This window comes from Arthrobacter sp. AFG7.2 (genome assembly GCF_002892835.1).
In the GTDB taxonomy this organism is placed as follows: domain Bacteria; phylum Actinomycetota; class Actinomycetes; order Actinomycetales; family Micrococcaceae; genus Arthrobacter.
Genome location: NZ_PJMB01000003.1, coordinates 339,248 through 395,516 on the forward strand (window position 1 = coordinate 339,248; position 56,269 = coordinate 395,516).

Genomic DNA, 56,269 nt, shown 5'->3' on the forward strand with positions numbered 1-56,269 from the left:
GCGCTGCGGTAACCTGCCGGGCGGCATTGCGGTACACGGCCGACGACGGCGAGAACTGGTTGCGCGATCCGTACCACAGCGTTGTCCCGGCTGCGTCCGTGGGCAGGGTGCTGGGATAGCGGTGCCCCAGCCAGGGGGGCGGCGATGCGGTGGGCGTGGCCAGGCAGACCTTGATGTTGCCTTCCTCCAGCAGGGCAAGGATCCTGTCCAGCCAGCCGAAGTCCCAGGTGCCCTCGGTGGGCTGCAGCCGCGCCCAGCTGAACACGCCAAGGGTCACCAGGTTAATGCCCGCCTGCTGCATGAGGCGGATGTCCTCGGCCCAGCTTTCCTCCGGCCATTGCTCAGGGTTGTAGTCGGCGCCGAAGAGCAACCCGGCCTGCTCTGTCACGGCGTTCAGGCCGTGGCTTCGAGAATGCATGGAATTCCTTGGTTAAATGATGGATATGAGTAATCGAAAGGCTTCAACTGCGGCCACCATTAGTGACGTGGCCAAAGAGGCCGGGGTTTCCACAAGTACCGTGTCCTACGTGATGAGCGGGAACCGCCCCATATCGAAAGAAACCCGGGAAATCGTCGAAGCAGCGATGCGTCGGCTCAAGTACAGCCCCCGGTCCAGTGCCCGCGCCCTGGCCTCCAGCCGGTCCAATGTGCTGGGACTGGTGGTGCCTTTGCGGGCGGACGTCAACGTGGGCGTGGTGATGCAGTTCGTCACCGCAGTGGTCACCACGGCCCGGACGTTCAACCAGGACGTCCTCCTCCTGACCCAGGATGACGCCGGAAGCATCGAGCGGGTGACGTCTCAGTCCATGGTGGACGGGCTGGTGATGATGGACATCGAGGCCCGGGATCCCCGGATCCCCGTGCTGGCCAAGCTGGACAAGCCCGCGGTGCTTATTGGCATGCCTGACGATCCCCGCGGCCTCAGCTGCGTTGACTTCGACTTCGCCGGCGCTTCCCGTACCGCTGTGCGGCACCTGGCGGAATCGGGCCACCGCGGCATCGCCTTCATCGGCTCCCCGCCCGCCTCCCTGCGACGGCACGCCACCTATGCGGACCGTGCCCTGAGGGGCTTCGAGGAGGCATGCCGGGAAGGTGGAATCACCCATGTCGCGGTTGCCTGCGAGGCGAATTCCAAGGACCTGGCCCGGGCGCTGGACAAGGTCTTTTCCGGACCCGATGCCGTCACTGCCCTCCTGGTGCACAACGAGGGACTCCTGCCTATCCTGCGCGAGAACCTTGCTGCGCATGGCCTGTCCGTCCCGGAGGACATCTCGGTGGTGGTCATCGCTCCGGCCGATGTGGCCACAGCCGCCGTCCGGCCGTGGACGGCGGTGTCCATCCCGGCGATGGACATCGGCCGCGCCGCCGTGGAGATGGTGATGGACCGGCTGAGCCTTGCCAAGCCTGCCGAGCTGCGGCTCATCGCCCCGACCCTCAGCGTGGGGACCACCACCGCGGCGGTCCGCTAAGGCCTCCGGGCTGACCGGAACCAGGCAGCTCATCCCTTGACCGCGCCGATCATCACGCCCTTGGTGAAGTGCTTCTGCACAAAGGGGTACACGATCAGGATGGGGATCATGGCGAGTACGATGACGGCCATCTGAAGCGCCGGACCGGCCGCCGCGCCGGTTCCAACATCCACCTGGCCGGGAACCGAGACGCCCTGGAGCACGTAGGACCGGAGCACCACCTGCAGCGGGTTCATGGAGCTGTCGTTGATGTAGAGGATGGCGTTGAAGAACGCGTTCCAGTAGCCCACCCCGTAGAACAGCGCGATGACGGCCGTGACGGCCTTGGACATCGGCAGCACAATCTGGGTCAGGGTGCGCCATTCGCTGGCCCCATCGATCCTGGCGCTGTCCAGGATCCCCCGGTCGATGCCCATAAAGAAGCCGCGGAGGATGATGATGTTGAACACCGAGATGCAGCTGGGCAGGATGAGGGCCCAGTAGGTGTTGATCAGGCCCAGCCCGGACACCAGCAGGTACGCCGGGATGATGCCGGCACTGAAGAACATGGTGATCAGCAGGGTGAACAGGATGGGCGTGTGGGCGAAGGAGCCCGGCCGGGAGAGTCCGTAGGCGCAGAGGATGGACACCACCATGCTGATGGCGGTACCGGTGGCGGTGACACCCACGCTGACCAGCACCGCTTTAGTGACCACGCCCCCGCTGAGGATCTGCTGGTACGCGGCGAAGGAGATCTCGCCCGGGACCAGGACCAGCCCGCCGGCCTGCGTGATGGTCGCCTGCGAGGAGATGCTGGTCAGCACGATGGTGTACAGCGGCCCCAGGACGGCAAGGACGACGACGGCGAGCACCACGATCTTGCCCGCCTTCGCCACGGCTCCGGGTTCTTCGTCCCAGATGGGGCGTTCCGGTTTGATGCGCGGCTGCCGGGGCGGCCTGGCGGGGCCGGTGGCGACGGGCGCCTTGTTGGTTAGTGTGCTCATTTGGAGTAGACACCGCTCTCACCGAAGATGTGGGCAACTTTGTTGGCAGTCAGGATCAGGGCCAGGCTCACCAGGCCCTTGATGAGGCCGGCGGCGGCAGCGTAGCTCCAGTCGCCGTTCTGCACGCCGGTGTAGTACACGAAGGTGTCCAGGACTTCCGAGGCCTCGGCCCCGACGGCGTCCCGCTGCAGGATCATCTGCTCGAAGCCGACCGTCAGGGAGTCCCCCAGCCGCAGGATCAGCAGCAGCACAATGACGCTGCGGAGGCCGGGAAGCGTGACGTGCCACATCCGCTTCCACCGGTTTGCCCCGTCCACGGCCGCTGCTTCGTACTGCGCGGGATCGATGGCGCTGAGGGCTGCCAGGAACACGATGATGCCCCAGCCTGCGTCCTTCCAGACGGCCTGGGAGGTGAGCAGGAACAGGAAGGTGTCCGGGTTGGTCATGACGTCTACGGCCTGCCAGCCGTTGGCGCGCAGTGACTGGTTCAGCAGCCCGGCGCCGCCGAAGATCTGCTGGAAGACCGAGACCACCAGGACCCAGGAGAAGAAGTGCGGCAGGTACACCACGGCCTGGATGGCGGCCCGAAGCCGTGGATTGACCAGGGAGTTGAGCAGCATGGCCAGGGCGATGGGAATGGGGAAGAAGAACACCAGCTGGAATGCCGTGATCACCAGGGTGTTCTTCACGGCGAGCCAGAAGTCGGGGTCAGCCAGCACCCGGGTGAAGTTCTCCATCCCCACCCAGGGGCTGTCCGGGATCCCGATGTACGGGGAGTAATCCTGGAAGGCCACCACGTTGCCCAGCATGGGAAGGTACGCGAAGACGGCCAGCAGGATGACGGCCGGGAGCGCCATGAACACCAGGGACCGGTCCCGGTTGAACCGCACCTTGAGGTTGGCCTTGGGCCTCAGCGTGGGGGCGGTTGTGCCGGCCGCCGGGCCCTTGCCAGCCGCACCGCCGGCACCCGCGCCGCGGTCCGTCGTCGTACGTCCTGCCAGCGTCCCGCTGTGCGGCGTGGCAACTTCCTGCCGCGGCGCCGCAGTGCGCTCTGTTCCAGTGCTCATCCGTGCCATCCCCTAGGCCAGGAAACCGGCGTAGAAGTCGCGAAGTTCGTCGCCGCCCTTGCTCTTCCAGCTGGCGAGTTCGGCGTCGAGGTCCTTCATGCTCTTGCGTCCCCGGATGATGTCCTTGGCGAGGTCGTCAAACGGCTTGGACAGCGAACCGAATTTGGCCGGCTCCTGGATCTGCATGCCGAAGAAGGCATCTTCAACGACGTTCGGGGCCTGGCGCGCCTCCCACTCGGACTGGGACTGGACGAGACCCGGGTATTGGACCATGGAGTTCACGATCGGGGCGTTCACCAGGAACGCGTAGGTGCTGGTGACCTCCTCGGTGCCCTTGGCAGTGGCCTTCGGGATGCCCTGGGCATCGCGGGTGAAGTGCACGCCTTCCACGCCGTTGTTGATCAGCACGTTCTCCTCGGTGCCGAACGGGGCGGCCATGAAGTTGGCCAGCGCCAGCATCTCCTCCACCTTCTTGGGGTCGGCCTTCTTGATGAAGCTGAAGATCGCTGCCGGCTGTGCACGGAACAGCGTGGGCTTGCCGCCATCGGGGGCGAAGTAGTCCATGGGCTGCATGTTGAACTTCGGGTTGGACGGAAGGACCCGTGCCAGCGCCTCGTGCCAGGAGCCCATGCCGTCAGAGGCCATCAGGGAGGCTCCGGATTCGAAGCGCTGCTTGGACTGCTGGGAGTTGCCGGCCACGGCGTCGGGGTGGACCGAGCCGTCGGCGAACAGTTTGGCGGTCCACTCCAGGGCCGCCCGGTACTCCTCGGTTTCAACCTTGTTCTGCAGCTTGCCGTCCACTTCCTTCCACTTGGGGACAACGCCGTGCATGATCTGCGCGCCGGTCCAGACGTCTTCGGACCCCCAGCGGTTCTTGGACGCGTCCGTGAGTTCCTTGGCCAGGGTGCGGTATTCGTCGGCGTTTTTGGGCGGCTTTACACCGAGTTCCTCGAAGAGGTCTGCGCGGTAGAAGATGGCGTCGGAAATCAGGGCACCGGGATAAGGCAGCCCGTAGAGGCCCCCTTCGAAGCAGCCCATCTTCCACGCCGCCGTCGGAATGTTGGCGAGGTTGGGATACTTGTTGACCTTGTCTCCGGCAATGAATTCGGAGAGGTCCTGGAAAACGCCGGCTGCCGCCTGCCCGAACCGGGGCGGCAGGTTCCAGCCGGGAATGACCATCCAGTCCGGAACGTCCTTGGGTGAGGCCAGGACGGTCTGGACCTTGTCCGCGTACGCGTTGCCGTCATTGACCTGGAAGTTGATGGTGGCGCCCAGCTTTTCGTTGACCGCCTTGTAGTAGCTGTTCTCAGGCAGTGCAGGCGGGACAGCCCACCAGGCGGGGGTCATGGCGGTGTAGGTTCCGCCGCTTCCGGGGGGCGTGGGCACGGATTTGACCAGCGAGGAGGGAATGCTAGTGAAGCCCGGCGTGGAGCCCTTCACCGAAGGGATGTCAGGCTTGACCAGCTCCAGCGGCTTGTAGGCGGGCACCAGTTTGGCCACCGTTTCCGCCAGGCTCCCGGAAGTGGCTGCCTGGGGCGCGGGGCCGCTGGAGCACGCCGTCAGTGCAGCCGGGGCGGCCGCGAGGAATACTGCCCCGCTGAGGATGCCGAGGAAGGAGCGGCGGTTGACGCCGGCGGATGATGCCTCGTTGAGCAGGCGGCGGGCGGATTTGTGGGGGCGACCCTGGGACGGGTCTACCGGGGAACCGAGCATGACAGCACTCCTTTGTGTGAGCCAATGGGAGAAGATTCAATGATTCATCGAACCGATTCGACTTGGATCAGGGTATGACACCAGCGCATCATCCGGCAAGGGCAAAACGTGTTGCGTCTCACAATTGCGGATGCAACACTGGGGGTCGCCAGAATTTGTATAAGCGATTCGATAACCGCTGATTGGACTGCCGTGCGCCACCAAGCCGATGCCCTTGCCTTGCCTTCCGTTGACACTGCCGGTGATGCGCGTGATTCTGCCGCCGACGCCAGCGAACCTGCCACCGGCGGACAGCCCGCAGACCTGGCGCGCCGGATCCTCCGCTCCCTGTCACTGGAGCAGAAGGTGGCCATGCTCCACCAGCACGCGCCGGCCGTACCCGAACTGGGGCTGGCACCTTTCCACACGGGGGCGGAGGCTGCGCACGGTGTTGCCTGGCTGGGCCCGGCGACCGTCTTTCCGCAACCTGTGGGCATGGCTGCCACCTGGGACGCCGACCTGATCGAGCGGCTGGGCGAGGCCACGGGCCGCGAGCTTCGGGGGAAGAAGGCAGGGGACTCCTCCGTGGGCCTGAACGCCTGGGCGCCGGTGGTGAACCCGCTCCGGCATCCGCTGTGGGGGCGGAACGAGGAAGGCTTCTCAGAGGACCCGCACCTGACGGCGGAGCTGGCGGGCGCCTACTGCCGGGGGCTGAAGGGCCGGGACCCTCACACCTGGCTGACGGTTCCCACCCTCAAACACTTCCTGGCCTACAACAACGAGCTGGACAGGAACGTCACCTCCAGCAACCTCAGCCCCCGGGTCCTTCATGAATATGAGCTCCCGGCGTACCGCTCTCCTATCGAGGAAGGCGTGGCCGGGGCCGTAATGCTCTCCTACAACCTGGTGAACGGCCGGCCCGCCCACGTCTCCGACCTTGTGCAGTCCGAATTGCGGCAGTGGCGCAACGGCGATTCCTTGACAATCGTGACGGACGCCGGCGCCCCCGGCTCCCTTTTCCGGGCGGAGAAATATTTCGACGACGGCCCGGCAGCCTACGCGGCTGCCCTGCACGCCGGTGTGGACAGCTTCACGGACGACGGCGACAACCCGGCACCGTCCATCGGCTACCTTCAGGAGGCGCTGAAGCAGCAGCTCATCAATGAAGCCGACGTTGACCGGGCGGTCCTGCGGCTGCTGACACTCCGGGCCAGGACAGGCGAGTTCACTCCGGACCGCGACCCCTATGCCTCCATCGGAACCGATGTCATCGGCGCGCCGGCACACGTCGGCCTGGCACGGGAAGCTGCCGCTAAGTCGGTGGTGGTGCTCCGCAACGACCCCGAAGGAGGCCTCCTCCCGCTGGGCAGCAGCCCGGGAAGCATCGCCGTCATTGGCACCCTCGGCTCGCGGGTCTTGAGCGACTGGTACAGCGGAACACTCCAGGACGAGGTGAGCATTGCGGAGGGCCTCACCCGCCGCTACGGAGGGGACGAGGGTGCCGGCGTCACCATTGAGGAAGGTGCGGACGTCGTGTCGCTGCGGAGTGTCCGGACCGGAGGTTACCTGGGCGGTGACGGGACGGCCGTCCTCACCACGCAGGCCACAGTTCCGGGTGAGGCGGAACGGTTTGTCCTCAAGGACTGGGGCAAGGGCGAGCTGACGCTCCAATCGGCACTGACCGGGAAGTTCGTAACGGACAGCGGGGACGGGTACCTTCGCGCCGCCGCTGACCGCGTGGGCGGCTGGGTGGTCCAGGAAACGTTCCGGCTGGACTATTCTTCCGACGGGACGGCAGCGCTGCAGCACATAGGGACCAGGAAGTGGGTCCGGGTGGAAACCGGAACGGCGAGCGCCGCCCTTGTCCCCGACGCCCGCACCGCAGACCGCTTCGTGCTCCGCACACTCACGTCCGGCCACGAGGCAGCCCGGCAGGCAGCGGCTGCTGCCCACACCGCCGTCGTGGTGGTGGGAAACGATCCCCACCTGGGCGGCCGGGAAACGCTGGATCGCAACACGCTGGAACTCCCGCTGGCCGATCAGGAGCTGGTCCGCATCGTGCGCGAGGCCAACCCGCGCACTGTACTGGTCATCGTGTCCTCCTACCCTTACGCCCTGGGAGCGCTAGCGGATACACCGGCCGTAGTGTGGACCTCCCATGGCGGCCAGGAGCTGGGCAATGGTGTCGCCGACATCCTGAGCGGCGACACCGGGCCCACCGGACGCCTGCCGCAGACCTGGTTCCGCAGGGATGAGGACCTGGCCGGCATCCTTGACTACGACATCATCACGTCACGCTCCACCTACCTGTACAGCCGGGCGGAACCGCTGTTTGCCCTGGGTCACGGCCTGACCTACGGCCAGGTCCGGTACGAGTCGGTGGTCCTGCGGGAACTGCCCGGCGAAGGAGCCTTGCGTGCGGATTCGGCAGAACTGACGGTGGAACTGCGCAACACCGGCAGCCGTGCGGCGGCTGAGCTCGTGCAGGTGTACGCGTCTGCTCCCGGCCACCGGTTCGAATTCCCCCGCCGCCTGCTGGTGGGACACCAGCGGGTGGAGGTTCCGGCAGGCGGCACCGCCACGGCGAGGGTTACTGTTTCCCTGGACCGGTTGGCAACGTACAGCGTGGTGGAGGAAAGGCTGCTCGTGGAACCGGGCACCTACCAGCTGCTGGTGGGGGCCTCAGCCGAGGACCTTCCCTTGGCAGTACCGCTCGAGGTGCCGGGAACCCCGGGACCGGGCCGCCGGACAGGCCAGTGGTTCCGCGCCGAAAATTTCGACTCCTGCCACAATCTTGCACTGGTGCCGGAAACCCCGCTGGCCGGCACGGCCATCGCCCCTGCTGATGCCGCCCGCCTGGGCTGGACCCTCTACCGGGGCTGGAACGCAGTCCCCGCGGACGGCGGGCACGCGGTTCTGCTGGACATGGTTGCCGGCCCTGCCAGGGGAGCCGCCGGCAACGTCCGGGTCCAGGTGCCCGGCCCTGCGGACACCTGGAACACCGTGGGCAGCGCCAGGATAACCCCCGGCTTCCGGGGTGAGCTCGAGATCCGGATGGGCTCCGGCACTGCGCCTGCCGGTGCTGGGCCGTCCGGTGCTAGGCCGTCCCGTGCTGCAACTCCCAGCGACGGCGGCGCGTTCCGCCTGGTCCTTGAAGGCGCCGTCGCGGTCAGCCGGGTACAGCTGACGTAGCCAGGCCGGCCGGAGCCAGCCGGGCACCGGCCGTCCTAGGCATCGATCATCTCGTCAGCCTCTTCGAACTCCACGGCGGCCACGATTTCCCGGGTTTCGGGGTTAATCATGAAGGCTTCGTCGTCCTCCTCGACCATCAGGAAGTCGCCGTGATCCGTGGAGAAGTGCCACGCCAGGGTCTTTTCGCCGTCGTGCACGAAGTTGGGGTCACCCATGGTGACCCTGATGAGTTCGTATCCGGCCACGCTGCACAGTTCACGGATGATGATTTCAAAGTCCGGGGCGTCCTCCAGGGCTTCCGCGGCAACCTGTGCCTGGCGGGCCGGCAGGTCCGGGATTTGTGCCGTGAGCCGCTCGATGTAGGCGCCCAGCTCCACGTCGTCGAGTACCAACAGTTCAGGCTGTCCGCGCAGCCATGCTGCATTCAGGGCCGTAATGTTTTCCCGCTCCAGCAGCTCCTCAAACTCGCCGTCGAGCTCCTCCATCCGGAGGACGGCGTCGGGGGTGTCTTCCGGTCCGTCCAGGCCGCCGTCGAGATAGTGCTCCTCGTCCCCTTCGGAGAGGCCGTCGAACGCGGACACGGACCGGTTGAAGAGGTCAAGGTGGGCGTTGGCGCCCATTCCGGCCATACCTTCACGGATCAGGGTGTCAGTCTCCGAGCGGTCGCCGGCGGTGAATACGTACTGGGCAAAGCCACCCTCCAGCACCTGGGTGAGATAGAAGTCCACGTAGTAGCTGCGGACGGCGACGGCAGACATCTCCCCGCTGCGGAGCAGGGCGGTATGCATGGCATCGACGACGCTGACGTTGGCCTCTACGACGTCCTCGTCGCTGGATTCGATGCTGCTGCTTGTCAGGACGACGGGCTGTTGGCTGGTGATCATGGCAATCCTCACGGCTTGTGGCGGATGGAGCACGGAACGATTTCACGCTACGTGGGCAGGGGCGACGCGCCGCCGAGGAGGAAGTGAACGTCCGGCGAAGTTTGCGGGGCGGGCGGGTTTGCCAGTAGCGGCGGCACGCCCTCCCCCTCCGGCGAACTAAGATGGATCAGATAACCAACCACCGGCCGGGGCTCTGCCGCGGCCTGCTGAAAGTAGCGCGCACCCATGCCATCCCAACCGGACGAGAGTGCGGCACTGGCAATACAGACTCCCGCCATTAACGACCGTTCCCTGGCGGCGGGGCTGGCGTATGCCATGGGAAGCCGCGTCTCGGGCATTTCGTTCGACGCCGCCACCGGGCTCATGCTGGGCAAGGTCCGCGGTGGAGCGGACGTGCCCTACTCCACCACCGCCAAGCTGGTCCGCAAAGGCGGCGGATGGAGCTGCACTGTGGGCGTGTGCAGCTGTCCGGTCCGCAAGGACTGCAAGCATGTGGCGGCGTTGCTCTTCGCCGCCGAGGACAGCCCGGCCATCCGGGTCCAGCTGCTCACGCCGTCCACGGCCACCCAGCTCTCCCGCAACCCTTCCGGCGCCGCCCTGTCCGACTGGGAGCAAGCCCTCAGCCCGCTGATTTCCCAGCCCGGAACCACCCCCTCCACCACCGGTGTTCCGCTGGCGCTCCAGTTCGAGGTTGAAGAACCGGCCCCGCACTTTTCCTACACCGGCCGGCGTGATCCGCAGCGGAGCGTCCGCCAGCTCAAAGCCCGGCCCGTCATCATGGGCGCCAAGGGCAAGTGGATCCGCGGGGATGTCTCCTGGAACACGCTGAATTACCTGAACTTCCGGCGCGAGTGCAACCCCGCGCACGTGGAGTGGATGCAGGAGTTCCTGGCCGCGCATTCAGCCGCGGCCGGGCGGTCGTTCAACTCTTCCGGCCTCTGGCTCGGCCTGAATTCCTATTCCGGTAAGAACCTGTGGAGCCTGCTGGCCGATGCCCGAAAAATCGGCCTTGCGCTGGTGCACTCACGCGGCACCGAGCCGGTCCGGCTCGCCGAGTCACCTGCCGCCGTCGGCCTTAACCTGAGCCGTTACGGCTCGCCGGTGAGTGAGCCTTCCGCGGCGGATTCGGCTGCTTCGGCTGAACCGGCTGCACCGGGCAAGGACCAGGCGTCCGACGGCGGGTTGGAGCTTTCGCCCACCATCGCCGTGGAGGGTGTGGACATTGATCCAGCTTCTGTGGGTACCATCGGCCGCCCCGCGCATGGCATCTTTTTCACCGCCGGGGAGGCGGCTTTGCCCGGCGTCCCGGACCCGGACGGGGTCATCACGCTGGCACCGCTGGAGAACGGCCTGAGCGAGGAGCTGCTGACGTTTGTGACGGCCGGCAGTACCCTGCACATCCCGGCCAGGGATGAGTCCCGTTTCCTGACGGGCTTTTATCCCAAGCTGAAGCAGACTGCCCGGGTCACTGCCCGCGACGAGTCCGTGGAGCTCCCCGCCCTGGCTGTCCCCACCCTGTCCCTGCTGGCGAATTACGGGGCTGACCACAGGGTCCGGCTGCATTGGGAGTGGCACTACAAGAGCGGAAACCTGGTCACCGCGCAGCCGCTGTGGCGGCACCCCGGCGACCACGGCTACCGCGATGACACCGCCGAGGCCCGCATCCTGGAGGGCATCGGCCAGCCCTGGGACGTGGTTCCTGCCCTGGGCGAATCGGCGACCGGCGGCTGGGGCACTCCCCGCCTCGCTGCGTCCGCGGAACTTAAGGGCCTGGATACCCTGGCCTTCACCGAGGAAGTCCTGCCCCGGCTGCGCGAAGCCCGGGACGTCGAGGTGGACACCGTTGGCGAGATCGCCGACTACCGGGAGGCCGAGGAAGCGCCGGTGGTGTCCATCTCCACCAAGGCCACCGAGCAGCGCGACTGGTTCGACCTCGGCATCCAGATCTCCCTGGAGGGCCAGCCGGTGTCCTTCGCCGCGGTGTTCTCCGCGCTGGCGTCCGGCCAGACCAAGATGCTGCTGCCCAGCGGCGCCTACTTCTCCCTGGACCTTCCCGAGCTGCACCAGCTGCGGGCACTGATCGAGGAAGCCCGCTCGCTGCAGGACAATAAGGACGCACCCCTGCAGATCAGCCGGTTCCAGGCCGGGCTGTGGGACGAACTGGCCCAGCTGGGAATCGTGGACGAGCAGGCGGCGGCCTGGCGCTCCGCTGTGGGCGGCCTCCTGGAAGGCGGCGTGGACGGACTGCCGCTTCCGGCCACCCTCAACGCGGAGCTTCGCCCGTACCAGCTGGAAGGCTTCAACTGGCTGACCTTCCTCTACCGGCACAGCCTGGGCGGGATCCTCGCCGATGACATGGGCCTCGGCAAGACCGTACAGGCCCTCGCCCTGATGTGCGCGGCCAAAGAACTCTCGCTGGCTGCGGCAGATGCTGCACCAAGCCGGCCCGACGCCGTCGCCCGCGACACCGGTGACAGCCCCACCGGCGCCACCGCCGCTATCAGCCAGCCCGACGCCGTCGCCCCCTTTTTGGTGGTCGCCCCTACCAGCGTCGTGGGCAACTGGGCAGCGGAAGCGGCGCGTTTTGCTCCCGGTCTGAAAGTCCACGCCGTCAGCGAAACCTTCGCCAAAAGCAACCAGGCCCCGGCCGAAGCACTGGCCGGCGCCGACATAGTCATCACGTCCTATGCGCTGTTCCGGATCGACTACGAGGCCTACGCGTCCCGCACCTGGTCCGGCCTGGTGCTGGACGAGGCGCAGTTCGTGAAGAACCACCAGTCCAAGGCCTACCAGTGCGCCCGGAAGCTGCCGGCCGCTTTCAAGCTCGCCATCACAGGCACGCCGCTGGAGAACAACCTCATGGAGTTCTGGGCGCTCACGTCGATCGTGGCACCGGGGCTGTTTTCCAGTCCGAAGAGGTTTGCCGAGTACTACCAAAAGCCGGTGGAAAAGAACGGCGACAAGGGGCAGCTGGACAAGCTCCGCCGTCGGGTCCGCCCCCTCATGATGCGCCGCACCAAGGACCAGGTCATCAAGGACCTGCCGCCCAAGCAGGAGCAAATCCTGGAAGTGGTGCTGAACCCGCGGCACCAGAAGGTCTACCAGACGCACCTGCAGCGCGAACGGCAGAAGATCCTGGGCCTGATCGAGGACGTGAACAAGAACCGGTTCACCATCTTCCAGTCCCTCACCCTGCTGCGCCAGCTCAGTTTGGACGCCTCTCTCGTGGACCCTGCGTTGACGGCCGTGCGGTCCAGCAAGCTCGACGTGCTGTTCGAGCAGCTGGAGGACCTGGTGGCGGAAGGCCACCGCGCCCTGATCTTCAGCCAGTTCACCGGGTTCCTGGGGAAGGTCCGGGAGCGGCTGGACGAGGAGAAGATTGAGTACTGCTACCTCGACGGCGGCACGCGCAACCGTGCCGACGTGGTCAACGAGTTCAAGAACGGCAGCGCTCCGGTGTTCCTGATTTCACTGAAGGCCGGCGGATTTGGGTTGAACCTCACCGAGGCCGACTACGTGTTCCTGCTGGATCCCTGGTGGAACCCCGCGTCGGAGGCGCAGGCCGTGGACCGGACCCACCGGATCGGGCAGGCCAGGAACGTGATGGTCTACCGGCTCGTGGCCAAGGACACCATCGAGGAAAAAGTTATGGCGCTCAAGGCCCGCAAGTCCCAGCTGTTTTCCGACGTCATGGAAGGGGATGCCCTTGCGGGCGGCGCCATCACGGCGGAAGACCTCGCGGGGCTGTTCAAGGAATAGCGGGTACTCCTGAAGCCTTTCGCACCGCGGGCTCTTTGGACTGGGGCCCGTTGACTATGGGCCTGCACTTTGCGCAGGTCTAAGAGACAGCAACAGCGTGGCGGCGCTGCACCGCAGGTTGCCTTGAGCGGTGCCCTGCCAGCTGAAAATCTAGGTAAGTGCCGGGTCTCGGCGCATGCTCTGGTCCTGGGCAAGTATGGCCGGCAGGGCATAGAAGTCCTCCCACAGTCCGTCATCCGCCGGCAGGTCGTCCGGGTTCACGAGGTTCTCATCCTCGGGTTCCTCGGCTGGAGGATCCTCGACTGGAAATTCCAGGTGCAGGAGGTCTTCGGCAGGGCAGGTTTGGGCAGCGGGCATCGGCGGATAGGGCAGCACGCCGCGGACCTGCCCGTGCTGATGCTCCTCCGGTTTCAACCGCGGCAAGGTCGGCAGGACAAATCCCGGCAAGTGGGGTGGTTCCCAGTCCTGGTGTTCGCTTTTGTAGTGCCGCCCGGTGGGTGAGATCCAGCCAGGCGGTTGGTCCTTGGTGGCCGGAGTGGGTCTCCAGCCGCTGGTATGCCGGAGCCGATGATGTCTCGGGCATGGTTGCCCGAGGTTGCTGATTCCGGTGGTCCCGCCTTTGTGCCAGGCGAGGAGATGGTCTGCTTCGTTGTCCAGGGAGTGGTTGTTGCAGCCGGGGAAGGGGCATTTACCGTCCCGCAGCCGGAGCCAGTTCCGCATGGCTTTGGTGACCCGGTAGCTGGTCCGGCCGATTTCCAGTGGCGCCCCGTCACGCGGGTCCACCAGCACGCGGTGGAACGAATCGGCGCCGTCCGCGACCAGCTGGCGGGCCATGGACGGCGGGATCGGGCCAAACCCGTCCAGCATGGCGGGCTCATCGGTTAAGCCCATGAGGGCGAACACCGGCACGGTGACGAGCACCTGCGCCCGGATCGTCGACGACGGGGTGGGATCCGTTCCTGCGCCCGTCCCGTCGGTACTACCCGCCCCGTCGCCGCTTCCTGCCCCGTCGCCGTAGCCGCCGTAGCCGTTACCCGCCCGGTTGCCGGAGCTGGTCCCTGCATGGACGCCGGAACTGTTACCACTCCCGCGACTGGTACCGCCATTGGTGCCGCTGGTGAGGATTGCTGCGGCGAAGTGGTCGGCCCGGAGTTGGGTGAGGGTGCGGGGCTCGTCGGGTCCTTGTGCGGCTCGGGCGAGGGCGGTGAGCCGGTTCCAGCCTGCCAGTGCCTGGTCGGCGGGGAGGTAGGCGGAGAGCCAGGCCATGCCGTCCTGGTCCGGCCGGCATTCGACGCGCCGGTCTGCCGCGGCTTTGGTGTGGTGTTTCTCGATGGACTCTGCGTGGTGGCGTTCGCGCCAGGTGCGGGCTTTGTGCCGGAGCCGGTGTGCGGGTATTTCCCCGATCGTTGCCGCCGTTCCCGGCCTGGGTGTGTCCGGGTTCAGGAAGTGGGCCTCCAGGGCCGCGGCTCCGGCCGGGTCGAGGGTGGCTGCCTCGTCCACGATGGCCAGGGCATGCTGCCAGGAGATTGTCCCGGCCTGCAGGGCCGAGAGGGTCAGCGGCAGGGTCTTGTCCAGGGCCTGCGACGCGGCCAGGAACGCGCTTGCGGCCCGCGGCCCGAGAGCCAGCACACACCCGACCTCCGCGGCGACAGCCATCTCCTGCGCCCGCGCCGGCATGTCCGGCGCCAGGGCTTGAGCTATGTCGGCGTACTTCACGGCAGCACGGGCTTTCAAGCCTGCGAACCCGGCTTCCGCCTCCTTGGCTCCGGCGAGAATGTCCAGGGTCCCATCCGCCAGCCCGGCCAACGGATCAGCAGCCGAAAACGGCTCCGAACCACACCCGTCCACCTCAGCATTGAGCACAGCAAGGGCAGCCTTGATATCCGCAAACGCCTTCTCCACCGCTTCGCTGCCCATCAACCCATCATGGCAAGGGGGTCTGACATTCAGACCTCATGCAGCCGGACCGCGCTGAGCGACGCCCACGAGTACGGTTTTGTGCCCTACCCCCCGGCGAAGGGAGGTAGCACGTCCACAACATCGCCTGCTTTTAACACAACTGAGTGGTCACGCACCGCCACCTCATTGAGCAGGAAGCTGCTCCGGGACAGGATGCGGGGAAGCGGGGGAGTGCCGGCAGGAGGCTCAGGACGCTGCACGGACAAAACAGCTCCAAGCAGATCCGCAACGGTGGCGCCCGGCCGCAGGTCAAAGGTTTCTTCGTCCTGGCCTGCCGCTGCGCGCGCGGCAGCGAAGTATCGTACGTTCAAGAGATTCAGCCCCCGATGGCGCTCATGCTGCGGTCCGGCTGGACGAAGTCCGGAGCGTCCAGTCCCACGTGGTCCATTCCGTGAGCCTTAGGTTTGATCCACATCGCATCCTGCCACCGCCGGGCAAGGGCATCGTCACCGGCTCCTGAACGCAGGAGCCCCAGCAGGTCGAATTCTTCCCGGGAGAAGAGGCAGCTCATGATTTTGCCCTCGGCCGTAATCCTGGTCCTGCGGCAGTCTGAACAGAATGGCTCCGTGACCGAGGCAATAATCCCCACGGTGCCCAGCACAGGGCCGGACGCTTCCGCGGAGCCGGCCGCCCGCCGTCGTACTTCAAAACGCTCCGCCGGGGCGCCGTCCCGTGCCCGGGGGTCGGGGTTGAGCACAAACTCCGAGGAAAGCAGTTCACGGATTTCGGCAGCTGTGATCATGTTCCGCCGTGTCCAGCCGTGGTCCGCGTCCAGCGGCATCTGCTCGATGAAACGCAGTTCGTAGCCGCGTCCGAGCGCCCAGGCAAGCAGCGAAGGCGCCTCGACATCGTTGATGCCGCGCATCAGGACTGCGTTGAGCTTGACAGGGCCAAGGCCTGCGGCCCAGGCGGCGTCCACACCGGCCAGCACCTGGTTCAGGAACGGCCGGCGGGTCAACTGGGTGAACGTTTCCTCGTGCAGGGAGTCCAGAGACACATTGATGCGGGTCAGCCCCGCAGCTTTCAACGCCGCCGCCTTCTTCGCCAGGCCTACAGCGTTGGTGGTCATGGAGATCGGCAGATCCGGGTGGTTGCGGCGAAGGGCAGCGATGATGTCCACCAGGTCGTGGCGCACCAAGGGTTCGCCGCCCGTCAGCCGCAGTTCGCGGACTCCCAACTGCTCCACACCGATGCGCACGATGCGGACAATTTCCTCCGCAGACATCACCGCCTGCTTCGCGAGCCATTCCAGGCCTTCCGCGGGCATGCAATATGTGCAGCGCAGGTTGCATTTGTCCGTCAGCGACAGCCTCATGTCTGTGGCCCGCCGACCGTACCGGTCCGCGAGCCCGGCTGGCGCGCCGGCGGGGCGGGCTGCCGGAACTGACGGCAGGGATGCGGCTGCTTCCTCCCGTGGCTGCGGCATGCCTAGCTGGACACTCATGAATTCAGGCTACGCCACCTTGGGGTGCGCATCACACCCATTGCAGTGCGAATGACAACAGCAGATGCGTGCAGGAGCGGCAGCGGAGGTACTCCGCGAATCTATGCTGGAGGTGTGAGCAGCTCCGGACCAGGGCAGGCAGGGCAGGCAGGGCACGACGGCGGGGCGCCGGTGCCGGAGCCGGCGCCGCCTTCGCTGCCGGGCCAGGCAGCGGTGGTCACGCCCGTAGAGCAGACGCCATGGACGCAGCAGCCGGCACCGGGTCCGCCCTTGCCCCGGCCCCCTGCCAGGCTGGCGGCAGCCGCAGGCATGGTGGCGGTAGGCAGCGCCGCAGTGCTGGGGGAGCTCCTGGCAGGCTTCTTCAGTCCAGCATTGTCACCCGTAACTGCTGTTGGCGGTGCCGTCATCGACGCGGTTCCTCCCGGGGTCAAGGACTGGGCCGTGGCGCTGTTCGGTACCGCGGACAAGGTGGCACTCCTGGCCGGAATGGCCCTGGTGATTGCTGTCCTGGGCGCGGTGGCAGGAACCATGGAGTACCGCAGGCGTTTCGCCGGTGTTGCCCTGGTTGGCGTCTTTGGCCTGGTGGGCCTGGCAGCCGTTCTGACGCGTGCCCAGGCCAATGCCGCCGCAGTACTGCTGGCGGCCCTGACCGCTGCTGCTGCCGGCATTCTACTCAGGCTCCTGGTCGGGAGACTCGGGAATTGGAGGACGCTCCCGCCGGAACCGGCCAACGGTGCTGCGCCTGCCCGCCGCCGGTTTCTCCAGGCGCTGGCAGGTGGAGCCGTTTTCACCGTGATGGGTGGCGCGGTGGCGGCAATATGGCGGGGTGCGGCCGCCGTCGCCACCGAAGCCCGGAGCCGGATAACCCTGCCGGCTCCCGCCTCACCCGCAGCGGCCATACCTGCAGGCGCCGAGGCGGGTTTCGCCGGCATGCAACCGCTGGTCACCCCGAACGGGGATTTCTACCGCATCGACACCGCACTCACGGTGCCGGTCGTCGATCCTGCCACGTGGGTCCTGAAAGTCACCGGGATGGTGGAGAGGGAAGTGGAGCTGACCTTTACCGATCTCCTGGCCAAGCCCTTGACCGAACGCCACATCACCATTGCCTGCGTGTCCAATACCGTGGGCGGCGACCTCATCGGGAACGCCCTCTGGCTGGGCTGGCCCGTCCAAGAGCTGCTGGAACTGGCAGGGCCTAAGCCAGGCGCAGACATGGTGGTGTCCAGGAGCGTGGACGGCTGGACTGCCGGCACGCCGCTTGAGGTGCTGCAGGACGGCAGGGACGCGCTGCTCGCCGTCGGAATGAACGGCGAACCACTGCCCCTGGAGCATGGCTTCCCAGTGCGGCTGGTCGTGCCGGGGCTCTATGGCTACGTCTCGGCAACCAAGTGGGTCACGGAGCTCAACATCACCAAATTCGCGGACGACACCGCCTACTGGACCCCCCGGGGCTGGTCGGAACGTGGTCCCATCAAGATCTCGTCGAGGATCGACGTACCGCGGACCGGGCGCCCGGTGAAGGCCGGAACCCTGATGTTTGCAGGTGTTGCGTGGGCGCAGCACACGGGCATCGGGACAGTGGAGCTCCGGGTGAACCGCGGGCCGTGGCAGAGGACGGAACTGGCCGAGGGCATCTCGCCGGACACGTGGTACCAGTGGAAACTGGGCGTAGACATGACGGAGGGGCAGTACGAAGTCCAGGTCCGCGCCACAGACCTCGCCGGCGAGGTGCAGGACGGGCAGGTCAGGCCTGTCGCTCCGGACGGAGCCACGGGGTTCCACACCATTAGAGTGGACGTGACACCCTGACGGCTCAAACTGAAGGCGGAACCATGGCCAGCCCGCACCCTCGTGGAACGTCCGCGGAGCCAGACCGGCACGAGCGGCACCAGCCAAAGCATCAGGCACGGTCCGTCGCTGAGCATGCCGCCGCCGTCGCGAACTTGCTGCAGCCACTGCAGTCACCGGAGCGGACCGAACGGCTGCCCCTGCACGAAGCGCTGGGCAGGGGACTGGTCCACGACCTCCTCGCCCCCATCAGCCTGCCGCCCTTCGCCAACTCCCAAATGGACGGCTACGCCATCCGTTCCGCTGACGTGCCCGACGGCGGAGCGGAGTTGCGCGTTATGCCTCCCGTCCCAGCGGGCGCACGTCCCGCCGCACTTCAGCCTGGGAGCGCCGCTCCCATCATGACCGGGGCGATGCTCCCAGCGGGGGCGGACGCCGTCGTCCCTATTGAACGGGCGGCCCCGGACCGCTTCCTGCCACCCAGCGAAAACGCCACCGTGTGGCTGCCGCCAGCCGCGCCCGGCACGTTCGTCCGGGCGGCAGGCAGCGACGTGGACGCCGGCGGGACAGCGCTGGCCTCCGGCACCTTCCTCGGTCCGGCCCAGCTGGGTCTCCTGGCAGCGCTCGGCATCCCGGACGTGACTGTCCGCCAGGCCGTTTCAATCCTGCTGGTCACCACCGGCGACGAGGTGGTGGAGCCAGGCCGGCAGCTCCCGCCCGGCAAGATCTACGACTCCAACGGAACTCTCCTGGAAGCTGCCATGACGCAGGCAGGATTGCGCGTCCGCCGTGCCGGCATTGCCACGGACAACCCGGACAGGCTCCGGCAGTTGCTGCGGGGCGAGGGCGCCGGCACGGACCTGATCGTCACCACCGGCGGGGTCAGCAAGGGCGCGTACGAGGTGGTGCGGCAGGCGATGGCCGACCAGCCGGTCGAGTTCCTGCATGTGGCCATGCAGCCGGGGGGCCCGCAGGGGATCGGCACCTTCGAAGGCCGGCCCTTCCTGGGGTTCCCGGGGAACCCTGTCAGTTGCCTGGTGTCCTTTGAAATGTTCCTCCGCCCCGTCCTCGCCGGGCTGCTGGGCACGCCGGCGCCGCGCCTGCCAGTCCGCGCCCGCCTCAGCCAGCCGCTGACCTCTCCGGAGCACAAGCACCAGGTCCGCCGCGGCACCCTGAAGCCGGACGGAACAGTTGAGTTGAACGGCGGGGAAAGTTCACATCTGATGCACGCGCTCGCAGGCGCAAACGTGCTGGTTCATGTCCCGGAAGGAGCGGCCGCGCTCGCGGCAGGGGCGGAGGTGGAAGTATGGATGCTGTGAATGCAGAACAATCCCCGGCCGCGCTGACGCACCTGCGCCAGGACGGCAGCGCCCAGATGGTGGACGTCTCCGCCAAAGCAGAAACCACCCGTGAGGCCACTGCCACCGCCACCGTCCACACCACCGCCGAAGTGATGGGGCTGCTTGGTTCAGGCGGTCTGCCCAAGGGGGACGCTCTGGCCGTGGCGAGGGTTGCCGGCATCATGGCCGCCAAGAAGACCCCCGAACTGATACCGCTGTGCCATCCGCTGCCGCTCTCCAAGGTCACCGTGGACTTCGAGCTTGGAACGGAGTCCGTCGCCATCCTGGCCACGGTCAAGACCCGCGGCGTCACTGGCGTTGAAATGGAAGCGCTCACCGCAGCCTCCGTCGCGGCTCTGAGCGTGTACGACATGATCAAGGCCGTGGACAAACACGCCATCCTGAATGACATCAAGGTGCTGGCCAAAAGCGGCGGCAAGAGCGGGGACTGGACGTTATGAGCAGCCCCGGCACCCTGAGCGCCCCCGAACCCCACCGCCACGGCGACGTGCAGGGCCGGAAGGCCGGCGTCGTCATTGCCTCCACCCGGGCCGCCGCCGGAATCTATGACGACGAGACCGGCCCCGTGATCACCGACTGGCTGACTGAACACGGCTTTGACGTCTTCCCGGCCATGGTGGTTCCCGACGGCGAACCCGTGGGCGCAGCCCTCCGCGCCCTCCTGACCCAGCGCCCCGCCGTCGTCATCACCAGCGGCGGCACGGGCCTCAGCCCGGACGACCGGACCCCGGACGTCACGCTGCCGCTGCTGGACCGCGAAATCCCCGGCGTCATGGAAGCGGTCCGCCGTGCCGGTGCCGCCAAGACCCCGCTGGCTGCGCTCAGCCGCGGTTACGCAGGCGCGGCCGGCAGCACCTTCATCATCAACCTGCCCGGATCACCGAAAGGCGTGATGGACGGGCTCACCGTCCTGGACCCGGTGATCGGGCATCTTTGCGACCAGTTGGAAGGCGGACATGGGCACTGAGGCAGCATTCGAGGTAGTCAACGCCGTCCTGAGCGCGGAGCCCATCTCCGTTGACCAGGCCATCGCTGCGGTGGAAAGTGACACCGCCGGCGCCGTAGTCAGCTTCAGTGGCGTTGTGCGAAACCACGACGGCGGCAAGGCGGTTGAGCGCCTCAGCTACAGCGCGCACCCCACGGCACACCAGGTGATGGCCGACGTCGTTGCGCGCCTTGCAGCGGAACAGCAGGCGGCAGGGGAGGGGGACGGCGCCGCCTCCGGTTCCTCCCCCCAGCCGGTGCGGATTTGGGCAGCGCACCGGATTGGCCTGCTGGAGATCGGGGATCCCGCGCTGGTGTGTGCCGTCTCCGCAGCCCACCGTGGCCAGGCCTTTGCCGTGTGCTTAGAGCTGGTGGACAGGATCAAGGAACAGGTGCCCATTTGGAAAGAACAGTTCTTCGCCGACGGCACCGTGGAATGGGTTGGCGCGGGCAGCTGAGGCTGGTGCCCGGCTGCCTGGCCCGTGACCCGTTCCGCCCCGCTTCCTGCGAGGTAACGCACAGTCCCTGGTTCCCGGGCGCCCCGGGCCCACCGGTAGGCTTAACTCCATGACCGAACAACTCCCTGCTCCCATGCCCGTTGCCGTGCTGGGCGCGAACGGGCGCATGGGCGCCGAAGCCGTCAAAGCCATTGAAGCAGCGGCAGACATGAAGCTCGTAGCCGCCCTGGGCAGGGGTGACTCGCTGGACCAGGTGACTGCTGCCGGTGCCCGCTATGTGGTGGACCTGACCGTGCCGGAAAGCACTGAAGCGAACGTCCGCTTCGCCGTCGACAACGGAATCCACGCTGTGGTGGGAACCACCGGCTGGGACGCGGACCGCCTGGCCGCGCTGGAAACCCTGCTGTCCGGCCACCCGGAAACGGGCGTCCTGATCGCCCCCAACTTCGCCCTCGGGTCGGTGCTGGCCTCCGCCTTCGCAGCGAAGGCGTCCAAGTACTTTGAATCGGTGGAAATCATCGAGCTCCACCACCCGGACAAGGTGGACGCCCCCTCCGGCACTGCCGTCCGCACCGCGCAGCTGATCGCGGCCGAGCGCAACGCCGCCCAGGTGCCGCCCAGCCCCGACGCCACAACCAGCGAACGCACGGGAGCCCGGGGCTGCGAGGTTGACGGCGTGCGCGTGCACAGTGTCCGCCTCCGCGGGCTGGTGGCGCATCAGGAAGTCCTGCTGGGCGGCCCGGGTGAGCAGCTGACGCTGCGCCACGACTCCTTCGACCGGGCTTCCTTCATGCCGGGCGTGCTTCTTGGCGTGCGAAATGTAGCGGCCCACCCGGGACTGACGGTGGGCCTTGACGGCTACCTGGACCTGGGGCTCTAGGCGATGAACGGACTGCCGGCTGCGTTCCGCAAGAACCGCACCAAGATCTGGGTAGGGGCCGTGACGCTGCTGCTGGTCTTTTACCTGGTGGTCTCCTTCCAGCGCTCCATCCTCCTGCTGACGGACAGCAATCCCGCGGCCCAGGCCATCGGGGCTGCCTACCTCGTGCTCCCCGTCATCGGTGCCTGGGCCATGGTCAGGGAACTGATGTTTGGAGCCAGGACCGAGCAGATGGCGAAGGTGCTGGAGGCTGAGGGCGGGCTGCCGGTGGATGAACTGCCGCGCACCCCCGCCGGCCGGATCGTCCGCTCTGCAGCGGATGCGGAGTTCGAGAAGTACAAAGCCGAGGCCGAGGCCGCCCCGGACGACTGGCGCTCCTGGTTCAGGTTGAGCTGCGCCTATGACGCCGCGGGGGACCGTAAGCGCGCCCGGGCGTCAATGCGCGACGCCGTCAGGCTCTTCCAGGGCAAAGTTACCGCCTAGGAGCCCCGGTGCCGGAGGGCACTACCGGACGCCCTTGACCTGGCCGCGCCCCACCTGGTTGGCCGCGTGGCCCAGCCACTCCAGCGGTCCGCGCCACTTCAGCAGCACGAACACCATGCCCACAATGATGGCAGCGGCGGCCTGCGCAAAGTACATCCCGTCCTCTGTCCACCCGGCAGGCAAGGGCTTGAGGTAGAACCCGGACACCACCCAGACGTGGACGGTGTACAGGGTCAGGGTCATTGCACCCGCCCCGCGCAGGGGCAGCAGCAGGTCCAGATCCACCCATTCGGCCAGCCTGCCCAGCAGGAGGCAGACTCCGATGACTGCCACGGCCACGGCCGACGTGTGCAGCAGGTCCAGGGACGTTGCCGAGTGCGGTGCCGCGGACGCCAGCCACCACCAGGACCCCTCCTGCGGGATACCCGTCAGGTTGACCTGCAGCACGCTGTCCAGCGGGTACCCGGGGGAGTTAAGGACCTTCTCCAGGGCTGCCCGGCCGCCCCAGCTTTCCATTGCCGTAACACCCAGGGTTTTGGCCAGGACGGCAAGGACCGAACCGGCCACCAGCAGCACCACCGGGACCATCGCCCTGCTTAGCACCAGCCGGCCCACGATGAGTCCCACCAGCAGGTATGAAAGCCACTGGAACACGGGGTAGTAGCCGGTGAAGAACAGGTCAGCCAGCAGCCGTGACGGGGTGCCGAGATCCTCCCACGACGGATTGTGCCCCAGCTTAAGCGGCGGTTCGGCGGCCAGGAGCCACGGCCGCAGCAGGTAAGCCAGGACCGGTGAGCCCAGGATCCAGCCGCCGGCCCAGGCGCAGAGCCGCTTCAGGCCCATCCCCAGGAAGGGAAGCACGCACAGGAACAGTACGGCGTAGTGGACCAGGATGATGGCAAGGTTGACTTCCAGTCCGCCAACGGTGAGTCCGACGGCGGCAATCACCAGGGCGCGCACAGTGATGCCCCGGCGGGCGGCGGAGAGGTCAGGACCCTGCAGCGGCTTGTGCTTTCCGGTGGACAGGGCCAGGCCCACCCCGGCCAGGACAGCGAACAGCGCAGCTGCCCGGCCCGAAAACGTGAGCCCGATCCAGGTGGGAGTCAGGCCGGCATTCGCTTCGAAGGTGGGGAGCAGGTGGGTGGCCATCATGCCCAAAAGGGCAAGCCCACGGGCAGCGTCGATGCCATGGAGGCGCCCCATGGCTGGCCGCCCGGCGGTTTTACGGGACGTGCTGGCCGGGTTACGGGACGTCATGACCAGATCGTCTCACACCTGACGGTGTGGCGGAGGCAAAGAAGCCGCCCTTGTCTTCGAATATATGTTCGAATAACATGGTCCGCATGCACACATCATCATCCGGAATACCAGCCGGCGAGTCCGGCGCTACCGGGCTGGCGAAGGCCATGAGTCCGGGCGTCGTGGATTACCTCTTCCGCCAGCTCGTCGCCGGACGTCCGCCCGAGGATGTCCAGTGGGAGCAGGAGGGCATCAGCCTGGCAGCCCAGCCCGAGGGGGCGGAGCTGGCCCGCCGTCTCGCCGAAACCGACATTGACGCCCTGACCCCCGTGGAGCTGTTCCACTACGTCAGGGCCGCGCAGCGGCTGTCATCATGGGCGGAGGACCTGCGCCAGGCCGCCGTCGGCAGGTACTGTCACCCGCCGGCGGAGGTGCAACGCTCCGCCGGCCACCGCACCCCCTGACGGGCGGCCTGCGCGGTGGCTGTGACGAAGGAGTGCCCTACGTGACGGACCCCACAAGACAAAGCGGTCATTTGACGTGCATCACGGCCACGGCATTGTCCTAACCAGCCGCGGACAGGGTAACGTTTTTTCCATGGCTGACAATTCCGCGCATCTCCCTGCCCTTGGTACTCTTCTGACCGCCATGGTCACGCCGTTCACCAAGGACGGCGCAGTGGATTATGAGCAGGCAGGCGCACTGGCCACGAAGCTGGTGGACGACGGCTGCGACGGGCTGGTAGTCACCGGAACCACAGGCGAAACGTCCACGCTGACCGACGAAGAAAACCTCGGCATGTTCCGCGCCGTCAAGGACGCGGTCGGCGGCCGGGCCGCCATCATCGCGGGTACCGGCACCAACGACACCGCCCACTCGGTCCACCTTTCCCGGCAGGCAGCAGCCCTCGGCGTCGACGGCCTCCTCCTGGTGACGCCTTACTACAACAAGCCCAGCCAGACCGGCGTCCGTGCACACTTCGAAACGATCGCCTCCGCCGTCGACGTGCCGGTCATGCTGTACGACATCCCCGGCCGCTCCTCAATTCCCATCGAGCCCGAGACGATGATCTGGCTGGCGCAGCACCCGAATATCGTGGCGGTCAAGGATGCCAAGGCGGACTTCGTTGCAGCCACCCGCGTCATGGCCGAGACGGACCTCCTTTTCTATTCAGGCGACGACGGTCTGACCCTGCCCTGGATGGCACTGGGCGCCGTCGGCCTGGTTGGTGTCACGACGCACGTGGCCACCCGCCGTTTCCGCGAACTCATCGACGCCGTCAACGCCAACGACCTCAGCACTGCCCGCAAGATCAACTTTGAACTCCAGCCCGTGGTGCGTGCCACCATGACCCGGGTCCAGGGTGCCGTTGCGGCCAAACAGATTCTTAAATGGCAGGGAGTCCTGCCCAACTCGATTGTCCGTTTGCCCCTCGTGGAGCCGGACGAAGCCGAGATCGAAACCATCCGCGGGGATTTGGCGGAAGCGGGGCTGGTCTTTTCCTGAGGACTAAGACCAGCAGCCTTCCGCCTGGAAAGTAGTGCAATATGACCCAAACCGCCCTCACCGGCCTTGTCACCCCACCCCGCCTGCCGCAGGGAACGCTCCGGATTGTTCCGCTGGGCGGGCTGGGGGAGATCGGCCGGAACATGGCCGTGTTCGAAATCGACGGCAAGCTGCTGATCGTGGACTGCGGCGTCCTCTTCCCGGAGGAAACCCAGCCCGGCGTCGACCTGATCCTGCCTGATTTCTCCTACATCGAGGACCGGCTGGACGACATCGTGGCCGTGGTGCTCACCCATGGCCACGAAGACCACATCGGCGCCGTTCCGTACCTGCTGCGCCGCCGCAACGACATCCCGCTGGTGGGCTCGCAGCTCACCCTCGCCCTGATCGAAGCGAAACTGCAGGAACACCGCATCCGGCCGTACACCCTGACGGTGGAGGAAGGGCAGGTGGAAAAGTTCGGCCCGTTCGAGTGTGAATTCGTGGCCGTCAACCACTCCATCCCCGACGCCCTGGCCGTGTTCATCCGGACAGCCGGCGGCACCGTCCTGCACACCGGCGACTTCAAAATGGACCAGCTTCCGCTGGATGGCCGGATCACGGACCTGCGGCACTTCGCCAAGCTCGGCGAAGAGGGCGTGGATCTCTTCATGTCCGATTCCACGAACGCCGACGTTCCCGGCTTCACCACGGCCGAGAAGGAAATCGGCCCCACGCTGGAACGGCTTTTCGGTCAGGCCAGCAAGCGCATCATCGTCGCGTCCTTCTCCTCGCACGTGCACCGCGTGCAGCAGGTGCTGGACGCGGCGGCGAAGCACAACCGCAAGGTGGCCTTCGTGGGCCGGTCCATGGTCCGCAACATGGCCATTGCGGAGAAGCTCGGCTACCTGGACGTCCCGCCGGGCCTGATCGTCGATATCAAAAACATCGACAACCTGCCGGACAACCGCGTGGTGCTGATGTCCACCGGTTCGCAGGGCGAGCCCATGGCCGCGCTGTCGCGGATGGCCAACGGCGACCACCGGGTGGTGGTGGGCGAAGGTGACACCGTCATCCTTGCCTCGAGCCTGATCCCCGGCAACGAAAACGCCGTCTTCCGGATCATCAATGGCCTGCTCAAGCTGGGCGCCGACGTGATCCACAAGGGCAACGCCAAGGTGCACGTCTCCGGCCACGCCGCCGCGGGTGAGCTCCTCTACTGCTACAACATCCTCGAACCGCTCAACGCCATGCCGGTGCACGGTGAAACCCGGCACCTCATCGCCAACGGCAAGATCGCCATCGAGTCCGGCGTACCCGAGGCCAGCGTGATCCTCGCGGACAACGGCACAGTGATCGACTTGAAGGACCACCGTGCGGACGTGGTGGGACAGGTCGAAGTGGGCTTCATCTACGTGGACGGCTCCAGCGTGGGCGAGATCACCGACGCCGACCTCAAGGACCGCCGGATCCTCGGCGACGAGGGCTTCATCTCCATCATCACGGTCATCCACCGCGCTACCGGCAAGGTGGTATCAGGCCCCGAAATCCACGCCCGCGGCGTGGCCGAGGACGATTCCGTATTCGATGACATCATCCCGAAGATCAATGCTGCGCTGGAGGAAGCGGTCCTCAACCATGCGGACCACACGAGCCACCAGCTCCAGCAGGTGGTCCGCCGGGTGGTAGGCACGTGGGTGAACCGAAAGCTTCGCCGCAAGCCCATGATCATTCCCGTAGTGCTTGAGGCGTAACAGCCGAGTGCCGGTTCCGGCCCGTGTTCCCGTACCCCGGGACCGCGGGCCGGAGGCGTTTAACGGCTGCGAACCGGAGGATCCGCAGGGGCCAAATCCCCGGAATACCAGCGCTGCTCCGGTACCGTGGCTAGTATGGCCACTCGTACTACTTCCGCGCCCAATGGACCCAGCAGGAGCCGCGCCGGCAGCAAAACCGGCAGCACCTCCAGCCGCGGTGGAAGCTCCACGGCGGCCAAATCCGGGCGTTCCGCCGGCTCCTCCAGCACAGCACGCACCCGCCAGCTGCCCGCCGTCGAACACCACCAGCCGTGGCTGCTGCGCGTGGTGGGTGGAGCCTGGCTGGGCGTCGGCCACCTGGTGGGCGGGGGAGTCCGGCGCATTGGCCATGACGTCAGTGACCTGCCCGCCGAAGAGCGCCGTGATGGCGCCGCCTTGTTCAACCTGGCCCTTGGGATCTTCATCGCCACGTTCGCCTGGTGGGGCCTGACCGGCTGGTTCCCGGACGCCGTCCATGCAGTTGTCAACGGCACCTTCGGCTGGATATCGCTGCTGCTGCCGCTGATGCTGTTTGCCTGCGCGTTCCGGCTCTTCCGCCAGCCCTCAGACGGCCGAGGCAACAACAGGGTAGGCATCGGCTTCCTCATCATGACGTTCGCCGGCTGCGGGCTCGCGCATATCCTGGGCGGACAGCCCACCGTGGCCCAGGGCTTTGACGGCCTCCGCGAGGCGGGCGGCATGCTCGGTTTCCTCGCAGCGTCACCCCTGGCCGCCATCCACGCCGCCGTTCCCCTGACTGTTTACTCCCTGCTGGCGTTCGTTTCCCTGCTGATCATCACGGCCACCCCGTTCACCGCCATTCCGCGCCGGCTGCGCGGCGCTTACGAGCACCTCATGGGCATCGACCTGATAGATGAACAGGAGCGGGACAAGCACGACCGCAGCTACCTGGAACGGACTGCTCCCGCCGCGCCCCCGAAGAGTCCAAAGAAGAAGAAGCGGCGCTTCTTCGGAAAGGACGAGGAGGATAACGACGCCGGGCTGGAAGGCTATGTGGGCGACGAAGCTTTCGAGCACGCCGTCATCGACGACGACGATCCGAAGCCGCCCCGTCCCGCTCCCGGTGTCCGCCGGCCCACCCAGGCGGAAATCGCCGTCGAGAAGATCAAGGCCGCCCAGGGACTGGGCGCCGGTGCCTCCCCGGCGCCCGTGGAGAACGCCACCGAAGCGATCCCCATGATCACTCCCGGAATGTCCGCTCCTGCCGGCCAGGCGGCACAGGCTGCCCCGTCGGTACCGACCGTGCCCTCAAACCCGGTGGCCCCCGCGCCGCCGCCTGTTCCCATCCCGCAGCGTACCGAACAGCTGTCCCTTGCCGGTGACGTCACCTATACGCTTCCTGCCTCGGACTACCTGACCCCGGGATCCATCCCGAAAGAGCGCACAGAAGCCAACGACGCCGTCGTTGCCGCCCTGACCGACACCCTGCAGCAGTTCAACGTGGACGCCACCGTGACCGGCTTCAGCCGTGGCCCCACCGTGACCCGGTACGAGATTGAACTCGCGCCGGGAACCAAAGTGGAACGCGTGACGGCGTTGTCCAAGAACATCTCCTACGCCGTGGCGTCCAGCGACGTGCGCATCCTCAGCCCCATCCCGGGCAAGTCGGCCATCGGCATCGAGATCCCCAACACGGACCGTGAGACAGTCTCGCTGGGTGACGTGCTGCGCAGCCAGAACGCCCGCCGGACTGACCATCCCATGGTCATGGGCGTGGGCAAGGACGTGGAGGGCGGCTACGTGGTGGCCAACCTCGCCAAGATGCCCCACCTGCTGGTGGCGGGCGCCACCGGTGCCGGCAAGTCGTCCTTCGTGAACTCGATGATCACGTCCATCCTGATGCGCGCCACCCCTGACGAGGTGCGCATGGTGATGGTGGACCCCAAGCGCGTGGAGCTCACGGCCTATGAAGGCGTCCCGCACCTGATCACCCCCATCATCACCAACCCCAAGAAGGCGGCCGAGGCGCTGCAGTGGGTGGTCCGCGAAATGGATGCCCGGTACGACGATCTCGCCAATTACGGTTTCAAGCACATTGACGACTTCAACAAGGCGGTGCGTGCCGGCAAGGTCCAGCCGCCGGTTGATTCGAAGCGGGTCATCCGTCCCTACCCCTACCTGCTGGTGATCGTGGACGAGCTCGCCGACCTCATGATGGTCGCCCCCCGCGACGTCGAAGACTCGATCGTCCGCATCACCCAGCTTGCCCGTGCTGCCGGCATCCACCTGGTCCTGGCCACCCAGCGGCCTTCCGTGGACGTTGTCACCGGCCTGATCAAGGCCAACGTGCCCTCCCGCATGGCGTTCGCCACCTCCTCGGTGACAGACTCACGGGTGGTCCTGGACCAGCCGGGCGCCGAAAAGCTCATCGGCCAGGGTGACGCGCTCTTCCTGCCGATGGGCGCTTCCAAGGCCATGCGTGTCCAGGGTGCCTGGGTCACTGAATCCGAAATCCATAAAGTGGTGGAGCACGTCAAGGGACAGCTGCAGGCGTCCTACCGCGACGACGTCGCCGCCGAAGCACCAAAGAAGCAGATCGACGACGACATCGGGGACGACCTCGAAGTCCTGCTCCAGGCCACCGAACTTGTTGTCACAACGCAGTTCGGCTCCACCTCCATGCTGCAGCGCAAGCTTCGCGTCGGCTTCGCCAAGGCCGGACGCCTGATGGACCTGCTGGAATCCCGGGGCGTGGTTGGCCCGTCCGAGGGTTCCAAAGCCCGCGACGTCCTGGTGAAGCCGGACGACCTTGCTCCGGTCCTGGCTGCCATGAAGGGCCAGGAGGCCCCGAAGGCACCTGATTCGCAGACGGCAGCCCTCAGCGACAACGCGAACGCCAACATCCCACAGGGCGGTTACGCGGAGGACCTCGTGGCGGCGGACCTGGACCAGCGGAAGCAGAACGTGGAATATTACGACGGCTCGGATTCGCCGCCTGGCGGGTATGACGATGAAGACGGGTCGGAAGACGCCTGGTCCCTCACCGGACGCTAGCCCGCGGCCTGTAGCCTAGAAACGTGACTAGCACTGATGCAACCGCCGCCGGCCAGGGCCGTGCCGGCGTCTGGAACCTTCCCAATGTCCTGACCATGCTCCGCATCGCGCTGGTCCCGTTTTTTGTCTGGTTCCTCGTTGCGGACGCCCCCGGGCTGCAGAGCCAGGCAGGGCCGTGGCGGTGGGCGGCGGTCGTCGCGTTCGCGGTCGCCATCTACACGGACAAGCTCGACGGCGATATCGCCAGGAGCCGCAACCTTGTGACGGACTTCGGCAAGATCGCCGATCCCATCGCGGACAAACTGCTCATCGGTTCGGCGTTGGTGATGCTGTCCGTACTGGGCGAACTGCCATGGTGGGTCACCCTGGTCATCCTGGTCCGCGAATGGGGCATCACCGCCCTCCGTTTCTTCGTCATCCGCTACGGTGTGATCCCTGCCTCGCGCGGCGGAAAGCTCAAGACGGTTGTGCAGACCGCGGCGATCTTCCTCTACCTCCTGCCGCTTGGCTCATTCGCTCCCTGGCTGGTGTGGGTGGCGTTCGCAGTGATGATGGCGGCTGTGGTGATCACGGTGTGGACGGGCGTGGAGTACGTGGTGGAAGCACTGCGGCTCAGGGCCAAGGGAAAGCTGCAGGCGCGCGGCGACAACGGGCAGGAGCCTGCATGACAAACCACCATCTTTCGCTCCACCACCTTTCCGAACAGGCAGTGCGGAAGGCCCTTGAACTTCAGCGGACCGTGGCGACGGCCGAGTCCCTGACCGCCGGGATGGTGTCCGCCGTCCTCGCGGACACTCCGGGCGCCTCCGGCATGCTCCAGGGCGGCGTGGTGGCTTACCAGAACTCCGTCAAGGAATCCGTCCTGGGTGTCCCCTCCGCGCTGCTGGCCGACGCGGGATCCGTTGACGGCCAGGTCGCGGCGGCCATGGCCGCAGGGGCCAGGGCGGCCCTGGGATCCGATATTGGGGTGGCAACTACCGGCGTCGCCGGACCCGAAGCACACGACGGGAAACCGGTTGGAACTGTGTACATCGGCATCGCTACCGCGGCGGGAACAAACGGCTTCGAATACCTGTTTTCAGGAAGCAGGGCAGAAATCCGCGGGCAGGCCTGCGGTGCCGCGCTGGAACGCCTGCTCGAAGCCCTGGCCTCCTGAAGTTACCGCGCGTAAAGTTGCCGGGAACAAAAGCCGGTACCGATTAGTTATTACATTGTGTCGCTTCCGAAGAGCGGGGGCGCCTAGGATGAAATGACCACGACGGTTCGCTTTACGGCGGACCTGACCAATGAGGGAGCAAGGCGATACAGATGGTAAAGCAGCCCGTATCCGTAAACGGCGTTGTCCGCTGGAAGGATGTGGGCCTCGCCGATCAGGGTAAGAGCGAACAGAAGGAGCGCAAGATGGTTGTACTTCGTCACGAAATCGGTGATGTCCTGCGCGATGTCCGCCAGCGTCAAGGGCGTACGCTCCGTGAAGTTTCGCACAGTGCCCGCGTTTCCCTGGGTTACCTCAGTGAAGTGGAACGCGGCCAGAAGGAAGCGTCCTCAGAGCTCCTGTCTTCGATCTGCTCGGCCCTGGACGTTCCGTTGTCCAGCATGCTCCGCGAAGTGAGCGACCGTGTAGCAGTGGCGGAAGGTGTTGCCGTTCCGGACACCGTTCCCCAGGAATTCTCCCAGCGTTATGGCCGCGACCTTGAGCGCGACCTGAACACTGAACTCAACGACGAACTATCCACAGGCCTTCTCTCCGGCGCCCGGTAGGGATTTCCGCCGCAAGGCTGGTCTTGGAACCGTTCATGCAATGAAGCCCCCGGCCCCGGCCGGGGGCTTCACTGCGTTCCGGCTACGTACCTTCCGCCGTGTCCTCTTTCGGGAATCCGTCGCGTTCGTACGTGGCGTTGAGTTTGGCCATGGAGCGGGCCAGTTCCTCCAACTCTTCGACCGGCCATTCGCCAAGGCGTTCACGGAACACCTGACGGCGGGCATCCTGGACCTGGTGCATCTTCTCCTCGCCCTTGGGCGTCAGTCTGATCGCCTGGGCCCGCCCATCCGAGGGATCGGCCTCCTTGGACACGAGCCCGAGGCTTTCCAGGAATGCGATCTGGCGGCTGACGGACGGCTTTCCGACCCCGATATTCATTGCCAGATCAGTGAGCCGGATGGGACCCTCCCGTCGGATGACCGCCATCAGGCCATATGCTGCGGGTTCCATGTCCGGGTGGACCTGGCGGGAGAGCTGGTTGGAGATTGACCGTGCGCGCCGCCAGAAAAGGCTGATCTGGTGTTCCACGTTCTGCACCGCGGCGTCCACTGTCTCTTCGTCACGGCGCCCCGCCAAAGAGGGGTCGCCAGGGGAGTTGCTCATGGCAACAATTCTAGGGTGCGGGATCATGAGAGACTTTTCTCGTGCGAATCAGCGATTATTGGCGGCTCATGGACGACGAATTCGGCGCCGGGTACTCGCGGGTCCTCAGCAGCAGCCTGGTTCTGGCAGGTGTGGGCGGGCGCACTGCGGACCAGGCCCTTGCTGCCGGCATCGAGCCCCGACGGGTGTGGCTGGCCGTGTGCGATGTGCAGGACGTTCCGCCGGAGCGCCGGCTGGGCCGCGACGTCAAGCCCCGCGCCGACTAGCCTGCATCCCTGACACGCCGCGCGATTGTTCGAATACCTGTTCGGATAAAGCTATGCTTTTCCTAGCGGGTTTTCCACATAGCCGCCCTCATCCGGCCGGAATGTCAGTGGGTCCCATTAGCGTCAGAGATGACCAAGAAGCGGCCGCTGAGGCCACTCCAAAGCGAGAAAGCATTAGAGGTGTGAACCATGGCGGCAGCCCCGGATCGTGCAAAAGCGCTCGAAGCAGCGCTGGCCCAGATCGACAAGCAGTTCGGTAAAGGCTCGGTCATGCGGCTCGGGGACGAAGTCCGCGCCCCGATCGAAGTCATTCCTACCGGATCCATTGCGTTGGACGTGGCCCTGGGAATTGGCGGCCTGCCCCGTGGCCGCGTTGTTGAAATTTATGGGCCGGAGTCCTCCGGTAAGACCACCGTGGCCCTCCACGCCGTGGCCAATGCCCAGCGCCTGGGCGGCATCGCCGCCTTCATCGACGCCGAGCACGCCCTCGATCCGGAGTACGCTGCCAAGCTCGGTGTGGACACGGATGCGCTCCTGGTCTCCCAGCCGGACACCGGTGAGCAGGCCCTGGAAATCATGGACATGCTGGTTGGTTCAGGCTCCCTGGACGTCATCGTGATCGACTCCGTTGCAGCGCTGGTGCCGCGCGCCGAAATCGAAGGCGACATGGGCGACAGCCACGTGGGTCTGCAGGCCCGCCTCATGAGCCAGGCCCTGCGTAAGATTACCGGCCGACTGAGCCAGACCAAGACCACCGCGATCTTCATCAACCAGCTCCGCGAAAAGATCGGCGTCTTCTTCGGCTCACCGGAAACCACCACGGGCGGTAAGGCACTGAAGTTCTACGCCTCCATCCGTATCGACGTGCGGCGCATCCAGACCCTGAAGGAAGGCGCCGATTCGGTCGGCAACCGGACCAAGGCGAAGATCGTTAAGAACAAGATGGCCCCGCCCTTCAAGGTGGCCGAATTCGACATCATCTACGGCCAGGGCATCTCCCGCGAGGGCGGCATCATTGACATGGGCGTGGAGCACGGGATCATCAAGAAGTCCGGCTCGTGGTTCACCTATGACGGCGACCAGCTCGGCCAGGGCATGGAGAACTCGCGCCGGTTCCTCCGGGATAATCCTGAGCTTGCTGCCGAACTCGAACGTCTGATCAAGGAAAAGCTCGGCGTGGGCGTCAAGCCGGCAGAGCCGGAGTCCAAAGACTCGCCGAAGCTCAAGGCCGTCGACGGGTTCTAGGCGTTGAGCAGTACTGAAAGTGCGCGTCCCCGCCGGGCCAGGACCGGCGGGCGGCGCGCTGCTTCATATACGGATGACTTCCAGGACGGTCCGGATCAGGATTCGCCGGTTGCCGGTGACGCTGAAGCGGATCCTGTATCGGTCGCCCAGGCCATCGTGTACCGGCAGCTGGCAGCATCGGCGAAAAGCCGGCTTCAGCTTGCCCGCAAACTTGCCGAGCGGAACATACCGGAGCACGTCGCAGAGGCGGTACTGGACAAGTTCCAGGAAGCGCGGCTCATTGACGACGCCGAATTCGCCGATATGTGGGTGCGAAGCCGGTCGCAGTCCAGGAAGCTGGCCAAGGGCGCACTACGACGGGAACTCGCCGAGAAGGGCGTCGATCAGGAAACCGCCGCCGCAGCCCTGGAGCAGCTCTCCGACGCTGACGAGGAGGCTGCCGCGCGAGGCTTGGTGGAGCGGAAGCTGCGTCCCGGAACAGACCTTGGGGACAGGCCGGACCGCGACAAAACCGTACGCCGGCTGGCGTCCATGCTGGCCCGCAAGGGCTACCAGCCGTCCCTGGCTTTTCGCATTGTCAATGAAGTCCTTGATGCCCACGCTGCTCCCGACACCGACGAGTCCCCCAACGGGTACCCTTAACAGGTGAGTTTTACCATCCCTTCCCCCCTTTCCGGTACCAGCCCCTCCGCAGACGCCGCTGCAGCCCCGCGGGCCGCCGCACAGACGTCCCGGACGTATCAGGTGCGGACATTTGGCTGCCAGATGAACGTCCATGACTCAGAGCGCATGGCGGGAATGCTGGAAGACGCAGGGTATGTGCCGGCTGAGGGTGAGCAGGCCGACGTCGTGGTGTTCAACACGTGCGCGGTCCGGGAGAACGCCGACAACAAGCTCTACGGCAACCTGGGAATGCTGGCTCCCGTCAAGGCGGCCAATCCCGGCATGCAGATTGCTGTGGGCGGGTGCCTGGCCCAGAAGGACAGGGAAACTATCCTCAAAAAGGCGCCCTGGGTGGACGCCGTCTTCGGCACCCACAATGTGGGTGCCCTGCCGGCCCTGCTGGAGCGCGCCCGGCACAACAACGAGGCGCAACTGGAGATCCTGGAGTCCCTGGACGTTTTCCCGTCCACCCTTCCCACCAAACGTGACTCTGTCTACTCAGGCTGGGTGTCCATCTCCGTCGGCTGCAACAACACCTGCACGTTCTGCATTGTCCCCGCCCTCCGCGGGAAGGAGAAAGACCGCAGGCCCGGCGACATCCTCGCAGAAATCCAGGCGCTGGTGGACGACGGCGCCATCGAGGTCACCCTCCTGGGCCAAAACGTCAACTCCTACGGTGTGGAATTCGGCGACCGGCTTGCATTCTCCAAGCTCCTCCGGGCCTGCGGCGACATCGAGGGCCTGGAGCGGGTGCGGTTTACCAGTCCTCACCCGGCCGCCTTCACCGACGACGTCATCGATGCCATGGCCGAGACCCCCAACGTGATGCCGCAGCTGCATATGCCGCTGCAGTCCGGATCGGACAAGGTCCTCCGGGACATGCGGCGCTCTTACCGGTCCACGAAGTTCCTTGGCATCCTGGACAAAGTGCGTGAAAAAATTCCGCATGCAGCGATCTCCACGGACATCATCGTGGGATTCCCGGGCGAAACCGAGGAGGACTTCCAGGCCACCCTGGACGTTGTGGAGAAATCGCGATTCGCCACCGCCTTCACCTTCCAGTACTCCAAGCGCCCCGGGACACCCGCGGCCGACCTGCCGGACCAGTTGCCCAAGGCCGTCGTGCAGGAACGCTTCGAACGGCTCACCGCCCTTCAGGACCGGATTGCGGCAGAGGAGAACCGGGGCCAGCTCGGCCGCCGGGTCGAGGTCATGGTCACCGCGCAATCCGGGCGTAAGGCAGGAGAGACGCACAGGCTGTCCGGCCGGTCACAGGACCAGAGGCTGGTGCATTTCTCGGTGCCGGAAGGAGCAGAGATTCCAAGGCCGGGAGACCTGGTTACGGTGACTATCACCGAGGCCGCGGCTTTCCATCTGGTGGCCGATCCCACCCTCGCGGATTACAGCCTGCGCCGTTCCCGTGCCGGGGACGCCTGGGACAGGTCCCAGGCCGATTCCTGCGGAGCACCGGCACCGGGGGCCGCTGCCGGCGCTAAGGGCGTGTCGCTGGGCATGCCTTCGCTGCCCGTCCGCACCCGCTGACCGGTGGGCACGCCGCCTGTCATCGCCGTCGTTGGTCCCACCGGGTCCGGCAAGTCGGATCTTGCCGTCAACCTTGCCCTTGAGCTGGACGGCGAAGTCATTAATGCCGACGCCATGCAGTTCTACCGTGGCATGGACATCGGCACGGCAAAGATCACCGACAGTGAACGCAGGGGGGTTCCGCACCACCTGTTGGACATCCTAGACGTAACCCAGGAAGCAAGCGTTTCCCGGTTTCAGGAGCAGGCGCGCGACATCATCGCGAACATCCACTCCCGGGGGAAACGCGCCATCCTCGCCGGCGGTTCCGGGCTGTATGTCCGCGCCGCGCTGGACATCCTTGAGTTTCCCGGAACTGATCCGCTGGTGCGTCAAAGGCTGGAGGCCGAAGTCAGCGCCCTGGGGACAGCAGTGCTGCTGGAACGGTTGCGGGACGTGGATCCTGTATCCGCCGGACGGTTGTCCGACGCACGGCGGATTGTCCGCGCACTGGAGGTCCACCAGATCACGGGCCGTCCCTTCAGTTCCTTCATGCCCCAGCGGGAGTACGTCCAGCCGGCAGTCCAGATCGGCCTGGCGGTGGACCGCGACGAGCTCAGGGACAGGCTTGCCCGCCGTGTGCACCGCATGGTGGACGCCGGCCTGCCCGCCGAGGTCCACAGGCTGGACCACGAGGGGCTGCGCCAGGGAAAGACAGCCTCCCGCGCCCTGGGCTACTCGCAGTTCCTGCGCGTCATCGACGGCGAATCGACTGTACCTGAGGCCGTGGAGGACACCATTGTGGCCACCCGGCAGTTCGCCCGGCGCCAGCTCACCTGGTTCCGCGCGGATCCCCGCATCCACTGGCTTGACTGGCAGGATCCGGCCCTGACGGCCAAGGCGGCAGAGCTCTCCCGTTTTTAGGGCTGGACCGCCCGGCCGGTACCCTTGGAAGCATGGACACCACCCTCGCAGAGACCACCGAGCCGGCCTTCCGCAGCATGAGCGGGCTCCGCTTCTCCAAGGGGCATGGCACCGGCAACGACTTTGTCTTGGTGGCCGACCCCGAGGGCGTCCACACCATCGCCGCCCGGGAAGTGGCCGCCCTGTGCGACAGGCATCGGGGCATTGGCGGGGACGGGCTCATCCGGGCAGTTCCGTCGCGACTCCTGCCGGAAGGCCGCGCGCTGCTCGCCGCCGTCCCTGATGCTGAATGGTTCATGGACTACCGCAACGGCGACGGTTCGTTGTCCGAGATGTGCGGCAACGGCGTCCGCGTCTTCGTCCATTTCCTCCGGGCCGAGGGCCTGATTGACCTGCCTGACGGCGGTGCCCTCACCATCGGCACCCGTGCCGGTGCCAAGACCGTGGTGCGGACCGGCGAAGACTACGCTGTGGACATGGGACCGTGGGAGTTCATCTTTCCGGGAGAAGCCACGGCCAAGGCAATGGATTCATTGGTGAGCGCCCAGGGCTTGGAGGTTCCCCGTCCAGCCCTCTCCGTCAGCATGGGCAACCCGCACACTGTTGTTGCCCTCGCCGAACTCTCGGAACTCGCAGGAACACAGCTGTTCGCCGCACCCGTGGTGGACCCCGTTCCCGTCAACGGCACCAATGTCGAGTTCGTGGTCCCGTCCGAACCTCTGGTCCACGAGGGCGTGGGGTCGGTGACCATGCGCGTGCACGAACGTGGAGTGGGGGAGACCCAGTCGTGCGGCACCGGAGCCTGTGCCGCGGCTGTTGCCATCCGGCACTGGGCAGGCGCGGAAGCACCGGACACCTGGCGCGTCCACGTCCCCGGGGGTGTGGTGGGAGTCAAGTTTTTTGCCGGCCCCGCCGGCCACGAACACGTGGAGCTCAGCGGCCCGGCCGTTATTGTGGCAACCGGGATGCTTTCCTGACTGTGAGGATGCGGAAGGACTTTGACGTGGCTTCCCGGCTCACGCTGAACGACTCGTCCAGTTCCGCTGCAAGCCACCGCTGAAGCGAGTCCGCCCCCAGGTTCTTTTGCACCACCAGCCACGCCGTTCCGCCCGGCGCCAGGCGGGGCAGCCACAGCTTCAGCAGCGAGTGAAGTTCCTCTTTGCCGATCCGGATGGGCGGATTTGACCAGATCGTCTCAAATCGGATCCCGGGATCCACGGCGTCGGGGGTGCTCGCCCTGACGTTGGCCAGCCCCAAGGTTTCGGCGTTCTCGTTGGTCAGCGTGATGCAGCGCTCGTTGACGTCCACAGCGTAGACCTGCGCATCAGGCGCCTGCAGGGCCATGGTGAGCGCAATCGGACCCCAGCCGCACCCGATGTCCAGCAGGTTCCCGGCAGGCGGGGGCGCGGGAACCTCGGCAAGGAGCACAGCGGTTCCCTTGTCGATCCCGTCGGGGCTGAAGATGCCGGTGGAGGTTTGCAGCCTGCGCGTTTCCCCTGCGAGTTCAACCGTGAGCGGCTTCCGCGTGAACGGGCCGGCGGGGGATGCGCTGAAATAGTGTGCGGACTCCATAACTCGCCAGAGTAGTTCCCCTTGCAGCGTAAAGGGAAACCGTGCCTGCGGCCCCTCTGCTACGCTGATGGGCATGTTCCTGATCTTCGAGTAGCCGGTGCGGGTCCCGCCCGTCCCGTAGCCTGTCCTCACGCGACAGCCTGTCCCACCCAGCGACGCAGGTTTCCTGTACCTTCCGCGGGGTGCACCGCGCCAAGTGATTCACCTTGACCCGGTCGCCGGACGACACTCGAAAGTCAGCCACCTGCTGTCTCTTTCGCCGATTTTCCGGCTCCTTCCCCCCTTCCGCCACCTCCCCGTGATGTGGCCGCCACCGCCAGCCGTTAGCCCGGCCCGGCGAACCCCACCAGGAGAACTGCATGACCGCAGGCCGTCAGCCCAGCGCGAATACTTCCCCACTTACCAGTAATCGGCACTATTCTGGAACTGCCGAATCTTCAAAGGAGACCATGACCAGCCAGCCCAACACCGGATCCGATCCAGCCTCCCAGGACATGAGCCCTGAGGAAATCCAGGCCGTGATCGACCGGATTCTCTCCAAGGACGTACCAGCCAAAAGCGTCAGCGCGGCAGGCGATGCCAGCCGCGGCAACGGCAACGCGCTGTTCGGCAAAGCGCAGGCGATTTCGCGCCTGGACGAAGAACACACAACATACGACGGCGACCAGCAGGACCTCGAGGAACGCCGCGCCCTGCGCCGCACGGCAGGCCTTTCCACGGAACTCGAAGACGTCACCGAAGTCGAGTACCGCCAGCTTCGCCTGGAACGTGTGGTCCTCGCCGGCATTTGGTCGGAGGGAACCCTGGCAGACGCAGAAAACTCGCTGCGTGAACTTGCCGCCCTCGCCGAGACAGCAGGTTCGGAGGTTCTGGACGGGATGGTCCAGCGCCGCGACAAGCCGGATCCGGGAACATTCCTCGGCTCGGGCAAGGCCCTTGAACTCAGGGACATCGTGATGTCCACCGGTGCTGACACTGTGGTGGTTGATGCGGAACTTGCACCCTCCCAGCGCCGCGGCCTTGAAGACATCGTCAAGGTCAAGGTCATCGACCGGACCGGCCTGATCCTGGATATCTTTGCCCAGCACGCCAAGAGCCGGGAAGGCAAGGCACAGGTGGAGCTCGCGCAGCTCGAGTACCTCCTGCCGCGCCTCCGCGGCTGGGGTGAGTCGATGTCCCGCCAGGCCGGTGGCCAGGTGGGCAGCGCGGCGGCCGGCATGGGTTCGCGCGGTCCCGGTGAGACGAAGATTGAACTGGACCGCCGAAGGATCCGTACCCGCATGGCGAAACTGCGGCGGGAGATCGCCGCGATGAAGCCTGCCCGGGAGACGAAACGTGCCAACCGCCGTCGCAATGAGGTGCCCTCCGTGGCAATCGCCGGGTACACCAACGCCGGTAAGTCCTCGCTGCTGAACCGCCTGACCGACGCCGGCGTGCTCGTGGAGAACGCATTGTTCGCGACCCTGGACCCCACGGTCCGCAAGGCTGAAACCGCTGACGGGCTCGGATACACGCTGGCCGATACTGTCGGTTTCGTCCGTTCCCTCCCCACCCAGCTGGTGGAGGCCTTCCGCTCCACCCTCGAGGAGGTTGCGGACTCGGACCTGATCCTTCACGTCGTGGACGTATCGCACCCCGACCCTGAGGGCCAGATCGCTGCAGTCCGCAAGGTCTTCAGCGAAGTCGACGCCCGCAAGGTTCCGGAAATCATCGTCCTCAACAAGGCCGACGCCGCCGATCCCTTTGTGGTGGAACGGCTGAAGCAGCGCGAACCGCGCCACGTTGTGGTGTCGGCACGTACAGGAGAGGGCATCCCCGAACTGCTGCAGGCAATCAGTGAGGCCATTCCGCGGCCGTCAGTCAAGCTCGAGCTGCTGATCCCGTACGACCGTGGAGACCTGATCAGCAAGCTGCACGAGTCCGACGCCGAGATCATCAGCGTTGACCACGATGAAGCCGGTACCCGGGCGGTTGTTAAAGTCCGGGAAGGCCTCGCGGCTGAACTGGAATCCTTCGTCAGCAATGACTGACCTGGTGGCTGACGAAGCCACAGGCACGGCCGGCGAGCAGTTCGTGATCGAACTGCTCGACCGTGCCGTTGCCGGGATGGGCGGGCAAAGCCGGAGCGGGCAGCACGAAATGGCCCGGCAGGTGGCCCGCGCGATCGAAACGGGCGACCACCTGCTGGTCCAGGCCGGAACGGGTACCGGCAAATCATTGGCGTACCTGATACCCCTGATTGCCCACGCCCTGGAGAGCGACAAGCCTGCACTGGTGTCCACGGCAACCCTTGCCCTGCAGACCCAGATTGTGGGCAGGGACATTCCGCGGCTCCTGAAAACCATCACCCCTGCCCTGGACCGGCCGGTGAAAGTGGCCTTGGTCAAAGGCCGGTCCAATTACGTCTGCCGCCACAAGCTTGAAGGCGGGTTTCCCTCCGAGGAACCGGCGGAGGGCCAGTTGTTTTCCCTGGGGGAGGACACGAGCGTCCCGCACTTTGCCGCAGCGGTGGGCGGTCCCGCCTCACAGCTGGGCAAGGAAGTGGTACGCCTCCGGGAGTGGGCGGAGAAGACCACCACGGGTGACCGCGATGAACTCCTGCCCGGCGTCACCGACCGCGTCTGGCGTCAGGTCTCCGTCACGTCGATGGAATGCCTGGGCGCACAAAAATGCCCCATGGCCGCGGAGTGCTTCAGTGAGCTCGCACGGCAGGACGCCGCGGAAGCCGACGTTGTGGTCACCAACCATGCCATGCTCGCGGTCAGCGCTTTTGAAGGACTGGCGGTGCTGCCCGAATACGACGTCGTTGTGGTTGATGAGGCCCACGAACTCCAGGACAGGGTCACGGGTGCCGTCTCGGGCCAGCTGTCTGTGGCCATGGTCCACGCAGCTGCCGCGGGCGCCCGCAAGCACACTGCCATTACGGTGGATGCGCTCAACGCAGCGGCCGCGAACCTTGAAGTGGCCCTCACGGGCGTGCCGAACGGCCTCCTGCCGAACGGGCTGAACGATGAGCAGCTGGACTGCGTGGACCAGTTGCGTGACGCCTGCCGGGCTGCCCTCTCGGATTCGAAGGGGGACAGCAGTACAACGGCCGACGGCGGACGGCAGCTGGCGCGCTCCCGGCTGATGCTCATCCTGGAACTCTGTGAACGGCTCCTTGCCGCCCGGGAGAACCGGGAAGTGGTGTGGTTTTCCCGCGCGAGTTCCTTCGACCCCCAGCAGGGATATTCCCAGCCGGACGAAACTGCGCCCGCGCTGATCAATATTGCCCCGCTCTCCGTCGCCGGTCGGTTGCGGGAAGGCTTATTCGCCGGGCACACGGTTGTTCTGACTTCCGCCACCCTGGCCATCGGATCCGCCTTCGAGCCCGCAGCAGGCGGCCTGGGGCTGGTGGGACAAGGTGCCCCGAGCTGGACAGGCGTTGATGTTGGCTCCCCCTTTGACTACCCCAAGCAGGGAATCCTCTACGTGGCCGGGCACCTCCCCAAGCCCGGCCGGGGGGCGTCACCTGAATCATTGGCCGAATTGGAGGACCTGATCCGGGCGTCCAACGGCGGTGCACTCTGCCTGTTTTCGTCCCGGCGGGCGGCAGAAGAAGCAGCCGAGGCGCTGCGGCCAAAGCTGGCCATGACCATCCTCTGCCAGGGCGACTCCACCATGACTGCACTGGTGAAACAGTTTGCCGACGAGCCGGACACCTGCCTGTTCGGCACCATGTCCCTGTGGCAGGGCGTGGACGTTCCCGGCGGTTCATGCCGGCTGGTGGTCATCGACCGGATTCCCTTCCCCCGGCCTGACGATCCGCTGATGACTGCCCGATCCAGGGCTGTGGCCCAGGCCGGAGGCAACGGCTTTATGTCGGTGTCCGCCACCCACGCCGCCATCCGGCTCGCCCAGGGCGCAGGCCGGCTGATCCGCTCCACGGGGGACAAGGGAGTGGTTGCAGTGCTCGACTCCCGGCTGGCCACCGAGCGGTACGCAGGGTTCCTCCGGGGCGCCCTGCCGCCGTTCTGGTCCACGACGGACAGGAAGACAGCCATCGCGGCGTTGGAGCGGCTGGCCCGCGAGAACGCCTGAGGTCTAGAGCGAGCGGAGCACTGACACGACCTTGCCCATGATGGTGGCGTGGTCGCCGAGGATGGGTTCGTACCGGGTGTTTTGGGGGAGCAGCCAGGTGTGGCCATCACGCTGCCGGAACGTCTTGACAGTAGCCTCGTCATCGAGGAGGGCAGCGACGATGTCGCCATTGGCTGCATCAGCCTGGCGGCGGACCACCACCCAGTCACCGTCGCAGATCGCTGCATCCACCATGGAATCCCCGGCTACCCTCAACATGAAGAGTTCCCCCTGGCCCACGAGCTGACGGGGGAGGGGCATGACGTCCTCCACCAGCTGGTCGGCCAGGATGGGGCCGCCTGCTGCGATGCGCCCTACCAGGGGCACCATGGCGGTATCCAGCGCGGTGGGCAATTCCGTGACGGTTGCGGTACCCGACGGAAGCGCCGCTGAGGCTTGATTGGGCGCCTTGACCGCTCCACCGTCCAACGTCAGGGGCATCAGCACTTCCATGGCACGCGGGCGCTTGGGGTCGCGGCGGAGGTAGCCGAGTTTCTCCAACTGGGACAGCTGGTGCGTGACGCTGGAAAGGCTGGCCAGCCCCACCGTGTCACCTATCTCCCGCATGGACGGCGGATAACCGTTCTCATTGACAGAACGCTGGATGGTCTCAAGGATCTTCTTCTGCCGCGGCGTCAGGCCCTTGGCGGTCCTCTTCGGTTGCGCGGTTCCCCTGCCCCCGGTGGCTGCTGATGCCATATTCGCCATTGCCTTTCGGTATCCCCCGGGCCTCCCTGCGGCCAGGGCCTGGAAGATCCCGCCCTTAATGTCAGACCCTGCTGATCGACTGTCCAGGTGGTTGTTCTTTCGTTCAAAACTAAGCCAGCCACACTGCTTTTTCAAACATTTGTTCTAGCGAGTCTCGACATTGTTCGTTGATAAGTGCTAAAACAGAGAGAGCAAAGTTCGAACATATGTTCTACTCCACGTTCCGGTCATTCGAAGATGGTCCGGAAGCCCCGGTGGGGCAGGGAGGACATCCGGGCAGCACAGTATGGTCCAGGAGGGCTACGTTCATGTCAGCTACATCTGTTTCACGGGATTCACAGCCGCAGTTGCTCTCGGTGCAGCAACTCCTTTCCACGCCCGAAAAGCGCCAGTCGGACCGGCCTGCACCCCTGCCGCCCTTGCGGCTCACGCGCCGCGGGCGCATCGTGCTGATCGGGATTCCCCTCGTTTTGCTGGCTGCCCTGTTGTTCTCACTGGCAGGTTTCTTTAACTCGCCGGCCAAGGCGTCGGCCTCGGCTGCGGACCTCACAACGACTCCCACCGTTACCGTGACCGTCCAGCCGGGAGAGTCGCTGTGGGGTATTGCTGCCAGTGTCGCTCCGAAGCGCGATGCCCGCGATGTGGTGACGGACATCGTGCAGCTCAACAACCTGCCTGCCGGTACCGTCTTCCCTGGCCAGGAGCTGTTCGTCCCGGTCAACTAGCTTCCTGTGCCTGCAGGAAGTGCGGGCAGTCCGGGGTGCCTCAGGAATTCGGGCGCATGCAGGATTACACGCCCAGCGCGAACAGACAGCCGTCACATTTTCCGGTGTCCGGCACGGGCACTAAACTGTTCAGGTGAATGACCAGCTAGAACGCCTGAACCGGCTTCCCCTCCGCAGCAACCTTCGCGGGCTTACCCCCTACGGTGCGCCCCAGCTGGACGTCCCTATCCTCCTCAACGTGAACGAGAACACCCATGGTGTTCCGGCGGACGTGCGGGCAGCCATCAGTGCGGCGGTGTCAGAGGCTGCAGCCGGCCTGAACCGCTACCCGGACCGGGAGTTCACCGAACTGCGGAAAGCACTGGCAGAGTACCTGGGCCATGGGTTGGACGAATCCAACCTCTGGGCCGCCAACGGCTCGAACGAGGTACTTCAGCAGATACTCCAGGCTTTCGGCGGCCCGGGGCGCACAGCGCTCGGATTCCCGCCCACGTACTCCATGTATCCGCTGCTGGCCAGTGGAACGGACACGGAATACATCGCGGGGGAGCGGGCTGACGGCTACGGCCTCAGCGCCGCATCAGCAGCCCGCCAGGTCAGGGAGCTTCAGCCCAACATCGTCTTCCTCTGCTCCCCCAACAACCCCACGGGAACGGGGCTGGGGCTGGACGTGGTGGAAGCCGTCTACGAGGCCGGCGAAGCGAGCCAGACAATTGTCATTGTGGATGAGGCCTACCACGAGTTCGCCCACGACGGAACGCCCAGCGCCCTGACCCTCCTGCCGGGCAGGGAGCGGCTGATCGTCTCACGGACCATGAGCAAGGCCTTTGCCCTGGCCGGCGCCAGGCTGGGCTACATGGCGGCGGCTCCGGAAGTCACTGACGCGCTGCGGCTGGTGCGCCTGCCCTACCACCTCTCTGCCATCACCCAGGCCACGGCCCTCGCAGCGCTCCAGCACCGTGAGGCGCTGATGGCCGATGTTGAAGACATTAAGCAACAGCGGGACCGCATTGTTTCCGAACTGACCCGCATGGGCCTCGAGCCTGCAGCCTCCGACTCGAACTACGTCTTTTTCGGCGGACTCGAGGATCCCCACCAGGTCTGGCAGGAGCTGCTCGACGCCGGTGTCCTCATCCGGGACGTAGGAATCCCCGGCCACCTTCGGGTCACAGCCGGGACTGAGACCGAAACCACAGCCTTCCTGACTTCCCTGGAAAGCATCCTTGCACGCCAGGCCGCGCTTCCCGCCTAGACTGGAAGTACCGGCCCTGCAGGCCCTGAACCACCCCTTCTGCCCAAAAGGACCCCTAGCATGAGTACCACCGGATCGAACGTGGCTGCGGCCCGCACTGCGCGCATGGAACGTGCCACCAGTGAGTCGTCCGTGCTCGTGGAAATCAATCTCGACGGCACCGGCACCTCGGACATCGACACGTCGGTACCGTTCTACGACCACATGCTCACCGCGCTCTGCAAGCACTCCCTGATCGACATGACTGTCAAAGCCACCGGTGACATCCACATCGACGTCCACCACACCGTAGAGGACGTGGCAATCACCTTTGGTGAGGTGCTGCGCAGTGCGCTGGGGAACAAGGCCGGCATCCGCCGGTTTGGAGAGGCCACCGTTCCCCTGGATGAGGCCCTGGCCCACGCCGTCGTCGATGTTTCCGGGCGCCCCTACCTGGTGCATGGCGGGGAGCCCGCCGGCCAGGAATACCACCTGATCGGCGGCCATTTCACAGGGTCGCTCACCCGCCACGTCTTCGAGGCCATCACCCTTCACGCCGGTATCTGCCTGCACATGAACGTCATCGCCGGGCGCGATCCGCACCACATCGTCGAGGCCCAGTTCAAGGCGTTCGCGCGGGCACTCCGGGCAGCTGTGGAGCCGGATCCCCGTGTCGAGGGGATCCCCTCCACCAAGGGTGCGCTGTGAGCGGCCAGGTCCTTCGGGACGGCGCCATCGTGGATCCATCCGCTTCCCGGAAGCTGCCCTCGCCCGAGGGAAAGCCCACCGTCACCGTCCTCGATTACGGCTCCGGGAACGTCCGGTCCGCAGTGCGGGCCCTTGAGCGGGCCGGCGCGGAGGTCATCCTCAGCTCAAAGCCCGAGGATGTCCTGAACGCGGACGGCCTGGTGGTTCCCGGCGTCGGCGCCTTCGAAACGGTAATGCGCGAACTTAAGGCTGTTGACGGTATCCGGCTCATTGGCAGGCGGGTGGCCGGCGGACGCCCGGTGCTGGGCATCTGCGTGGGCCTCCAGGTGCTCTTTGAAGCCGGTGTGGAACACGGCACCGAGGCTGAAGGCATTGGCGAGTGGCCCGGAAAAGTGGAACTCCTGCCGGCTGAGGTTGTGCCGCACATGGGCTGGAACACCGTGAAGGTGCCTGAGGGCTCAAAGCTGTTTGCCGGCGTCGAAAATGAGCGGTTCTATTTCGTGCACTCCTACGGCGTGCAGGAATGGAACTTCGATGTCATTCAGCCACGAATGGCACCGCCCCTGGTCACCTGGTCCGAGCACGGCGCGCCGTTCATTGCCGCCGTCGAAAACGGTCCACTGTGCGCCACGCAGTTCCACCCGGAGAAATCCGGCGATGCTGGTGCACGCCTGCTGCGCAACTGGGTGGACGCCCTGCACAGGCCGGCCGCGGCAAGCCAGGAAGCCAGTGGCGCACCGTCTCCGGAAAACGGCGCAGCCTAGATGTGGTCTGTCCTCCTGATGGGGCTCGCCGGTCTGCTGATTGGCGGCGCCCTGTCATTCCGGCAGCAGCACAAGCCGCTCTGGACCCAGATATCGTTTTATGTTCTTGCGGGCATGTCGCTGCTCGCCGCCTACCTGCTGACGCTGCCGGGCAACTGACCCGGCCGCCGGCACCTGCCCCCCCACACTGAGGATCACCATGACCACTGCCACCGATCTGCCGGTTCTTGAACTCCTTCCCGCCGTTGATGTCGTTAATGGCCAGGCCGTCCGGCTGGTCCAGGGGGAAGCGGGCAGCGAGACCAGCTACGGGACCCCGCTGGAGGCTGCGCTGAACTGGCAGCAGCAGGGTGCGGAATGGGTGCATCTCGTGGACCTGGACGCCGCCTTCGGCCGTGGGTCAAACGCAGTGCTGCTTCGTGAGGTAGTGGGCCGGCTGGACATTAAGGTGGAACTTTCCGGGGGACTCCGGGATGACGCGACCCTTGAAGCTGCCCTGGACCTCGGGGTCGCACGTGTGAACCTGGGAACTGCTGCACTGGAAAATCCGGACTGGACCCGCCGGGCCATTGAACGCTTTGGCGACAAAATCGCCGTCGGGCTCGACGTCCGCGGAACCACGCTGGCCGGCCGTGGCTGGACGAAGGAGGGCGGAGACCTTTGGGAGGTCCTGGGCCGCCTCGAGGAAGCCGGCTGCTCGAGGTACGTTGTCACTGACGTGACAAAGGACGGTACCCTGCAGGGGCCCAACGTGGAACTCCTTCGGCAGATGGTGGAAAAGACCGGCAAGCCCGTGGTGGCCTCCGGCGGCATCTCCAGCCTGGACGACCTCAAGGTCCTGCGTTCCCTGGTGCCCCTGGGCGTTGAAGGTGCCATCGTGGGCAAGGCCCTTTACGCCGGTGCTTTCACGCTGCCGGAAGCCCTCGACGTCGCCGGCCGCCGCTAAGCGGAGCATGATCGGCATGGCCAGCAACGAAACCGGACCCGCCACCCCTCCGCAACGGCACCTGCCGGGCCATATCGCAGCGGCACTGGCCGGTGCCGGTGGTGCGGCGGATTCCGCAGGCCAGCCATGGGCCGGGCGCAGCCTGGCAGGCGAAGACGCCAGGATCCATAACTTTGAAGACGACGACGGAACGGCCAGCGAAAGTTACCTTGCCGCCGTAGGGGCCCTCCGGAACGGAACCGGAGACGAAGCGGGCGTGGTCGCCTCCTTGGCAAGTGCACGCGTCTTCATTCCGATCGTTGCCCAGCTGGCGGAAGAAGCCGACGGTCGCGACGGCCTGCAGGCGGACAAGCAGGCAGACATGGCCCTGGTCACGCTCCAAGCCGCGGACGGCAGGACCGCAATGCCCGCGTTCACCTCCACAGCCGCCCTGTCCGCCTGGCATCCGGGAGCCAGGCCGGTTGCCGTGTACGCCGCCCGCGCCGCGCTCTCCGCCGTGGCGGAAGGGGCGGAGCTCCTGGTCCTGGATCCGGGTTCGGAGTTCACATTCGTGGTCCGGCGGCCGGCGGTGTGGGCCCTGGCGCAACAACTGGAGTGGAGCCCCTCCTACGCGGACGCAGAGCTCGCCGCGGAGATGGGCGCGGGCGCTGCAGCTTTTCCCGCAGTGCGGAGCATCGAACTGGTGCCGGGCAGGGGAGTGGCCGCACGTGCTGCCGACGGAACCGTGGTGGCAGGCGGCGGCGCCGGACCGGAACTGCAGGTGGTCCTTTACCTTGAAGACGGCCTGGATGCATCCGGCGTGCAGGGACTGGTTGCCGGGCTCCAGGAGCAGTGGTCGCGGAATGTATTGTTTGGGGAGCGCGTCGACTCGATCGACATCAAGTTGAGGCGCGCAGACCGCCAGCCGACAGCCTGACGGGGTGATCCCCGGTCCGCTGCGGCAGACTTAAGGATCGCTCCGTGAATTTCGTTCTCTACCGGGAGTTGCTTGCCGTCCGGCCCATCAGCCGGCTGCTGCTGGTGGGCATGGTAGCCCGTATTCCACATTCCGCCGCAGGGGTGTTGCTGACCCTGCACATTGTCCTCACCCTGGATCAGGGGTACGCCGCCGCGGGTGCTGCCGCAGCCGTTATGACCATCGGCATCGCCGTGGGCGCACCATGGCGCGGCCGGCGGGTGGACACTGTGGGCCTGCGCAGGGCACTCGTTCCCTCCGTGATTTCGGAAACCATCATCTGGTCCGTTGTTCCGCATGTGTCCTACCAGTGGCTCCTTCCGCTGGTGTTTGTGGGCGGGCTGCTCACGCTCCCCATCTTCAGCGTGGTGCGGCAGTCGCTGGGCGTGCTTGCCGACGGCGACCAGCGCCGCACTGCCTTCGCTTTGGACGCCATCACTACCGAGGTGGTGTTCATGATCGGGCCGGCTGCGGGTGCCATCGTGGCCACGAGCGGATTCACCGTGCTGGGCCTGACCATTGTGGGAGTGTCCACATCGTTGGCCGGGCTGTTCCTCATGTGGTTCAATCCGCCCACCCGAAGTGCCGCCCAGGTTGCGGAATGCAGCGCCGACGAGCTTCACGCTGCCGAGGCCGCCGTGGTCTCCGCCGCTCCCGCACACCTGCAGGAGGCCGCTGCGGAGCTTGCGCCGGCAGGAGCGCGCGGGCGCACCGGCCTGAGGGGCAAAGTAGTCCACAACTTCGCCTGGTTTACCGCAACCGTAGCTGCAGTCTTCGCTGTGGCAGCCGGTGCGGGCATGGTGCTCAGCGGAACCGACGTCGCCATCGTGGCAGCACTTGAACTGGGCGGAAACCAGCGGGAAATTGGCATTGTGTTCTTTTTCTGGTGCGCAGCGTCCGTGGTCGGCGGTCTCGTGTACGGGGCAATGCACCGGCCCGTTTCGCCCATTCTCCTGTTGCTCGGCATGGCCGCCCTGACCCTTCCCATGGGGTTCGCACACGATACCTGGGCGCTGGCGTTCACGGCGATCCTTCCGGGGCTCCTCTGCGCACCGGTCCTGTCTTCCGCGTCGGAAAAAGTTGCCGACCTGGTGTCTGAGGACCGGCGCGGGGAAGCGATGGGCTGGTACGGTTCGGCGCTGACCGGCGGGGTTGCCCTGGGCGCTCCGCTCGCGGGGGTCTTCATCGACGGTACGGGTCCGTCCGGAGGGTTTATCTCCGTGGGGGCTGCCGGCGTTGCGCTCTGCTGCGCCGGACTGGTGCTCCAGCAGCGCCGGCGCAGCAGGGCCTCGGCCTGAGCCCGGGGTTCCTGCCGATGTCTTTGCCCGCCTGCGTACCCGGACTCCGGGGCACTACTGTGGCTGCCTGCCTGGACGGGAACGTGATGAAAAGCCTTTAACGCCCGACGGCGGGCCGGCCTTCAAAGGTCGGCCCGCCGTCGCGGACTGCTCGTGGATGCCCTGCGGCATCACCTGATGCGCGTCAGTTGACTGCCCCGGTGTACTTCTCTCCCGGGCCCTTGCCCGGGGCATCGGGAATCAGCGACTCTTCGCGGAAGGCCAGCTGCAGCGACCGCAGGCCATCACGCAACGGCCCTGCGTGCTGGGAGCCGATCTCCGGGGCGGCCGCGGTAACCAGACCGGCCAAGGCCGTGATCAGTTTCCTGGCCTCGTCCAGATCCTTCAGTTCCTCGGCGTTGTCCTCGGCAGCAAGCCCAAGCTTCACCGCGGCTGCGCTCATGAGGTGGACGGCGGCAGTCGTGATGACCTCAATGGCCGGCACTTCGGAAATGTCGCGGATCTGCTGCGAGACATCGGCACCGGCGTCCGCAGGCTCGAAAACGTATGAATTACTGTCTGGGGTGCTCATACTGGTAAGCTTGACACAGACCGACTGGATGTCGTTATTTCAGGGATTGTTCACAACGATCAGGGTTCCCACCGGCGCTTCACTGCGTTGACGGGAATTTTTTCTGTAAAATGGCATGCAGTTTGCAAGCGGAGTTCTCTCCCACCCGCGTCAGCCGATGTTCCTCAGGTTTAGGAACGCAAGGTTGCCGGGTACCTGGTTGGACATGGAAACGGCAGCAGCCGGAGCCGTGCGCGCAGTCCCCGCGGGGAACCTGCATCCGATCTTTTAGAGGCCTTCGATTGCTCCGGCAATTGGGGGCCTTCTCTATTTGCCGGGATCCCACAACAAAAACAGGAGCTTTAACATTAGCGAGCCAAGAATCAATGAGCGTATCCGCGTCCCCGAGGTGCGGCTGGTCGGCCCTGCAGGTGAACAGGTAGGAATCGTCCGCATTGAGGATGCCCTGCGACTGGCTGCCGAGTCTGACCTTGATCTCGTTGAAGTTGCACCTCAGGCAAAGCCTCCGGTGTGCAAGCTGATGGACTTCGGCAAGTACAAGTACGAGGCCGCGGTTAAGGCACGTGAAGCCCGGAAGAACCAGACGAACACTGTTCTGAAGGAAATCCGCTTCCGCCTGAAGATCGACACCCATGACTACGAGACCAAGCGCGGACACGCACTGCGCTTCCTCGGCGCCGGGGACAAGGTCAAGGCCATGATCCAGTTCCGTGGCCGTGAGCAGCAGCGTCCGGAAATGGGCATCCGCCTGCTCCAGCGCTTCGCTGACGACGTCGCCGAAGTCGGCGTTGTTGAGTCCAGCCCCCGCATTGATGGCCGCAACATGGTCATGGTGGTTGGTCCGCTGAAGAACAAGGCAGAAGCCAAGGCCGAAGCCCGCCGCGCAACCCAGCGCGCCGAGGCCAAGGCACAGAACGAAGCCAAGTCTTCCGGCCGCGTTGACACGTCCGGTGACGACCAGGCACCCCTGACCCAGTCACTGGCGGATCTGCTTCCTGAGGGCTTCACCGTTTCGACGGAACCTGAGGCTGCAGCCGATGCTCCCATCCAGGAGCCGGCCGCCGTCGTGGAGCCTGCAGCGGAAGAAGCTCCCGCCAAGGCCGCCGAGGCGCCTAAGCAGGAAGCGCCCAAGCAGGAAGAGCCGAAGCAGGAAGCCCCCAAAGCTGCTGCTCCGAAGGCTGCCCCCAAGGCAGCCGCCCCAAAGGCTGCCGCTCCGAAGGCTGCACCTGCAGCCAAGGCCGCCGTGGAGAAGCCTGCTGCTGCCGCACCGGCCGCAGCGCCCAAGCCTGCAGCAGTTCCTGCTCCGCCGAAGCCGGTGGCCAGGCCCGCTGCGCCGAAGCCTGCTGCGCGCCCTGCCCCCAAGGCAGCGCCGAAGCCGGCCGGTAAGAAGACCACTTAGTCCACAGCTGCCGGAGGTCGCCCTCCGGCAGTCAGCAACCAGCACGCCGCCCCGAGGGGCAGCTGCGCGATAGAACTGCAGGCCCACAGCCTGCGGAACGAAGGAGATCGGTTCCCATGCCGAAGATGAAGACCCACAGTGGTGCCAAGAAGCGCTTCAAGCTGACCGGCAGCGGCAAGCTGCGCCGCCAGCAGGCCAACCGCCGCCACTACCTCGAGCACAAGTCCTCGCGGCTGACCCGTCGCCTCGCCGGCGACAAGATCGTCTTCAAGGGCGATGCCAAGGTTATCCGGAAGATGCTCGGCATCTAGTTTCCAAGTTCTTTGACTAACCACCACCTGGGGTTGGTCACCTACCAAAAAGCCTTCTCAGGCCGCCGGGAATACCGGCAGTAGATGCTTGGGAGCAGAATTTTCGAAGGAGTACGCACGTGGCACGTGTGAAGAGGGCGGTCAACGCCCACAAGAAGCGCCGGGTTATCCTTGAACGCGCAAAGGGCTACCGTGGACAGCGTTCACGCCTGTACCGCAAGGCCAAAGAGCAGCTGCTGCACTCGTTTGTGTACAGCTACGGTGACCGCAAGAAGAAGAAGGGCGACTTCCGCCGCCTGTGGATCCAGCGCATCAACGCTGCTTCCCGCGCCAACGGCCTCACCTACAACCGCCTCATCCAGGGCCTGAAGGCTGCTGAGGTTGAGGTTGACCGCCGCATGCTCGCCGAGCTGGCCGTTTCCGACGCCAACGCTTTCGCAGCGCTGGTCCAGGTTGCCAAGGACTCACTGCCTGCCGACACCTCCGCCAAGAAGGCTGTTGCCTAGCAACCGTTTCCTGTCCTTCCAAGGGACGGTTCAAGAACCGGTGGCCCTAGCCACTAAAGTTCTTATATGAACGAAACCGGGCGCCCGCAAGATTTTCCGCTGTCCAATCCCCGAGCTGATCGGGTGAGGGACGTGGCAAAACTTGCAGGGCGCCCGGCCCGTTTAAAGCGGGGACACTTCCTTGCCGAAGGCCCCCAGGCAGTCCGGGAAGCGCTGAAGCTCCATCAGCAGCGCGTTGCCGAAGGCCGTCCCGGCGTGGTCACCGAGGTTTACGCGAGTGAAATCTGCCTGGACCGGTATCCGGAATTCGAGGACCTGTCCCAAGGCGTCAACGCCCGCCTGGCCACCGAAGAGGTCCTGGCGGCCATGGCGGACACGGTCAACCCGCAAGGCATTGTTGCCGTGTGCAAGTTCCTGGACGTGACGCTGGAAGAAGTGCTCGACGCCGGTCCCCGCCTGATTGCCGTGCTCTGCCAGGTCCGCGATCCCGGAAATGCCGGAACTGTCCTTCGGGCGGCAGATTCGGCCGGTGCCGATGCCGTGATCCTGACGGCTTCCAGCGTCGACATCTATAACCCCAAAGCCGTCCGCTCCACAGCCGGTTCGCTGTTCCACCTGCCGGTGGTGCTGGGGGCCGACGTGGAAGACGTTGCAGCTGCATGCCGGGCACGGGGGATCGGTATCCTGGCGGCGGACGGCTACGGTTCCCTCAACCTCGATACGCTGCAGGACCAAAACACCCAACGCCGGCTCACCGGGCAGGGGCCGGACTCCGAGTACGCCCTGGAGCAGTCCACAGCATGGCTGTTCGGGAACGAGGCCCAGGGCCTGTCCGAGGAAGAGCTCGCGCTGGCCGACCACCGGGTTGCCGTGCCCATCTACGGGTCCGCGGAAAGCCTCAACCTGGGCACCGCGGCAACTGTCTGCCTCTACGCCAGCGCGCGGTCGCAGCACCAGGCCGCCGCAGCGGTTTCCTAGTTTCCATCCCGACGGCGGGCTCCGCACAGAGTGCTTAAACGATAAGGGCTCCGGATCGCCGGAGCCCTTGCTGGTGGTGTTCTTCCCGTCAACGGATCAGGGAGCGCGGGTAGCCTTGCCGCGTCCGGTGATTGCTCCGTAAATGCCGGCGACAACCAGGCCGCCGACGATAGCGAGTATCCAGGTGCCCAGGTCGAAGAAGGCAAGATCGCCCCTGTTGAACAGGAGGCTGCCGATCCAGCCGCCGACGATGGCGCCGACGACACCCAAAACAAGGCTGGTCACCCAGCCGCCGCCAACCCGTCCGGGCATGACGGCTTTAACAATGGCGCCCACGATAAGGCCCAAAATGATCCAAGCAAGAAAACCCATGTCTCCTCCTCATCATCACCGGGATCTCATGGTCCCGATGAGGCTCAAGCTAACATAAGGGCCCTTTAATGTCAGCAGGTTCAACCTCCGCCGCCGGTGCCTCCGGTGGGCTGGCGCGATACCCCGGCCGGGCTGACCAGGGCTCGTGCGGCTTTCCGCCCGGTACTTCACCGGTCGCCGGATCTCAGGCAGTCAGGGGCTTCCTGCGTTCCAGGAGGCCGCTGGTGACCGCGACGCCGAGTCCCAACAGGGCAAGGACGGCGCCTACCAGCGCCGGGGCAACGTAACCCCAGCCCAGCGCGATGACTACTCCGCCCAGGAAGGCGCCGAGGGCGTTGGCCACATTAAGCGCCGCGTGGTTCAGTGACGACGCGAGGGACGGCGCATCCGGCGATGCGTCCAGGAGCCGGGTCTGCAGTGCGGGGATCAGCATGGACCCGGAGGCGCCCACTACGAACACCATGACGAAGGCCGACCAGGGCCAGTGAACGGCCACGGCATAGACCACCAGGGCAGCGGCTATGGCAGGCAGGATCTTGTAGAGGGTTCCCATCACGGACTTGTCCGCCAGCCTGCCGCCTACAAGATTGCCTGCCACCATGCCCAGCCCGTACAGCGCAACCACCATTGGAATCAGTGACGACGGGATGCCCGCAACCAGCGTCATGGTGTGCGCAATGTAGGTGTACGTGGCAAAGAATCCGCCGAAGCCCACGATGCCGATCAGGATGGCGAGCCACACCTGCAGGCGCTTCAGCGCGCCCAGTTCACGCCGGATGCTCGCATCCGGGTGCGCGTTCTGGAACGGGACGAACCTCCACACCAGCGCAAGGGTCAGCAGGCCGATGAACCCCACCAGGATAAAGAGCAGCCGCCAGCCGTAGGTCTGCCCCATCCATGTGGCAAACGGAACTCCCACCACGTTGGAAATGCTCAGCCCCGCCATGACCATGGAAATGGCCCAGCCCCGCCGCGCGGGCGGAACCAGGGAAGCTGCGATGACCGCTGCCACCCCGAAGAACGCGCCATGCGGCAGGCCCGCAGCGAACCTGGACGCCAGCATGGTCCCGTAATCGGGCGCGACGAACGAGGCCAGGTTGGCGACTGTGAAGAACATCATGAGTCCAAGTGCCAGGTGTTTGCGGGGGAGCTTGGCTCCTGCAGCAGCCAGTAGTGGCGCTCCCACCACCACGCCCAGGGCGTAGGCGGAAATAAGGTGGCCGGCCTCCGGCGTGGAAACACCCAGGCCCTGCTCCACTTCCTTCAGCAGGCCCATCATGGTGAATTCGGTAACCCCGATCCCCACCCCGCCCATGGCAAGGGCGATGATGGCCATGGCGATGTTGGGGGTTCTGGTGGGGGCTGCCGTGGACGTTTCGAGGACGCTGCTCATGTGCCTGCTTTTCGGAGGAAGAAAGGTGGTGATGGGACCTGTGCCACGGCAGTGGGGCGTCATGAAGTCCGGACCCTGCAAGTAACCCGGAAAGGCTCGGGACTATTCCCGCTGCAGGACATTTGTGCCCGGCCCCTCATTGTCCCTCATACAATAGGGCGGTGACTGGACTGATACAGGTGGTTGGCGGAGCAGTTGTGGACAACCTTGCGGAACCTTCCATGCTGCTGGTGGCACGGCGCAGTGCACCGGAGACGTTGGCGGGACTGTGGGAGTTCCCCGGGGGCAAAGTGGAGTCCGGCGAGGAACCGGAAACAGCGCTGGCCCGTGAACTGCTGGAGGAACTGGGTGTTGGCGTCACGCTCGGATCTGAGCTTGAGTGCGGTGCACCGGGCGGGTGGCCCTTGAACGAGCGCGCCAGCATGCGGGTGTGGTTCGCGGAAATTGCGCACGGGGAGCCGCAGCCCCTTGAAGACCACGATGAACTCCGGTGGCTGGCGCTGGATCACCACGACGACGTCCTGGGCCTGCCGTGGATCCCCGCAGATTTTCCAATAGTACGGGCCCTGCTGGCGGCAGTGGCCGTCCCGGCAAGGGGCGTAGCGACCTAGAAGAGTGTCGCCTGTCCTGCGGCTGCCGCTTGTCCCGCTGATTCCTCCCGGCCTTGCGCTCCCTGCCGGCCGGGCCTGGCGTGACCCGCTGCCTTGCCAGGCCCGGGTGTTGACTGCTGCGGGATGATGCCGGCGGGGTACTCGGCTTCCTCGCCGCGGGGGTCATCCTCCAGATCCCTG

The 56,269-nt window shown here is 65.9% G+C and carries 54 protein-coding genes (2 of these 54 cut by a window edge); 38 read left to right on the forward strand and 16 right to left on the reverse strand.

Annotated features, from left to right (window positions below; translation table 11 throughout):
* On the reverse strand, positions 1-418 hold the 5' end (the start) of the coding sequence (locus CXX84_RS08040) for a beta-galactosidase (protein ID WP_102976169.1). The gene continues 1,646 nt to the left of window position 1, outside the view; only the first 418 of its 2,064 coding nucleotides appear in the window; its start codon is at positions 416-418; its stop codon lies beyond the left edge, outside the window.
* Between the two features lie 25 nt (positions 419-443).
* Here CXX84_RS08040 and CXX84_RS08045 point away from each other — a divergent pair, with 25 nt between their 5' ends.
* The gene (locus tag CXX84_RS08045; protein ID WP_102976264.1) at positions 444-1,469 is read left to right on the forward strand and encodes a LacI family DNA-binding transcriptional regulator; all 1,026 of its coding nucleotides are present in this window, start codon (positions 444-446) and stop codon (positions 1,467-1,469) included.
* 29 nt (positions 1,470-1,498) lie between these two features.
* On the opposite strand, the gene CXX84_RS08050 is transcribed toward CXX84_RS08045, so the two are convergent.
* From CXX84_RS08050 to CXX84_RS08060, 3 genes are read right to left on the reverse strand one after another with little or no spacing between them, the layout of a single operon-like run.
* Positions 1,499-2,452: a carbohydrate ABC transporter permease gene (locus tag CXX84_RS08050; RefSeq protein ID WP_102976170.1), complete on the reverse strand. Its 954-nt coding sequence runs from the start codon at positions 2,450-2,452 to the stop codon at positions 1,499-1,501.
* A complete protein-coding gene (locus tag CXX84_RS08055; protein WP_411266200.1) occupies positions 2,449-3,519 on the reverse strand; it encodes an ABC transporter permease in 1,071 nt (356 codons plus the stop codon). The genes CXX84_RS08050 and CXX84_RS08055 overlap by 4 nt, the downstream gene beginning before the upstream one ends.
* Positions 3,520-3,531: 12 nt before the next feature.
* Positions 3,532-5,232 (reverse strand): extracellular solute-binding protein, encoded by a 1,701-nt coding sequence (locus tag CXX84_RS08060; protein ID WP_102976172.1) that lies wholly within the window; start codon positions 5,230-5,232, stop codon positions 3,532-3,534.
* A gap of 192 nt (positions 5,233-5,424) precedes the next feature.
* Between CXX84_RS08060 and CXX84_RS08065 the strand changes: the two genes are divergently transcribed.
* Positions 5,425-8,403: a glycoside hydrolase family 3 C-terminal domain-containing protein gene (locus CXX84_RS08065; RefSeq protein WP_223253027.1), complete on the forward strand. Its 2,979-nt coding sequence runs from the start codon at positions 5,425-5,427 to the stop codon at positions 8,401-8,403.
* 35 nt (positions 8,404-8,438) lie between these two features.
* Here the strand turns inward: CXX84_RS08065 and CXX84_RS08070 are convergent, their stop codons facing one another.
* Positions 8,439-9,287: an exonuclease SbcCD subunit D C-terminal domain-containing protein gene (locus CXX84_RS08070; RefSeq protein WP_102976173.1), complete on the reverse strand. Its 849-nt coding sequence runs from the start codon at positions 9,285-9,287 to the stop codon at positions 8,439-8,441.
* 225 nt (positions 9,288-9,512) lie between these two features.
* Here CXX84_RS08070 and CXX84_RS08075 point away from each other — a divergent pair, with 225 nt between their 5' ends.
* A complete protein-coding gene (locus CXX84_RS08075) occupies positions 9,513-13,046 on the forward strand; it encodes a DEAD/DEAH box helicase (RefSeq protein WP_102976174.1) in 3,534 nt (1,177 codons plus the stop codon).
* 150 nt (positions 13,047-13,196) lie between these two features.
* Here the strand turns inward: CXX84_RS08075 and CXX84_RS08080 are convergent, their stop codons facing one another.
* From CXX84_RS08080 to moaA, 3 genes are all read right to left on the reverse strand, one after another.
* Positions 13,197-14,963 (reverse strand): HNH endonuclease signature motif containing protein, encoded by a 1,767-nt coding sequence (locus CXX84_RS08080; RefSeq protein WP_102976175.1) that lies wholly within the window; start codon positions 14,961-14,963, stop codon positions 13,197-13,199.
* An 86-nt stretch (positions 14,964-15,049) separates the two neighbouring features.
* Complete coding sequence (locus CXX84_RS08085; protein ID WP_102976176.1) at positions 15,050-15,316, reverse strand: MoaD/ThiS family protein; 267 nt, start codon at positions 15,314-15,316, stop codon at positions 15,050-15,052.
* Positions 15,317-15,321: 5 nt separating this feature from the next.
* A complete protein-coding gene (gene moaA, locus CXX84_RS08090; protein ID WP_189337532.1) occupies positions 15,322-16,449 on the reverse strand; it encodes a GTP 3',8-cyclase MoaA in 1,128 nt (375 codons plus the stop codon).
* Positions 16,450-16,758: 309 nt separating this feature from the next.
* Between moaA and CXX84_RS08095 the strand changes: the two genes are divergently transcribed.
* The 7 genes from CXX84_RS08095 (at position 16,759) to CXX84_RS08125 (ending at position 22,406) form a co-directional block, all read left to right on the forward strand.
* Complete coding sequence (locus CXX84_RS08095) at positions 16,759-18,261, forward strand: molybdopterin-dependent oxidoreductase (protein ID WP_102976266.1); 1,503 nt, start codon at positions 16,759-16,761, stop codon at positions 18,259-18,261.
* Between the two features lie 23 nt (positions 18,262-18,284).
* Positions 18,285-19,559: a gephyrin-like molybdotransferase Glp gene (gene glp / locus CXX84_RS08100; RefSeq protein ID WP_102976178.1), complete on the forward strand. Its 1,275-nt coding sequence runs from the start codon at positions 18,285-18,287 to the stop codon at positions 19,557-19,559.
* Positions 19,547-20,041 (forward strand): cyclic pyranopterin monophosphate synthase MoaC, encoded by a 495-nt coding sequence (moaC, locus tag CXX84_RS08105; protein ID WP_102976179.1) that lies wholly within the window; start codon positions 19,547-19,549, stop codon positions 20,039-20,041. The genes glp and moaC overlap by 13 nt, the downstream gene beginning before the upstream one ends.
* Complete coding sequence (locus tag CXX84_RS08110; protein WP_102976180.1) at positions 20,038-20,568, forward strand: MogA/MoaB family molybdenum cofactor biosynthesis protein; 531 nt, start codon at positions 20,038-20,040, stop codon at positions 20,566-20,568. Before moaC ends, CXX84_RS08110 begins: the two co-directional genes overlap by 4 nt.
* Positions 20,558-21,043 carry a molybdenum cofactor biosynthesis protein MoaE gene (locus CXX84_RS08115; protein ID WP_102976181.1) on the forward strand — a complete coding sequence of 162 codons (486 nt, stop codon included), beginning with the start codon at positions 20,558-20,560 and terminating at the stop codon, positions 21,041-21,043. Before CXX84_RS08110 ends, CXX84_RS08115 begins: the two co-directional genes overlap by 11 nt.
* A 109-nt stretch (positions 21,044-21,152) precedes the next feature.
* Positions 21,153-21,923 carry a 4-hydroxy-tetrahydrodipicolinate reductase gene (gene dapB, locus CXX84_RS08120; RefSeq protein WP_102976182.1) on the forward strand — a complete coding sequence of 257 codons (771 nt, stop codon included), beginning with the start codon at positions 21,153-21,155 and terminating at the stop codon, positions 21,921-21,923.
* A 3-nt stretch (positions 21,924-21,926) separates the two neighbouring features.
* Positions 21,927-22,406, forward strand: coding sequence for a hypothetical protein (locus tag CXX84_RS08125; RefSeq protein ID WP_102976183.1), 480 nt, complete (start codon positions 21,927-21,929; stop codon positions 22,404-22,406).
* Between the two features lie 21 nt (positions 22,407-22,427).
* Here the strand turns inward: CXX84_RS08125 and CXX84_RS08130 are convergent, their stop codons facing one another.
* Positions 22,428-23,663 carry a heparan-alpha-glucosaminide N-acetyltransferase domain-containing protein gene (locus CXX84_RS08130; protein WP_102976184.1) on the reverse strand — a complete coding sequence of 412 codons (1,236 nt, stop codon included), beginning with the start codon at positions 23,661-23,663 and terminating at the stop codon, positions 22,428-22,430.
* A gap of 149 nt (positions 23,664-23,812) precedes the next feature.
* On the opposite strand from CXX84_RS08130, the gene CXX84_RS08135 reads away from it, so the two are divergent.
* The 7 genes from CXX84_RS08135 to CXX84_RS08165 all read left to right on the forward strand — a co-directional run bounded on the left by CXX84_RS08135 (position 23,813) and on the right by CXX84_RS08165 (position 31,699).
* A complete protein-coding gene (locus tag CXX84_RS08135) occupies positions 23,813-24,109 on the forward strand; it encodes a hypothetical protein (protein ID WP_102976267.1) in 297 nt (98 codons plus the stop codon).
* A 133-nt stretch (positions 24,110-24,242) separates the two neighbouring features.
* Complete coding sequence (gene dapA / locus CXX84_RS08140; protein ID WP_102976268.1) at positions 24,243-25,151, forward strand: 4-hydroxy-tetrahydrodipicolinate synthase; 909 nt, start codon at positions 24,243-24,245, stop codon at positions 25,149-25,151.
* A gap of 41 nt (positions 25,152-25,192) precedes the next feature.
* Positions 25,193-26,884, forward strand: coding sequence for a ribonuclease J (locus CXX84_RS08145; RefSeq protein ID WP_102976185.1), 1,692 nt, complete (start codon positions 25,193-25,195; stop codon positions 26,882-26,884).
* A gap of 135 nt (positions 26,885-27,019) precedes the next feature.
* Complete coding sequence (locus tag CXX84_RS08150) at positions 27,020-29,938, forward strand: FtsK/SpoIIIE family DNA translocase (RefSeq protein ID WP_102976186.1); 2,919 nt, start codon at positions 27,020-27,022, stop codon at positions 29,936-29,938.
* Positions 29,939-29,961: 23 nt separating this feature from the next.
* Positions 29,962-30,606, forward strand: a complete 645-nt coding sequence (gene pgsA / locus CXX84_RS08155) for a CDP-diacylglycerol--glycerol-3-phosphate 3-phosphatidyltransferase (RefSeq protein WP_102976187.1) — start codon at positions 29,962-29,964, stop codon at positions 30,604-30,606.
* Positions 30,603-31,094, forward strand: a complete 492-nt coding sequence (locus CXX84_RS08160; RefSeq protein ID WP_102976188.1) for a CinA family protein — start codon at positions 30,603-30,605, stop codon at positions 31,092-31,094. Before pgsA ends, CXX84_RS08160 begins: the two co-directional genes overlap by 4 nt.
* 152 nt (positions 31,095-31,246) lie before the next feature.
* Positions 31,247-31,699 carry a helix-turn-helix domain-containing protein gene (locus CXX84_RS08165; protein WP_041652016.1) on the forward strand — a complete coding sequence of 151 codons (453 nt, stop codon included), beginning with the start codon at positions 31,247-31,249 and terminating at the stop codon, positions 31,697-31,699.
* Positions 31,700-31,781: 82 nt separating this feature from the next.
* Here the strand turns inward: CXX84_RS08165 and CXX84_RS08170 are convergent, their stop codons facing one another.
* Positions 31,782-32,303 (reverse strand): MarR family winged helix-turn-helix transcriptional regulator, encoded by a 522-nt coding sequence (locus tag CXX84_RS08170; protein WP_102976189.1) that lies wholly within the window; start codon positions 32,301-32,303, stop codon positions 31,782-31,784.
* A gap of 41 nt (positions 32,304-32,344) precedes the next feature.
* On the opposite strand from CXX84_RS08170, the gene CXX84_RS08175 reads away from it, so the two are divergent.
* The 6 genes from CXX84_RS08175 to dapF all read left to right on the forward strand — a co-directional run bounded on the left by CXX84_RS08175 (position 32,345) and on the right by dapF (position 37,899).
* Positions 32,345-32,569 (forward strand): DUF3046 domain-containing protein, encoded by a 225-nt coding sequence (locus CXX84_RS08175; RefSeq protein ID WP_102976190.1) that lies wholly within the window; start codon positions 32,345-32,347, stop codon positions 32,567-32,569.
* Positions 32,570-32,758: 189 nt separating this feature from the next.
* Positions 32,759-33,814 carry a recombinase RecA gene (gene recA / locus CXX84_RS08180; RefSeq protein ID WP_066274884.1) on the forward strand — a complete coding sequence of 352 codons (1,056 nt, stop codon included), beginning with the start codon at positions 32,759-32,761 and terminating at the stop codon, positions 33,812-33,814.
* Positions 33,815-33,967: 153 nt separating this feature from the next.
* Positions 33,968-34,456, forward strand: coding sequence for a regulatory protein RecX (locus CXX84_RS08185; protein ID WP_223253031.1), 489 nt, complete (start codon positions 33,968-33,970; stop codon positions 34,454-34,456).
* Between the two features lie 3 nt (positions 34,457-34,459).
* Positions 34,460-36,019: a tRNA (N6-isopentenyl adenosine(37)-C2)-methylthiotransferase MiaB gene (miaB, locus tag CXX84_RS08190; RefSeq protein WP_102976192.1), complete on the forward strand. Its 1,560-nt coding sequence runs from the start codon at positions 34,460-34,462 to the stop codon at positions 36,017-36,019.
* 3 nt (positions 36,020-36,022) lie between these two features.
* Positions 36,023-36,922, forward strand: coding sequence for a tRNA (adenosine(37)-N6)-dimethylallyltransferase MiaA (gene miaA / locus CXX84_RS08195; protein WP_102976193.1), 900 nt, complete (start codon positions 36,023-36,025; stop codon positions 36,920-36,922).
* Between the two features lie 32 nt (positions 36,923-36,954).
* Positions 36,955-37,899, forward strand: coding sequence for a diaminopimelate epimerase (gene dapF / locus CXX84_RS08200; protein WP_102976194.1), 945 nt, complete (start codon positions 36,955-36,957; stop codon positions 37,897-37,899).
* On the opposite strand, the gene CXX84_RS08205 is transcribed toward dapF, so the two are convergent.
* A complete protein-coding gene (locus tag CXX84_RS08205; RefSeq protein WP_102976269.1) occupies positions 37,871-38,494 on the reverse strand; it encodes a class I SAM-dependent methyltransferase in 624 nt (207 codons plus the stop codon). The two genes, dapF and CXX84_RS08205, sit on opposite strands and share 29 nt — an antisense overlap.
* 449 nt (positions 38,495-38,943) lie before the next feature.
* Here CXX84_RS08205 and hflX point away from each other — a divergent pair, with 449 nt between their 5' ends.
* Positions 38,944-40,524, forward strand: coding sequence for a GTPase HflX (hflX, locus tag CXX84_RS08210; RefSeq protein ID WP_102976195.1), 1,581 nt, complete (start codon positions 38,944-38,946; stop codon positions 40,522-40,524).
* Entirely contained in the window at positions 40,517-42,574 is a 2,058-nt protein-coding gene (locus CXX84_RS08215) for an ATP-dependent DNA helicase (RefSeq protein WP_102976196.1), read from the forward strand. Before hflX ends, CXX84_RS08215 begins: the two co-directional genes overlap by 8 nt.
* 3 nt (positions 42,575-42,577) lie before the next feature.
* On the opposite strand, the gene lexA is transcribed toward CXX84_RS08215, so the two are convergent.
* Positions 42,578-43,312 carry a transcriptional repressor LexA gene (lexA, locus tag CXX84_RS08220; protein ID WP_102976197.1) on the reverse strand — a complete coding sequence of 245 codons (735 nt, stop codon included), beginning with the start codon at positions 43,310-43,312 and terminating at the stop codon, positions 42,578-42,580.
* A gap of 317 nt (positions 43,313-43,629) precedes the next feature.
* Between lexA and CXX84_RS08225 the strand changes: the two genes are divergently transcribed.
* From CXX84_RS08225 to CXX84_RS08255, 8 genes are all read left to right on the forward strand, one after another.
* On the forward strand, positions 43,630-44,046 hold the full coding sequence (locus tag CXX84_RS08225) for a LysM peptidoglycan-binding domain-containing protein (protein ID WP_102976198.1): 417 nt from the start codon (positions 43,630-43,632) through the stop codon (positions 44,044-44,046).
* A gap of 133 nt (positions 44,047-44,179) precedes the next feature.
* Positions 44,180-45,298 (forward strand): histidinol-phosphate transaminase, encoded by a 1,119-nt coding sequence (locus CXX84_RS08230; RefSeq protein WP_102976199.1) that lies wholly within the window; start codon positions 44,180-44,182, stop codon positions 45,296-45,298.
* Positions 45,299-45,358: 60 nt separating this feature from the next.
* Entirely contained in the window at positions 45,359-45,985 is a 627-nt protein-coding gene (hisB, locus tag CXX84_RS08235; RefSeq protein ID WP_102976200.1) for an imidazoleglycerol-phosphate dehydratase HisB, read from the forward strand.
* Positions 45,982-46,749: an imidazole glycerol phosphate synthase subunit HisH gene (gene hisH, locus CXX84_RS08240; protein ID WP_102976201.1), complete on the forward strand. Its 768-nt coding sequence runs from the start codon at positions 45,982-45,984 to the stop codon at positions 46,747-46,749. Before hisB ends, hisH begins: the two co-directional genes overlap by 4 nt.
* On the forward strand, positions 46,750-46,908 hold the full coding sequence (locus CXX84_RS19115) for a hypothetical protein (RefSeq protein WP_189337533.1): 159 nt from the start codon (positions 46,750-46,752) through the stop codon (positions 46,906-46,908). It abuts the gene before it with no gap.
* Between the two features lie 40 nt (positions 46,909-46,948).
* Entirely contained in the window at positions 46,949-47,695 is a 747-nt protein-coding gene (priA, locus tag CXX84_RS08245; RefSeq protein ID WP_102976202.1) for a bifunctional 1-(5-phosphoribosyl)-5-((5-phosphoribosylamino)methylideneamino)imidazole-4-carboxamide isomerase/phosphoribosylanthranilate isomerase PriA, read from the forward strand.
* Between the two features lie 16 nt (positions 47,696-47,711).
* Positions 47,712-48,611, forward strand: coding sequence for an SseB family protein (locus tag CXX84_RS08250; protein WP_102976270.1), 900 nt, complete (start codon positions 47,712-47,714; stop codon positions 48,609-48,611).
* Between the two features lie 44 nt (positions 48,612-48,655).
* Positions 48,656-49,948, forward strand: coding sequence for an MFS transporter (locus CXX84_RS08255; protein ID WP_102976203.1), 1,293 nt, complete (start codon positions 48,656-48,658; stop codon positions 49,946-49,948).
* Between the two features lie 184 nt (positions 49,949-50,132).
* Here CXX84_RS08255 and CXX84_RS08260 read toward each other — a convergent pair whose 3' ends face one another.
* The gene (locus CXX84_RS08260; protein ID WP_102976204.1) at positions 50,133-50,519 is read right to left on the reverse strand and encodes a DUF1844 domain-containing protein; all 387 of its coding nucleotides are present in this window, start codon (positions 50,517-50,519) and stop codon (positions 50,133-50,135) included.
* Between the two features lie 388 nt (positions 50,520-50,907).
* Between CXX84_RS08260 and infC the strand changes: the two genes are divergently transcribed.
* The 4 genes from infC to CXX84_RS08280 all read left to right on the forward strand — a co-directional run bounded on the left by infC (position 50,908) and on the right by CXX84_RS08280 (position 53,713).
* Positions 50,908-51,918, forward strand: a complete 1,011-nt coding sequence (gene infC / locus CXX84_RS08265) for a translation initiation factor IF-3 (protein ID WP_411266201.1) — start codon at positions 50,908-50,910, stop codon at positions 51,916-51,918.
* Between the two features lie 116 nt (positions 51,919-52,034).
* Positions 52,035-52,229 (forward strand): 50S ribosomal protein L35, encoded by a 195-nt coding sequence (gene rpmI, locus CXX84_RS08270; protein WP_009358635.1) that lies wholly within the window; start codon positions 52,035-52,037, stop codon positions 52,227-52,229.
* Positions 52,230-52,348: 119 nt separating this feature from the next.
* Positions 52,349-52,735: a 50S ribosomal protein L20 gene (rplT, locus tag CXX84_RS08275; protein WP_102976206.1), complete on the forward strand. Its 387-nt coding sequence runs from the start codon at positions 52,349-52,351 to the stop codon at positions 52,733-52,735.
* A 66-nt stretch (positions 52,736-52,801) separates the two neighbouring features.
* The gene (locus CXX84_RS08280) at positions 52,802-53,713 is read left to right on the forward strand and encodes a TrmH family RNA methyltransferase (protein ID WP_102976207.1); all 912 of its coding nucleotides are present in this window, start codon (positions 52,802-52,804) and stop codon (positions 53,711-53,713) included.
* Between the two features lie 96 nt (positions 53,714-53,809).
* Here the strand turns inward: CXX84_RS08280 and CXX84_RS08285 are convergent, their stop codons facing one another.
* Both CXX84_RS08285 and CXX84_RS08290 read right to left on the reverse strand, forming a co-directional pair.
* Positions 53,810-54,085, reverse strand: a complete 276-nt coding sequence (locus CXX84_RS08285) for a GlsB/YeaQ/YmgE family stress response membrane protein (RefSeq protein WP_009358633.1) — start codon at positions 54,083-54,085, stop codon at positions 53,810-53,812.
* Between the two features lie 184 nt (positions 54,086-54,269).
* Complete coding sequence (locus CXX84_RS08290; RefSeq protein WP_102976208.1) at positions 54,270-55,478, reverse strand: MFS transporter; 1,209 nt, start codon at positions 55,476-55,478, stop codon at positions 54,270-54,272.
* Positions 55,479-55,639: 161 nt separating this feature from the next.
* Between CXX84_RS08290 and CXX84_RS08295 the strand changes: the two genes are divergently transcribed.
* Complete coding sequence (locus tag CXX84_RS08295; RefSeq protein ID WP_102976209.1) at positions 55,640-56,089, forward strand: (deoxy)nucleoside triphosphate pyrophosphohydrolase; 450 nt, start codon at positions 55,640-55,642, stop codon at positions 56,087-56,089.
* Here the strand turns inward: CXX84_RS08295 and CXX84_RS08300 are convergent.
* Positions 56,086-56,269, reverse strand: the 3' portion of a protein-coding gene (locus tag CXX84_RS08300) for an Rv2578c family radical SAM protein (protein WP_102976210.1). Its footprint extends 983 nt past the window's final position; only the last 184 of its 1,167 coding nucleotides appear in the window; its start codon lies off the right edge, out of view; the stop codon is at positions 56,086-56,088. The genes CXX84_RS08295 and CXX84_RS08300 overlap by 4 nt on opposite strands.

Bases quoted from the DNA above. Each gene is read 5' to 3' on its own strand.
- CXX84_RS08115 (WP_102976181.1), top strand. From the start codon at position 20,558: ATGGGCACTGAGGCAGCATTCGAGGTAGTCAACGCCGTCCTGAGCGCG.
- CXX84_RS08250 (WP_102976270.1), top strand. From the start codon at position 47,712: ATGGCCAGCAACGAAACCGGACCCGCCACCCCTCCGCAACGGCACCTG.
- CXX84_RS08150 (WP_102976186.1), top strand. From the start codon at position 27,020: ATGGCCACTCGTACTACTTCCGCGCCCAATGGACCCAGCAGGAGCCGC.
- CXX84_RS08165 (WP_041652016.1), top strand. From the start codon at position 31,247: ATGGTAAAGCAGCCCGTATCCGTAAACGGCGTTGTCCGCTGGAAGGAT.
- CXX84_RS08055 (WP_411266200.1), bottom strand. From the start codon at position 3,519: ATGAGCACTGGAACAGAGCGCACTGCGGCGCCGCGGCAGGAAGTTGCC.
- CXX84_RS08095 (WP_102976266.1), top strand. From the start codon at position 16,759: ATGGTGGCGGTAGGCAGCGCCGCAGTGCTGGGGGAGCTCCTGGCAGGC.
- CXX84_RS08060 (WP_102976172.1), bottom strand. From the start codon at position 5,232: ATGCTCGGTTCCCCGGTAGACCCGTCCCAGGGTCGCCCCCACAAATCC.
- dapA (WP_102976268.1), top strand. From the start codon at position 24,243: ATGGCTGACAATTCCGCGCATCTCCCTGCCCTTGGTACTCTTCTGACC.
- priA (WP_102976202.1), top strand. From the start codon at position 46,949: ATGACCACTGCCACCGATCTGCCGGTTCTTGAACTCCTTCCCGCCGTT.
- dapF (WP_102976194.1), top strand. From the start codon at position 36,955: ATGGACACCACCCTCGCAGAGACCACCGAGCCGGCCTTCCGCAGCATG.
- CXX84_RS08050 (WP_102976170.1), bottom strand. From the start codon at position 2,452: ATGAGCACACTAACCAACAAGGCGCCCGTCGCCACCGGCCCCGCCAGG.
- CXX84_RS08215 (WP_102976196.1), top strand. From the start codon at position 40,517: ATGACTGACCTGGTGGCTGACGAAGCCACAGGCACGGCCGGCGAGCAG.
- lexA (WP_102976197.1), bottom strand. From the start codon at position 43,312: ATGGCATCAGCAGCCACCGGGGGCAGGGGAACCGCGCAACCGAAGAGG.
- glp (WP_102976178.1), top strand. From the start codon at position 18,285: ATGGCCAGCCCGCACCCTCGTGGAACGTCCGCGGAGCCAGACCGGCAC.
- rpmI (WP_009358635.1), top strand. From the start codon at position 52,035: ATGCCGAAGATGAAGACCCACAGTGGTGCCAAGAAGCGCTTCAAGCTG.
- CXX84_RS08160 (WP_102976188.1), top strand. From the start codon at position 30,603: ATGACAAACCACCATCTTTCGCTCCACCACCTTTCCGAACAGGCAGTG.
- CXX84_RS08285 (WP_009358633.1), bottom strand. From the start codon at position 54,085: ATGGGTTTTCTTGCTTGGATCATTTTGGGCCTTATCGTGGGCGCCATT.
- CXX84_RS08280 (WP_102976207.1), top strand. From the start codon at position 52,802: ATGAACGAAACCGGGCGCCCGCAAGATTTTCCGCTGTCCAATCCCCGA.
- CXX84_RS08070 (WP_102976173.1), bottom strand. From the start codon at position 9,287: ATGATCACCAGCCAACAGCCCGTCGTCCTGACAAGCAGCAGCATCGAA.
- CXX84_RS08110 (WP_102976180.1), top strand. From the start codon at position 20,038: ATGAGCAGCCCCGGCACCCTGAGCGCCCCCGAACCCCACCGCCACGGC.
- CXX84_RS08125 (WP_102976183.1), top strand. From the start codon at position 21,927: ATGAACGGACTGCCGGCTGCGTTCCGCAAGAACCGCACCAAGATCTGG.
- moaC (WP_102976179.1), top strand. From the start codon at position 19,547: ATGGATGCTGTGAATGCAGAACAATCCCCGGCCGCGCTGACGCACCTG.
- dapB (WP_102976182.1), top strand. From the start codon at position 21,153: ATGACCGAACAACTCCCTGCTCCCATGCCCGTTGCCGTGCTGGGCGCG.
- recA (WP_066274884.1), top strand. From the start codon at position 32,759: ATGGCGGCAGCCCCGGATCGTGCAAAAGCGCTCGAAGCAGCGCTGGCC.
- CXX84_RS08135 (WP_102976267.1), top strand. From the start codon at position 23,813: ATGAGTCCGGGCGTCGTGGATTACCTCTTCCGCCAGCTCGTCGCCGGA.
- CXX84_RS08145 (WP_102976185.1), top strand. From the start codon at position 25,193: ATGACCCAAACCGCCCTCACCGGCCTTGTCACCCCACCCCGCCTGCCG.
- moaA (WP_189337532.1), bottom strand. From the start codon at position 16,449: ATGAGTGTCCAGCTAGGCATGCCGCAGCCACGGGAGGAAGCAGCCGCA.
- CXX84_RS08170 (WP_102976189.1), bottom strand. From the start codon at position 32,303: ATGAGCAACTCCCCTGGCGACCCCTCTTTGGCGGGGCGCCGTGACGAA.
- CXX84_RS08045 (WP_102976264.1), top strand. From the start codon at position 444: ATGAGTAATCGAAAGGCTTCAACTGCGGCCACCATTAGTGACGTGGCC.
- CXX84_RS19115 (WP_189337533.1), top strand. From the start codon at position 46,750: ATGTGGTCTGTCCTCCTGATGGGGCTCGCCGGTCTGCTGATTGGCGGC.
- CXX84_RS08075 (WP_102976174.1), top strand. From the start codon at position 9,513: ATGCCATCCCAACCGGACGAGAGTGCGGCACTGGCAATACAGACTCCC.
- CXX84_RS08080 (WP_102976175.1), bottom strand. From the start codon at position 14,963: ATGGGCAGCGAAGCGGTGGAGAAGGCGTTTGCGGATATCAAGGCTGCC.
- CXX84_RS08225 (WP_102976198.1), top strand. From the start codon at position 43,630: ATGTCAGCTACATCTGTTTCACGGGATTCACAGCCGCAGTTGCTCTCG.
- CXX84_RS08290 (WP_102976208.1), bottom strand. From the start codon at position 55,478: ATGAGCAGCGTCCTCGAAACGTCCACGGCAGCCCCCACCAGAACCCCC.
- hflX (WP_102976195.1), top strand. From the start codon at position 38,944: ATGACCAGCCAGCCCAACACCGGATCCGATCCAGCCTCCCAGGACATG.
- CXX84_RS08260 (WP_102976204.1), bottom strand. From the start codon at position 50,519: ATGAGCACCCCAGACAGTAATTCATACGTTTTCGAGCCTGCGGACGCC.
- CXX84_RS08130 (WP_102976184.1), bottom strand. From the start codon at position 23,663: ATGACGTCCCGTAACCCGGCCAGCACGTCCCGTAAAACCGCCGGGCGG.
- hisB (WP_102976200.1), top strand. From the start codon at position 45,359: ATGAGTACCACCGGATCGAACGTGGCTGCGGCCCGCACTGCGCGCATG.
- CXX84_RS08205 (WP_102976269.1), bottom strand. From the start codon at position 38,494: ATGGAGTCCGCACACTATTTCAGCGCATCCCCCGCCGGCCCGTTCACG.